The 57,017-nt window shown below is 58.1% G+C and carries 53 protein-coding genes and 6 pseudogenes (1 of these 59 running past the window's edge); 28 read left to right on the plus strand and 31 right to left on the minus strand.

What is annotated here, in order from left to right:
* The coding region (istB, locus tag ASD03_RS21950) for an IS21-like element ISRsp2 family helper ATPase IstB (protein ID WP_063997100.1) at positions 1–710 on the plus strand (710 nt) is incomplete at its 5' end.
* A gap of 755 nt (positions 711–1,465) precedes the next feature.
* Here the strand turns inward: istB and ASD03_RS21955 are convergent.
* The 4 genes and pseudogenes from ASD03_RS21955 to ASD03_RS21965 form a co-directional block, all read right to left on the minus strand.
* On the minus strand, positions 1,466–2,170 hold the full coding sequence (locus ASD03_RS21955) for a response regulator transcription factor (protein ID WP_057216276.1): 705 nt from the start codon (positions 2,168–2,170) through the stop codon (positions 1,466–1,468).
* Positions 2,160–2,549, minus strand: coding sequence for a response regulator (locus ASD03_RS40710; RefSeq protein WP_225906353.1), 390 nt, complete (start codon positions 2,547–2,549; stop codon positions 2,160–2,162). The genes ASD03_RS21955 and ASD03_RS40710 overlap by 11 nt, the downstream gene beginning before the upstream one ends.
* Before the next feature lie 9 nt (positions 2,550–2,558).
* Positions 2,559–3,191: pseudogene (locus ASD03_RS40715) on the minus strand (response regulator); the annotation flags it as partial.
* Positions 3,188–6,214, minus strand: coding sequence for a PAS domain-containing protein (locus tag ASD03_RS21965; RefSeq protein ID WP_057209151.1), 3,027 nt, complete (start codon positions 6,212–6,214; stop codon positions 3,188–3,190). The pseudogene ASD03_RS40715 and the gene ASD03_RS21965, both read right to left, overlap by 4 nt.
* Before the next feature lie 619 nt (positions 6,215–6,833).
* Here ASD03_RS21965 and ASD03_RS21970 point away from each other — a divergent pair.
* Positions 6,834–10,433: a PAS domain-containing protein gene (locus ASD03_RS21970; RefSeq protein ID WP_057209154.1), complete on the plus strand. Its 3,600-nt coding sequence runs from the start codon at positions 6,834–6,836 to the stop codon at positions 10,431–10,433.
* A gap of 68 nt (positions 10,434–10,501) precedes the next feature.
* On the opposite strand, the gene ASD03_RS21975 is transcribed toward ASD03_RS21970, so the two are convergent.
* On the minus strand, positions 10,502–10,909 hold the full coding sequence (locus tag ASD03_RS21975; RefSeq protein ID WP_057209199.1) for a cupin domain-containing protein: 408 nt from the start codon (positions 10,907–10,909) through the stop codon (positions 10,502–10,504).
* 406 nt (positions 10,910–11,315) lie between these two features.
* Here ASD03_RS21975 and ASD03_RS21980 point away from each other — a divergent pair, with 406 nt between their 5' ends.
* On the plus strand, positions 11,316–13,616 hold the full coding sequence (locus ASD03_RS21980; RefSeq protein ID WP_057216279.1) for a mechanosensitive ion channel family protein: 2,301 nt from the start codon (positions 11,316–11,318) through the stop codon (positions 13,614–13,616).
* A 90-nt stretch (positions 13,617–13,706) separates the two neighbouring features.
* Complete coding sequence (locus ASD03_RS21985; RefSeq protein ID WP_107027278.1) at positions 13,707–15,092, plus strand: alpha/beta hydrolase; 1,386 nt, start codon at positions 13,707–13,709, stop codon at positions 15,090–15,092.
* 304 nt (positions 15,093–15,396) lie between these two features.
* Here the strand turns inward: ASD03_RS21985 and ASD03_RS21990 are convergent.
* The 4 genes and pseudogenes from ASD03_RS21990 to ASD03_RS22005 all read right to left on the minus strand — a co-directional run.
* Positions 15,397–15,628, minus strand: a pseudogene (locus ASD03_RS21990) (LysR family transcriptional regulator); the annotation flags it as partial.
* 125 nt (positions 15,629–15,753) lie between these two features.
* Positions 15,754–16,212 (minus strand): hypothetical protein, encoded by a 459-nt coding sequence (locus tag ASD03_RS40035; protein ID WP_063963334.1) that lies wholly within the window; start codon positions 16,210–16,212, stop codon positions 15,754–15,756.
* A gap of 144 nt (positions 16,213–16,356) precedes the next feature.
* Positions 16,357–16,569: a hypothetical protein gene (locus tag ASD03_RS22000; RefSeq protein WP_156408043.1), complete on the minus strand. Its 213-nt coding sequence runs from the start codon at positions 16,567–16,569 to the stop codon at positions 16,357–16,359.
* Between the two features lie 78 nt (positions 16,570–16,647).
* A complete protein-coding gene (locus tag ASD03_RS22005; RefSeq protein ID WP_057216283.1) occupies positions 16,648–18,441 on the minus strand; it encodes a chloride channel protein in 1,794 nt (597 codons plus the stop codon).
* A 155-nt stretch (positions 18,442–18,596) separates the two neighbouring features.
* On the opposite strand from ASD03_RS22005, the gene ASD03_RS22010 reads away from it, so the two are divergent.
* A complete protein-coding gene (locus tag ASD03_RS22010) occupies positions 18,597–19,016 on the plus strand; it encodes a helix-turn-helix domain-containing protein (RefSeq protein ID WP_244494682.1) in 420 nt (139 codons plus the stop codon).
* A 233-nt stretch (positions 19,017–19,249) separates the two neighbouring features.
* Here ASD03_RS22010 and ASD03_RS22015 read toward each other — a convergent pair whose 3' ends face one another.
* Positions 19,250–20,371, minus strand: a complete 1,122-nt coding sequence (locus tag ASD03_RS22015) for an HPP family protein (protein WP_057216286.1) — start codon at positions 20,369–20,371, stop codon at positions 19,250–19,252.
* A 62-nt stretch (positions 20,372–20,433) separates the two neighbouring features.
* Positions 20,434–21,315 (minus strand): LysR family transcriptional regulator, encoded by an 882-nt coding sequence (locus ASD03_RS22020; protein WP_057209172.1) that lies wholly within the window; start codon positions 21,313–21,315, stop codon positions 20,434–20,436.
* Between the two features lie 48 nt (positions 21,316–21,363).
* On the opposite strand from ASD03_RS22020, the gene ASD03_RS22025 reads away from it, so the two are divergent.
* Positions 21,364–22,104 carry a 5-formyltetrahydrofolate cyclo-ligase gene (locus ASD03_RS22025; protein WP_348523278.1) on the plus strand — a complete coding sequence of 247 codons (741 nt, stop codon included), beginning with the start codon at positions 21,364–21,366 and terminating at the stop codon, positions 22,102–22,104.
* Between the two features lie 39 nt (positions 22,105–22,143).
* On the opposite strand, the gene ASD03_RS22030 is transcribed toward ASD03_RS22025, so the two are convergent.
* Positions 22,144–22,395 (minus strand): hypothetical protein, encoded by a 252-nt coding sequence (locus ASD03_RS22030; RefSeq protein WP_057216289.1) that lies wholly within the window; start codon positions 22,393–22,395, stop codon positions 22,144–22,146.
* A gap of 16 nt (positions 22,396–22,411) precedes the next feature.
* On the opposite strand from ASD03_RS22030, the gene ASD03_RS22035 reads away from it, so the two are divergent.
* Positions 22,412–22,597 (plus strand): hypothetical protein, encoded by a 186-nt coding sequence (locus ASD03_RS22035; RefSeq protein ID WP_057216292.1) that lies wholly within the window; start codon positions 22,412–22,414, stop codon positions 22,595–22,597.
* A 310-nt stretch (positions 22,598–22,907) separates the two neighbouring features.
* Here ASD03_RS22035 and ASD03_RS22040 read toward each other — a convergent pair whose 3' ends face one another.
* Entirely contained in the window at positions 22,908–23,822 is a 915-nt protein-coding gene (locus ASD03_RS22040) for a LysR family transcriptional regulator (RefSeq protein WP_057216295.1), read from the minus strand.
* A 101-nt stretch (positions 23,823–23,923) separates the two neighbouring features.
* Between ASD03_RS22040 and ASD03_RS22045 the strand changes: the two genes are divergently transcribed.
* From ASD03_RS22045 to ASD03_RS22080, 8 genes are all read left to right on the plus strand, one after another.
* Positions 23,924–24,820, plus strand: coding sequence for a pirin family protein (locus ASD03_RS22045; RefSeq protein ID WP_057216297.1), 897 nt, complete (start codon positions 23,924–23,926; stop codon positions 24,818–24,820).
* Between the two features lie 35 nt (positions 24,821–24,855).
* The gene (locus ASD03_RS22050) at positions 24,856–25,452 is read left to right on the plus strand and encodes an NADPH-dependent F420 reductase (protein WP_057216300.1); all 597 of its coding nucleotides are present in this window, start codon (positions 24,856–24,858) and stop codon (positions 25,450–25,452) included.
* Between the two features lie 325 nt (positions 25,453–25,777).
* Positions 25,778–26,677 carry an AraC family transcriptional regulator gene (locus ASD03_RS22055; protein WP_057216303.1) on the plus strand — a complete coding sequence of 300 codons (900 nt, stop codon included), beginning with the start codon at positions 25,778–25,780 and terminating at the stop codon, positions 26,675–26,677.
* Positions 26,678–26,916: 239 nt separating this feature from the next.
* Positions 26,917–27,525 carry an NAD(P)H:quinone oxidoreductase gene (gene wrbA, locus ASD03_RS22060; RefSeq protein ID WP_057216307.1) on the plus strand — a complete coding sequence of 203 codons (609 nt, stop codon included), beginning with the start codon at positions 26,917–26,919 and terminating at the stop codon, positions 27,523–27,525.
* A gap of 71 nt (positions 27,526–27,596) precedes the next feature.
* A complete protein-coding gene (locus ASD03_RS22065) occupies positions 27,597–28,370 on the plus strand; it encodes an SDR family NAD(P)-dependent oxidoreductase (RefSeq protein WP_057216310.1) in 774 nt (257 codons plus the stop codon).
* A 25-nt stretch (positions 28,371–28,395) separates the two neighbouring features.
* Positions 28,396–28,842 (plus strand): ester cyclase, encoded by a 447-nt coding sequence (locus ASD03_RS22070; RefSeq protein WP_057216313.1) that lies wholly within the window; start codon positions 28,396–28,398, stop codon positions 28,840–28,842.
* A gap of 11 nt (positions 28,843–28,853) precedes the next feature.
* Complete coding sequence (locus ASD03_RS22075) at positions 28,854–29,630, plus strand: SDR family oxidoreductase (protein ID WP_057216315.1); 777 nt, start codon at positions 28,854–28,856, stop codon at positions 29,628–29,630.
* A gap of 179 nt (positions 29,631–29,809) precedes the next feature.
* Entirely contained in the window at positions 29,810–30,244 is a 435-nt protein-coding gene (locus ASD03_RS22080) for a DoxX family protein (RefSeq protein WP_057216318.1), read from the plus strand.
* Between the two features lie 134 nt (positions 30,245–30,378).
* Here ASD03_RS22080 and ASD03_RS41340 read toward each other — a convergent pair.
* The 7 genes and pseudogenes from ASD03_RS41340 to ASD03_RS22115 form a co-directional block, all read right to left on the minus strand.
* Positions 30,379–30,875: pseudogene (locus tag ASD03_RS41340) on the minus strand (SDR family NAD(P)-dependent oxidoreductase); the annotation flags it as partial.
* A 21-nt stretch (positions 30,876–30,896) separates the two neighbouring features.
* Positions 30,897–31,199 carry a putative quinol monooxygenase gene (locus ASD03_RS22090; RefSeq protein WP_057216321.1) on the minus strand — a complete coding sequence of 101 codons (303 nt, stop codon included), beginning with the start codon at positions 31,197–31,199 and terminating at the stop codon, positions 30,897–30,899.
* 101 nt (positions 31,200–31,300) lie between these two features.
* Positions 31,301–31,585: a DUF1330 domain-containing protein gene (locus ASD03_RS22095; protein WP_057216323.1), complete on the minus strand. Its 285-nt coding sequence runs from the start codon at positions 31,583–31,585 to the stop codon at positions 31,301–31,303.
* Between the two features lie 40 nt (positions 31,586–31,625).
* Positions 31,626–32,174, minus strand: coding sequence for a flavin reductase family protein (locus ASD03_RS22100; RefSeq protein WP_057216325.1), 549 nt, complete (start codon positions 32,172–32,174; stop codon positions 31,626–31,628).
* Between the two features lie 59 nt (positions 32,175–32,233).
* Positions 32,234–32,983 (minus strand): SDR family oxidoreductase, encoded by a 750-nt coding sequence (locus ASD03_RS22105; RefSeq protein ID WP_057216371.1) that lies wholly within the window; start codon positions 32,981–32,983, stop codon positions 32,234–32,236.
* A gap of 145 nt (positions 32,984–33,128) precedes the next feature.
* Positions 33,129–34,124 (minus strand): AraC family transcriptional regulator, encoded by a 996-nt coding sequence (locus ASD03_RS22110; protein ID WP_234907968.1) that lies wholly within the window; start codon positions 34,122–34,124, stop codon positions 33,129–33,131.
* Positions 34,125–34,545: 421 nt separating this feature from the next.
* A complete protein-coding gene (locus tag ASD03_RS22115; RefSeq protein ID WP_057216328.1) occupies positions 34,546–35,520 on the minus strand; it encodes an MBL fold metallo-hydrolase in 975 nt (324 codons plus the stop codon).
* A gap of 101 nt (positions 35,521–35,621) precedes the next feature.
* Between ASD03_RS22115 and ASD03_RS22120 the strand changes: the two genes are divergently transcribed.
* Positions 35,622–36,593 (plus strand): LysR family transcriptional regulator, encoded by a 972-nt coding sequence (locus ASD03_RS22120; RefSeq protein ID WP_057216378.1) that lies wholly within the window; start codon positions 35,622–35,624, stop codon positions 36,591–36,593.
* A 125-nt stretch (positions 36,594–36,718) separates the two neighbouring features.
* Here the strand turns inward: ASD03_RS22120 and ASD03_RS22125 are convergent, their stop codons facing one another.
* Positions 36,719–37,156 carry a VOC family protein gene (locus ASD03_RS22125; RefSeq protein WP_057216330.1) on the minus strand — a complete coding sequence of 146 codons (438 nt, stop codon included), beginning with the start codon at positions 37,154–37,156 and terminating at the stop codon, positions 36,719–36,721.
* Between the two features lie 449 nt (positions 37,157–37,605).
* Positions 37,606–38,475 (minus strand): LysR family transcriptional regulator, encoded by an 870-nt coding sequence (locus ASD03_RS22130; protein ID WP_057216382.1) that lies wholly within the window; start codon positions 38,473–38,475, stop codon positions 37,606–37,608.
* A 109-nt stretch (positions 38,476–38,584) separates the two neighbouring features.
* Here ASD03_RS22130 and ASD03_RS22135 point away from each other — a divergent pair, with 109 nt between their 5' ends.
* Positions 38,585–39,574 (plus strand): zinc-dependent alcohol dehydrogenase family protein, encoded by a 990-nt coding sequence (locus ASD03_RS22135; protein WP_200951726.1) that lies wholly within the window; start codon positions 38,585–38,587, stop codon positions 39,572–39,574.
* 240 nt (positions 39,575–39,814) lie between these two features.
* Here the strand turns inward: ASD03_RS22135 and ASD03_RS38050 are convergent.
* The 3 genes and pseudogenes from ASD03_RS38050 to ASD03_RS22145 all read right to left on the minus strand — a co-directional run bounded on the left by ASD03_RS38050 (position 39,815) and on the right by ASD03_RS22145 (position 41,596).
* Positions 39,815–40,197: pseudogene (locus ASD03_RS38050) on the minus strand (DUF983 domain-containing protein).
* Positions 40,198–40,243: 46 nt separating this feature from the next.
* A complete protein-coding gene (locus ASD03_RS22140) occupies positions 40,244–40,552 on the minus strand; it encodes a 4-oxalocrotonate tautomerase family protein (protein WP_025431004.1) in 309 nt (102 codons plus the stop codon).
* A 54-nt stretch (positions 40,553–40,606) separates the two neighbouring features.
* Entirely contained in the window at positions 40,607–41,596 is a 990-nt protein-coding gene (locus tag ASD03_RS22145; protein ID WP_057216332.1) for a zinc-dependent alcohol dehydrogenase family protein, read from the minus strand.
* Between the two features lie 249 nt (positions 41,597–41,845).
* Between ASD03_RS22145 and ASD03_RS22150 the strand changes: the two genes are divergently transcribed.
* Both ASD03_RS22150 and ASD03_RS22155 read left to right on the plus strand, forming a co-directional pair.
* On the plus strand, positions 41,846–42,562 hold the full coding sequence (locus tag ASD03_RS22150; RefSeq protein ID WP_057209216.1) for a hypothetical protein: 717 nt from the start codon (positions 41,846–41,848) through the stop codon (positions 42,560–42,562).
* Between the two features lie 82 nt (positions 42,563–42,644).
* Positions 42,645–43,807, plus strand: a pseudogene (locus ASD03_RS22155) (PLP-dependent transferase).
* Between the two features lie 243 nt (positions 43,808–44,050).
* Here the strand turns inward: ASD03_RS22155 and ASD03_RS22160 are convergent.
* From ASD03_RS22160 to ASD03_RS22170, 3 genes are all read right to left on the minus strand, one after another.
* Positions 44,051–44,395, minus strand: coding sequence for a carboxymuconolactone decarboxylase family protein (locus ASD03_RS22160; protein ID WP_025431008.1), 345 nt, complete (start codon positions 44,393–44,395; stop codon positions 44,051–44,053).
* Positions 44,396–44,419: 24 nt separating this feature from the next.
* Positions 44,420–45,337 (minus strand): MBL fold metallo-hydrolase, encoded by a 918-nt coding sequence (locus tag ASD03_RS22165; protein ID WP_057216336.1) that lies wholly within the window; start codon positions 45,335–45,337, stop codon positions 44,420–44,422.
* A 127-nt stretch (positions 45,338–45,464) separates the two neighbouring features.
* On the minus strand, positions 45,465–46,289 hold the full coding sequence (locus ASD03_RS22170) for an alpha/beta hydrolase (protein ID WP_057210962.1): 825 nt from the start codon (positions 46,287–46,289) through the stop codon (positions 45,465–45,467).
* 510 nt (positions 46,290–46,799) lie between these two features.
* Here ASD03_RS22170 and ASD03_RS22175 point away from each other — a divergent pair.
* From ASD03_RS22175 to ASD03_RS22185, 3 genes are read left to right on the plus strand one after another with little or no spacing between them, the layout of a single operon-like run.
* Entirely contained in the window at positions 46,800–48,848 is a 2,049-nt protein-coding gene (locus ASD03_RS22175) for a PAS domain-containing protein (RefSeq protein WP_057216388.1), read from the plus strand.
* 3 nt (positions 48,849–48,851) lie between these two features.
* Positions 48,852–49,487 (plus strand): response regulator, encoded by a 636-nt coding sequence (locus ASD03_RS22180; protein WP_057216339.1) that lies wholly within the window; start codon positions 48,852–48,854, stop codon positions 49,485–49,487.
* A 3-nt stretch (positions 49,488–49,490) separates the two neighbouring features.
* Entirely contained in the window at positions 49,491–49,871 is a 381-nt protein-coding gene (locus tag ASD03_RS22185) for a response regulator (protein ID WP_057216342.1), read from the plus strand.
* Here the strand turns inward: ASD03_RS22185 and ASD03_RS38055 are convergent.
* A complete protein-coding gene (locus ASD03_RS38055) occupies positions 49,843–50,808 on the minus strand; it encodes an AraC family transcriptional regulator (protein WP_082555687.1) in 966 nt (321 codons plus the stop codon). The genes ASD03_RS22185 and ASD03_RS38055 overlap by 29 nt on opposite strands.
* A 103-nt stretch (positions 50,809–50,911) precedes the next feature.
* Here ASD03_RS38055 and ASD03_RS22195 point away from each other — a divergent pair, with 103 nt between their 5' ends.
* The 5 genes from ASD03_RS22195 (at position 50,912) to ASD03_RS41175 (ending at position 54,624) form a co-directional block, all read left to right on the plus strand.
* Entirely contained in the window at positions 50,912–51,364 is a 453-nt protein-coding gene (locus tag ASD03_RS22195) for a nuclear transport factor 2 family protein (RefSeq protein WP_082557376.1), read from the plus strand.
* Positions 51,361–52,452, plus strand: a complete 1,092-nt coding sequence (locus tag ASD03_RS22200; RefSeq protein WP_057216345.1) for a Gfo/Idh/MocA family oxidoreductase — start codon at positions 51,361–51,363, stop codon at positions 52,450–52,452. Before ASD03_RS22195 ends, ASD03_RS22200 begins: the two co-directional genes overlap by 4 nt.
* Complete coding sequence (locus tag ASD03_RS22205) at positions 52,445–53,479, plus strand: zinc-binding dehydrogenase (RefSeq protein WP_057216348.1); 1,035 nt, start codon at positions 52,445–52,447, stop codon at positions 53,477–53,479. Before ASD03_RS22200 ends, ASD03_RS22205 begins: the two co-directional genes overlap by 8 nt.
* Positions 53,480–53,719: 240 nt before the next feature.
* Positions 53,720–54,160, plus strand: a complete 441-nt coding sequence (locus tag ASD03_RS22210) for a DsrE family protein (RefSeq protein WP_057216351.1) — start codon at positions 53,720–53,722, stop codon at positions 54,158–54,160.
* Positions 54,161–54,501: 341 nt separating this feature from the next.
* Positions 54,502–54,624: a hypothetical protein gene (locus ASD03_RS41175; protein ID WP_272953761.1), complete on the plus strand. Its 123-nt coding sequence runs from the start codon at positions 54,502–54,504 to the stop codon at positions 54,622–54,624.
* Positions 54,625–54,639: 15 nt separating this feature from the next.
* On the opposite strand, the pseudogene ASD03_RS38060 reads toward ASD03_RS41175, so the two are convergent.
* Positions 54,640–54,987, minus strand: a pseudogene (locus ASD03_RS38060) (ATP-binding cassette domain-containing protein); the annotation flags it as partial.
* A 75-nt stretch (positions 54,988–55,062) separates the two neighbouring features.
* Positions 55,063–55,989, minus strand: a complete 927-nt coding sequence (locus tag ASD03_RS22215; RefSeq protein WP_057216354.1) for a LysR family transcriptional regulator — start codon at positions 55,987–55,989, stop codon at positions 55,063–55,065.
* A 167-nt stretch (positions 55,990–56,156) separates the two neighbouring features.
* On the opposite strand from ASD03_RS22215, the gene ASD03_RS22220 reads away from it, so the two are divergent.
* Positions 56,157–57,017, plus strand: the 5' portion of a protein-coding gene (locus tag ASD03_RS22220) for a glutamate cyclase domain-containing protein (protein ID WP_057210974.1). The gene runs 195 nt beyond the window's last position; the window shows 861 of its 1,056 coding nt (coding positions 1–861); it begins with the start codon at positions 56,157–56,159; the stop codon falls past the right edge of the window.

The following is a 57,017-nucleotide window of genomic DNA, read 5'->3' on the forward strand; positions in this document are numbered from 1 at the left end:
GCGAATTGACCGAGCAGTCCGGCACCAATGAGCTCAGCCGCGATGAGTGGCTCGGCCTGATGCTCGACCGCGAAGTCGCCCTGCGCGCCGACAAGCGAATCCGTAACCGGCTCGCCTCCGCCAAGCTACGCTTTGCCCAGGCCTGTATCGAAGATATCGACTTCGCCGCYGCCCGCGGTCTCGACCGGCGCAACACCATGGCGCTGGCCCAGGGGCAATGGCTCACCGCCCATGAGGGCCTGATCATCACCGGCCACACCGGCACCGGCAAGTCMTGGTTGGCCTGCGCCTTCGGCAGGCAAGCGGCAAGGCTCGGTCACTCCGTCCTCTATGTGCGCGTGCCGCGCATGTTCGAGGATCTCGCGCTTGCCCGCCTCGATGGCTCTTTCCCTCGCCTCATCGACAAGCTCACCCGCGTCCAGCTCCTCATCCTCGATGACTTTGGAACACATGCGCTCTCCGATCAGCAGCGCTTCCACCTCTTCGAAATCGTCGAGGAGCGCTATCAGAGAAAATCCACCCTGATCACAGCMCAAGTCCCCGTGGCAAGCTGGCACGACCTTATTGCCGACAGCACCGTCGCCGACGCCATACTCGACCGCATCGTRCACAATGCTCACCGCATCACCCTCCGGGGCGAGAGCATGCGAAAGCAAAAAAGCGCTCCCCTCTTGACGGCTGTGGAAAACGGCGAAATCAATCAACCCTGATGGTAACCAGGCTGCCGAGGACCAACCTCGTCAAACTGTCCGGACTTTAGTGAAAGCGCTGTCCGGGATTTAGCGGAATCAATGTCCAGCTTTTGCGAAGCGCGCACGTTGATCTCGCGATGACGAGCAAATTCGCAATCGACGCGTTTTGACAGGTCGCCCTTTGTAATCGGAGCGACGCCGCCGGCACGCAGAATGGGGGAGAAGGCCGTCCGCAAGGGGCGGCTGGGACGGCCTTCTGGCGGACAACGTCCGCTTTGCGGCGCGGAGGGGAACGCCGCCGCAGGCCTCGTCCGGCAACACGCTTGAGATGTTGCCGAAGCCGAGTGCACCTTGATTATGCTGGCGGTCGTCCAGGAATGAAACCTATACCGACGTTTCACGCTTGACGATGCTGACTACTTCTCCTTGATCGTGGCTCCGGGGAAGTGTCCCTGTAGACGCAGGTATAGTTACCTTATTTCCAAAGATTGGATACGCAGAGTGACCGGACAGCCGACTGCCAAGCGGCCCGATCATTTCCAGATCACTGATCGGTCACGCCTTGTTGTGGCATGACGCAAAGCCAATTTGAGACATGCATGCACTGCCAAGACACCATCGCCTCGAACGGGAGGCCCGTTGAATGCGCGAAGAGGACAAAGCGCTTTCACCGGAGCAGCATTGCTATGAGGACGGTGACCGCCACTCTCGTATTCAACCAGACGGAACGTTCGCAGGCTTGGCTCCGGCTGCCGGCGTCGGACGAGAACGTTTCAAAATGCTTCAGTCGCTCTCTTGGATAGCCCTGCATCGCGCATCGATCCATGAAGGCTATCCCAGGCGCGGATAAGTTCACTCAGGGACGCGACTTCCATCTTGCGCATGACGTTGCCCCGATGAAGCTTCACCGTCACTTCGCTGATGCCGAGGTCAAAAGCGATCTGCTTGTTAAGCCGTCCATGCGCCACCTCCTGCAAGACTTCGCGCTCTCGTGGCGTCAGTGTCTCGTGCCGCTCCATGTTGCGTTTGACGAGCATCGTCTCCATCCGCCGCGCCGAATCCAAGTCGATCGCGGTCGTGATTGCATCCAGCAGTGTCTGGTCTCGTACCGGCTTTATCAGGAAATCGACGGCGCCAGCCTTCATCGCCTGCACGGTCATCGGAATATCCCCGTGTCCCGTGAGGAAAATCACCGGTTTCGGGTTTCCAGTTTGCGTCAGGTGACGCTGCAAATCGAGACCGCTCGCTCCCGGCATGCGAACATCCAGGATCAGGCAGCCGGGGCTATGCAGCGTGTCGGAAGCGAGCAATTCTCGGGTCGAGGCGAAGCAGGCTGATTGGAACCCCGCTGATGCAATCAACTCGGACAGTGCCTCACGGACAGAGGCGTCATCATCGACAATGATGACGAGCGGCTGTTCGCCGTCACTCCGGTGCCACGAACCTGCCTTTCGCTGTAGTGACTGGTCAGATTTCATCATTACCCTCCATTTCTGGATCACGCAGGGCGTTGGCGAGCGTAGCAAGCAGAACCTGCGCGTCGAACGGTTTTCGGAAGCAACCACCAATGTCCTGGCCGCTATGCTGTTCGGCAAGCTCGTGACGTCCGGTTATCAGGAAGACGGGCAGATCGGGACGCACTTTCCTCACGAAATCTCGTAGTTCAAACCCGTCCATACCGGGCATGCCAATATCCGTGATAACTGCATCCACGCCAGACAGACCGCTGGCAAGAAACGAGCCTGCCGATGAGAAGCTGCGAGCCAGATAGCCAGCGGACTCCAAAAGATCCTCCAGCGACTCCAGTAGTCTCAGATCATCATCGACAATTGCCACCACCCGCCGATGCTTGGTCATTCTAGGCTTCCCCACCCTGCGAGAGTGCGTGATCGGTATTTCCAGGCGTTCTGCGATACGCACGAGGTCGGCAAGCGAGGCCGCCTCCATCTTCTGCATCACATTGCGTCGGTGAATCTGCAGCGTCACTTCACTGATGCCGAGCGCGGCGGCCGCCTGCTTGTTGAGAAGACCGCTCACCACCAGAGGCAGAACCTCGCGTTCGCGCGGCGTCAGGTCAAGATAGCGACGCTTCAATTTCCCTGACTCGGCACGCTCTGCCCTCTTTTCCTTATCCAGTGCAATTGCCGCGTTTATGGCGTTCATCAGATCCGCGTCGGTAAACGGCTTGGTCAGGAAGTCTACCGCGCCGTCCTTTATCGCGCGCACGGAGGATCGGATATCACCGTGGCCGGTTATGAACACAATCGGTGGATGCTCCCCTTCAGCAATCTCACTTTGGAGGTCGAGACCGTTGATGTCGGGCAGTTCGATATCGAGGATCAGACAAGCGGGTGCATCCGGCTTTTCAAAGTTGACATAGTCCCCGGCGGATCCGAACGCCATCGCGCGAATGCCGTGCGAGGCCAGGAGCTCGCAGAGCGCCTCACGAATTCGGCTGTCGTCATCGACAATGAACACAATATGCTCGTCTCTCATCATACCGAAGCATCCACTTTGATCGGCAGCGTAAACGCAAACGTGGCACCCTCAGACTCGTTGTTCTGCGCCCACAACCGCCCTCCGTGCGACTCGATGATCGAACGACAAATTGCCAGGCCCATGCCCATTCCGTTCACTTTCGTGGTAAAGAAGGCTTCAAAGATCCGTTCCGGATACTCGACGCCCGTGCCGTGGTCGCTGACTTCGGTTTGAATCATCCCCGCGACGCGACGTGTGCGCACCTTCACCACCCGATCGGTCGCAACTTCGTCCATCGCGTCCATTCCGTTGCGGATAAGGTTCACCAGAACCTGCTGAATATGCACCCGATCCAGAGCGATCTGTGGAAGGTCGAGCGCGATATCAACGTCGACGCGAACACGACGTCGTAATGCCTCCTCTGCAATGAGATTGATTGCTTCACCAATTACGCTTGCCAGGTTGGTATTGCTCCTCGCTTCGACGGGATGTTTGAACAGTGCGCGGATCCGACTGACGACGTCCGCGGCGGAGTTTGCGTCACGGATGATGCGCTCGGCGGTGATCTTGGCCCGCTCCAGATTCGCAGGCTTGGCCGATAACCAGCGATGGCAAGCGTTGGAATTGGCAACGATTGCGGCCAGCGGCTGATTGACCTCATGCGCGATCGACGCCGACAGTTCGGCAAGGCTTGCCGCCTGGGCAGCGCGAGAGAGCCGTTCTTGCGCTAGCCGCAACTCTTCCTGCACCTGAACCTCGCCATGAATGTCCAGGCAAATGACGTTCCACTGAATGATCCTGTCCTCCGAGTCCCGCATCGCGGCGGCTCTTGTTTCAACCCATCGGTATTCACCATCATAGCGCCGCAGGCGATGCTTGCGCGCGTAGGGCTCGCCGGTTGCAAGAGAATGCGCATATTTCTCCTTCACGCCGGCAACGTCATCGGGGTGCACTCCGGCATCAAGCGTACCGTTCAATCGGGACTTTCCAACGCCGTCCAATTCCTCCAGGTTGTATCCGAGAAACTCTCGGAGCTGCTGGCTGCGATAGACTGGTTCACCATTCGGCATGGCGCAGTCGATCATCGCCGGAAGGGTTTCCACCAGCTGCCACAGCGACCGCTCCCGTTCACGTAGCGCCTCCTCGATCCGCAACTGATCGTCGATGTCATGCGACAGGCCGTACCATTGCAGGATATCTCCATTCTCATCGCGCAGCGGTTCAGCGTTGCTCTCGACCCAACGGTAGACGCCGTCCGCCCGGCGCAGGCGAAACCTCTTGGTGAAGTTCCCGCCGGTTGCGACAGATAATTTAAGCGCTTCCTCGAGGCCGGTCGCATCGTCGGGGTGGACCGCTGCCTTCAGAGTTGTTGCCAGCCGGTCAATGTCTGGCTGCCGTGTATCCGCGGCATTCAAACCAAGAAAAGCCATCATGCGTTTGTTGAAAAAGGTCGGTTCGCCTTGTCGGTTCAATCGCCAAAGCAGGCTTGGGACCATATCGACCAGTTGCGAAAGTTCTCGCTCCCGATCGCGAAGGGCCTCCTGCGCTCGCATCTCGTCATCGATGTCGATCGAGATCGCGTACCAATGCGCGATCGCTCCATTTGGATCGACCAGGGGCTCTGCGCGGCCGTCGACCCAACGATAGGCGCCATCGGCTCGGCGCAAGCGATACTTCATGGAATAAGGCTCACCTGTTACCACTGAATGGCGGACGGCTTTCAGAAGGCGCACGGCATCGTCAGGGTGAACGAGCTTTTCCATCGCGCGGGCCAATCGGCTCTCGCCTTGCCTTTCCAGCTGCGCAAGATCGGTCCAGCCAAAGAAATCGAGCAGGCGCTTGTTGAAGAAGGTCGGTTCGCCCTCGGGTGTAAGACGCCTGATCTGCACCGGTACCATGTCAACAAGCTGCGAAAGCTCGCGCTCCCGGCCGCGCAACGCCTCAACGGTTTTCTTGTAGACATCGATGTCGAGCGCTATGCCGAACCACCCGACGACACGGCCCTGTTTGTCGCGCGCGGGCCGTGCGGCGGTTCTGGCCCAGACATAGCTTCCACTGACACGACGAAAGCGAAACTCGACATTGAAGTCGTCGCCAGTTTCCAGACAACGACGCCATCTCGCCGCGACGTGATCATAGTCATCGGGATGTAACAGTTGCTTCCAGGCGGTATCGCCCTGATCCAGCGAGGTGTTCAGCTGCTCCGGCGTCACACCCAGCGAGCTTTGGGCGAAAGGATGCAGGTAGATCCAACGTCCGGCGGCATCGAATGCCCACCCGTTGCCGAATATGCTCTCGACGGCCCTGGCCGACCGCATCGGCTCGATATCATCCACCGCCGACAGGTCGGAAACCGCCGCTATATGCGGCTCTCTTTCCGTTACCAGATCGTCGATGTCGATGCTGACACTGTATCCTGGCTCTGCGCGGGTCTCCGTCCATCGATACTTGCCGTTTGTCTGGAGTTGGCGGTGCCTGGTGACCTGGGGAACGCCCGTCCAGAAGGCGCGGGCGGCCGCATGAGCGGCCGTCGTCCGGTCGGCTGGATGAATACGGCTCAACGAATGCGGCTGTTCTTGCGTGACCTTCCTCTCCAAAGCCGCGGTTGCGACATCGCCAAACCGCTCGCTGGCAACGGAGGTATCTCCATCAATGAACGTGCCGTACCAACCGAGCACACGGCCTTGACCATCGCGCAAGGGCTGGGCCGAACTCCTGCTCCATCCGTAAGCACCACTTTCACGCAACAAGCGATGCTCGACGTTGAAATGCTCACCCGTTTCAAGGCACCTGCTCCATTGAGAAGTAACGAGCCCGTAATCGTCCGGGTGAATCATGCGCCTCCAACCAAGCAAGCCACCATCTGCCGGCGAACTGAACTCTTCGAGCGTAATCGCCAGGTGCGACAGAACCGCAGCGCTCACGTAAATGATCTTGCCGGACGCATCGGCGGCCCAAGCGTTGCCGACCACGCTCTCGATGAACCGCACAGCTTGCAATACATCGGGCGCGATTTTGCCAGGTTGGTTGAACGCCTTCGTCATTGCCTTCTCCTGCCGGACGAGGAAAGCCTTTGTCAGCGCTCTGCATAGCACTTGTCTTGAGATCAGGACCGGGTGAACTCGTCACTTATCCTATTCCCGCTGCGCCTCGTGTGCACCCTATGGAAATCTATGACAACCGGGTGGTGCAATCTAACCTGTACTTCAGGATAGCTTGGTCTGGATCGTTGCGACGGGGTGGGAGCCGCCGGACAACGAGTTGACCTCCGTTACGTGTCGGCGTCCAGGGTGGCTTCGCGCTCTACCTCACGTTGATCATCGTTCTGGACTCACAAGCGATACCGAGCCAAGGCGCCGTTTATCGCCCACAAATATCGACGGCCGACCAAGCTAGGCTAGTGGTTTTTGCTGCCTCTGAGCGTAGATTTCGATAGATTGAAACTTTGGCATGAGGGGTAGAGCGGTGGCTAATAAAGCCCAGGCTTTCTCTGTCCGGTTGGAGAAGCCAATGAAATCAACGTTTCGCCCAGTTAGCAAAACCAATTCAGAAGCAGCGCGTACACAAACGCAACACCGAGATGGATCCGAACCAGGATCAAGTGGGGAAGCAGTCGTTGTGCCGCCAGTTGAAAGAGAATCGGCCCGGCGCGATTTTCCAGCAATGCGCCGATGGCGTGGGGTCGGGCTGCACCGCCCGCGGTTCGCGTATCTCGCGCTATTTTTCGCAGCCTATGTGTTGGGATGCGGATTCGCAAATGTGCTGGCGATCGTGCCTGGCATAACTGTTTCGATTTGGCCTCCTGGCGGGGTCTTCGTCGCTACCCTGATCCTAACATCTCCATACAGTTGGCCCTGGTGGATATTGGGGGGCTGCCTGGCTGAGATGTTCGCGCAGATCGTGTGGTTTCACAGTCCGCTGCCTGCCGGCTTTTTGATCTACGTGGGCAATGCCCTGTGTGCTATTGCCGGCGCTGCTCTCGTCAGCCGGGCGACCGGCAAGCCGGTCAAGTTGGAGACCTTGCAGCAGGTCCTTGCATTCGTCGTTTTTGGAGCGGGAATTGCGCCGCTCATAAGTGCGACGGTGGGAAGTGCGACGCTTGCTTGGTTCGGTGTAAAAGCGCAGACTTTCACAGGCGTGTGGCCGCTATTTTGGATTGGAGATGCTACCGGCATCCTGCTCGTTGCGCCACTTGTATTGGTTTTGGTCCAATACTGGCGCAGCAAGTCCAAACTATCTGCCGCGCAGTTGGCAGAAGCCGGAGTGCTCGGTCTGATTTTTTTGGGAGTCGCCGCTCTCTCCCTGAGTGATAACTATCTTCCGTCTCCCTACATCATCCTGCCATTGCTTCTTTGGGCCTCAGCGCGTTTCGAGTTCCGGGGAGCCGCAGTCGCGCTGACACTCCTCGGCTTAATGACGTTGGCACTTACAATATCTGGTGACAGTCAGTTTGTCGGCGAGTCCCAAAGGCAAAGGCAGGTAATGCTGCAGCTTTTCCTGGCGATATCAGCGTTTTCAGCGCTGATTGTCGCCGCCATCTCGCGACAATATCAACTGGCGTTGCTGACTGTGCGCGAAAGCGAGCGCCGCCTTCAGCAATTGATCGATGCAGTCCCAGCGCTCATATGGTGCACAACTCCAGAAGGTATACCCAGCTACCTCAACAAACAGGCCACGGACATCACAGGCATGACTCTCAAGCAGGTGATCGCGCCCGACGGGTCAAGGTCTCTGACAGACATTCATCCAGACGACCGGCAATCAACAGATGAGGCACTTAAGCGCTCGTTCGAGACGGGCGCGTCATTTGTGGGTAGGTATCGCCAATGCCGAGCGGACGGACCCCACAGATGGGTTGAGGCGCGCGCCGAACCATTGCGCGACGAATCCGGCACGATCATTCAGTGGTATGGCGTGTCTGTTGACATTGAAGACATGGTGAGGGCGCAGGAGGCCCTGAGTGAACGAGAGGAGGAGCTCTCCCAGCTTGTCAATATGGTTCCAAGCCACGTTTGGCGTCTGACCCCTTCGGGCGAACCAGCATTCTTCAACAAACGCATGATCGACTTCCTTGGCTTGAATGTTTCAGATACGCTCAAACCGGGTATGACGCGGTTAGCCGCCTTGGTGGAGGCATCCGTTCATCCGGAAGACGCGGTTCCGTTCAACGATTTGCTTTCCCGCGCGCTCGCCACCGGGGAAGTCTTTGCCATGCGATACCGTCTGCGCCGGGCGGACGGCGTTTACCGCTGGATGTCCAGCCGCGCCGAACCGCGTCGGGATCAGTCCGGGCTTATCGTCCAATGGTACGGCATTTGTCATGACATTGACGATCAAATGCGTGCCCAAGACGCGTTGCGCGAACGGGAACGCGAGCTATCGCTGCTTGTGGACATGGTGCCGGCTTTCATCGCACGTCAGGCTTCAGACGGAGCGTTGACGTTCTTTAACAAGCGGTTGGTAGACTTCCTCGGGCTAGACGTTGCGCATGCGGACAAGTTGGGGATGAGGCGCGTGACCGCCATGATCCAAGCTGTCGTCCATCCCGACGATGTTTCCCTGGTGAGGGAGAACGCCACACGCGGCTTCTCGACAGGCGAACCCTTCTCGAATCGATATCGTATGCTTCGCGCCGACGGTGAGTATCGCTGGATGGACGGGCGCGCCGAGCCGTTGCGTGATGAGCGCGGGACGATAATGCAGTGGTATGCGGTCGCCATCGACGTCGATGATGAAGTGCGCGCGCAGCAAAGGTTGTACGATCGGGAGCGAGAGCTTTCGCAACTGGTGGATATGGTACCCAGCCCGCTCTGGCGGTTGACCCCAGAAGGGGAGCCGGTCTTCTTCAACAAAAGCTTGATTGAATTCCTGGGCCATGATGTTGGAGATGGGCGGCGCAAAGCATTGGCCGCTGCTCTTGTGTCTGCGATCCACCCAGATGACATGACAGCGCTTGAAGCATCACTGAACAAGGCACTTGCCACTGGCGAGAGCTTCTCCGTGAACTATCGCATGCGCCGCGCCGACGGCCTGTATCGCTGGATGTCTGGCCGCGGAGCGCCTCTGCGGGACACCGGCGGGCGCATCCTGCAATGGTTCGGCATTTGTCACGACATCGACGATCAACTTCGCGTCGAACAGGTCCTGCGCGAGAGGGAGCGCTCGCTGCGCCAACTTATTGAAACCTTGCCCGCAATGGTCGAATGCACGGGGCCAGACGGCCATCCGGTCTATCGAAGTGAGCAGCTTTGCGATTTCCTAGGATACAAACTTGAAGCGCCGGTCGGATCGGGAGAGCCGCGGCCGTCCGCAACGCTCAGTGCCGCTGTCCATCGTGAGGATATGCCCCTCGTCCGCGAGAACCATGAGCGCGCATTGGAAAACGGCACCCCTTATGCGCAGAAGCATCGTCTGCGGCGTTCGGATGGTGAGTACCGCTGGGTGGAAACCCGAGCTGCACCCATGCGAGACACCGACTCTTCGATTATTCAATGGAATGTTATCTGCCTGGACATCGATAGCGAGGTCAGGACGCAAGAGGAATTGCGTTTGACGCGAGAGGGCCTGGCGCGAGCATTTCAGGCGGCAAGCCTTGCCGAACTTTCCGCTTCGATCGCCCATGAGGTGAACCAGCCGCTGGCAGCGATCGTGGCAAACTCGCACGCATGTCAACGCTGGCTCACAGCCGACCCTCCAAATCTTGAGCGAGCGCAAAAGACGATCGGACGCATTACGCGCGATGCAAACGCTGCGGCTGATGTTGTGAGCCGTATCCGCGCATTGTTCAAGCGATCCCTGGAGACCGAAGCGAGCGCCACCCCCCACGAGGTCATCGCGGAGGCCCAGAGCCTGATGGCCGACGAGGCTGCACGACGTCGTGTCCGGATCGAGGTGAACATTGCGAACGAACTTCCGTTTGTTCCTATGGATCGCGTTCAGGTCCAGCAGGTGCTGGTCAATCTGATGAGAAATGGCATCGAAGCCATGACATCCTCGGATGCGCCCAGGGTTCTAGGTCTAAGCGTGTATCCGATGGACAACGCGGTACAGATCGCGGTGAGCGATCTGGGCACAGGCGTGGAGTTCCCGGACAGGATCTTCGAGCCATTCTTTACAACGAAGCACGACGGCATGGGCATGGGGCTGGCGATCTGCCGTTCGATAGTCGAATCACACGGTGGGCGGCTTTGGGCGGAGAAAAACGAGCCGCAGGGCACCATCTTTTTCTTCACATTGCCGACTGAGCCAATAACAGTCGCTTGAGGCGCGACTTACATGGAGTTATATCGCCGGTCTAGAGGAGCCGCACCTCGGCCCCGGCCGTTAGCGGCCTACTTTGCCGGTGTTACGAGCTCCGTTTCGGCAGTATCAAGAACGAAGACAGCCAGGATCTTTGCTGGCTCGCTATCGCTGGCGTTCGCGCTTACGCGGTGATGGTCGCCGGGAACTTCGACCCAGTTTTCGCCAGTCTTGTATACCTTGATTTCGCCGTCGTTGATCTGGCTCTTGATGCTGCCTTCGATTACCGTGGCATAGATAAAGGCGCTCCTGGGATGCGTGTGTGAAGGGTTGTGACCACCAGGGCCATATTCGACCAGAACACCGCGCATGCTCTTTCCTGGCACGTTGGGAAGCGCTTGGTCGAACACCACTGAGACCTTGGCATTATAGGGCTGGTCCGAGGCTGCTGCAGGTGTAATCAGCGCCGCAAACATCAAGCCAGTCGCCAACTTTCGCATGAATATCTCCTCCTGCTTCATATTCGATTAATCTCGGGTGCGATCGTATGCCCGGCGCTCCGAAAGGAGGAGCTATACGTAGGTTGGTGGTGTTATGCATACGTGCCCGCCCCTGCGGCCGGGCGTAATCAAACATTGCACGTTGTTGCTCGACCAGCCGGGATTGGGCAGCATCAATGGTTTCGGCAGCTGGCATGAGCCTTTGTTGCCGGCGCGACAATGCCAGACCTCAAACTCGACGCCACGCACGCCGCGTCGCCCTATACCAACAGACAATTGGAATTTTAACACGTTGTGTCAGCTTACGTCAGACTGGCGCAGCGCGGCTCGAGACAATTCGGAAAAAGCGCGCGGCGCCTCTTCCGAAACTGCGTCCGTTCAGTTGGCTTTCGAGGGTTAGATTTTCATGTCAGATAGCCCGCTCAGCCGCTGTTGGTTGCTGGCAAGCCTCGCGCTCCTCTTCGCCCTTGGCAGTGCCCATTTGACGCTGGCCCAGATGCCACCGTCCTCGATCACCGTCATTCTCACACCTGATCAGAGTGCCATCGAGATCGAACAAACGCTGGGCGCCGCCTTAAAAGTCGGCGGGTCGGTGACTGTCGAATGGCGCGACGAGTCAAATGAAAATGCAGGCTCCGGCAATGCGACAATACCCGGCACTGGAACGAGCGAGACAACGCCCCACATTGCACCTTCCGCCGACACGGACGAAAATGAGATATCGGCCAGGACGCTGCCAGCTTTTCAAGCCGCGGATTCAGTGGAATCCTTCGACAGCGTTTCCGGCCACCTTCTCAATGGGCTGCAAATCGGTTTTGCCGGCATCTACGGTATCGGTGGGGCGATGGCAGACGTCGTGGCGGGGATCCATGCCGAGGGATGGTCGGTGATTTCTGTTGCCACAACTGCCCTCTGCGCCATCACGGCTGGCCTCGCCGCGGCACTGGCCAGCCGCCTCCTCATGAACCGGCTTTTCGGTGCATCGGTTGAGGTTGTCGACGGGCTGCACCGTGTGCGGGCCTCGATGATCAGACTCTGCTTCGATATCGCCTATCTCGCGCTCCTTGCAACCGTCGCACACGGCGTCATCAGGGTCTTCCTAGGGCGGGGGACCGCTTCGGCTGAATTGGCTCACGCTGTCGTCACCATCGCGCTGATATCGGCGGCCTATATTGCGGGCGCCCATTTCCTCTTCGCCCCGACACGCCCTGCAATCCGTCTGCTCGATATCGCCCATCCCCGCTTTCACGCCAACATGCTGTCAGCTTATGGCGCGATGGTCGCCGTCGTCAGCGCCAGCGTGCGCTTTGCCCACCAGCGCGCACTAGACCCGGTCGCCATCGACGGCTGCTTGCTGACCGGCGTCACGGCGCTGACATTCGTGAAGCTCTACTGGTTCATCGCCGGCGCCCGCGATATCCGCACGCTGTTTGCCGGCTCGAATCCCGGACATTTGCGCCGCGCCATCGCCTTCGGTGTGCCGGAATTCTATGCGCTGAGCGCAATGGTACTGTGGCTAATGACCGCCATCGTCGCCGGCAGTCCGCACAGCGCCGCCTGGAGCTTTGCCGGCGGCGCCACACAGATCATCCTGCTCGCCCTACCGATCCTGGCCTTCGGGATCCATTCGTTAGCCGGAGCCGCCGCCGCGCGCCGCCGCACGCTGACCTCCTCGCCGCTTCATGCGGCGATCTCGGGCAGCGTGCAGACGGCGCTTGCCGGCGCTATCTGGCTGATCGGCCTGCATGCCATCATCGGCCTGTGGCGGCCGGTAATGGACGGGCACGAGACCTCTGGCGCCGTCGGCTGGATCGCCGTCCTCGAGCGCATCAGTCTTGCGATCGTGGCTGCCTGGGTCATCTGCAGCTTCCTGTGGAAGAGTTTCGAGGCTTTCTCACCCTCCGTCCGCGTCGCGATACCCGGCGACCAGGAGGACGACACGGATGCCCACCAGCGAAGCCGGCTCGCGACGATCCTGCCGCTCATCCGCAACCTCATTTTCGGTGGCATCTTGGCCGTCACCAGCCTCGTCATTCTCTCCGCCCTCGGCATAAACATCGCGCCGCTGCTCGCAGGCTTCGGCGTGCTCGGTCTAGCCCTTTCCTTCGGTTCACAAACGCTGGTAAAGGATGTCGTCTCCGGCATTTTCTTCATCGCCGACGACGCCTTCCGCGTCGGCGAATATGTCGAAAGCGGCAAGCTCAAGGGGACGGTCGAGCGGATCTCGCTCCGTTCCCTGAGGCTCCGCCACCAGAACGGTCAAGTGCACACCGTCCCCTATGGCCAGCTTCAAGCGGTGACCAACTACAGCCGCGACTGGAGTACGGTGAAGTTCGAACTCAAATTCGAGCACGACGCCGATCCCGAAAAGATCCGCAAGACCATCAAGAAGGTCGGACTGGCCATGCTCGAAGACCCGGAAACCGGCGGCGAGTTCCTCGTGCCCTTGAAGATGCAGGGTATCCAGGACGTGACCGAAAACTCTCTCGTCGTCCGCCTCAAGTTCACCGCGCGGCCCGGCAACCCAAGCATACTCCAGCGTGAGGCGATGAAACGCCTTCTTCCTGCATTGCGCGAAGCCGGCCTCGACCTTGCCTCGAACGCTGTCACCGTTCGCTCTCGTGCCGCCGGTATTGTTGAAGCGGAGGCTGCGGCGGCAAACATGACGCTGGCCAGGAAGCCGGTAGAAATCGAGGCGGCTGTGTGAGGCATGTGTCGCCGTGCCGACCTGGTCGCCGCAGTTCACGAAGCTACGATCACCTAAGCGCGCCGGAGCGGATTTACGCAGACACCGTAAATGAATCGAAGGGGAAAACATTTGGCAAACTGCTATCGCGTTGCTGAACGTGGGCTTGGCCGCAAGTTGACCAGCTCTTCCGAACAGCTCGGGTTGATTTTTTGGCGGGCCATGGCAGTGTTCGTCTTCCTTTTCTGCCTCGCTGGTTGTTTAACGCAGCGCGTGGAGCTTGCAACGCTGCCCAAAACTGTGTCTCCCACCTCGCAAAGCCCTCAGACCGTTCACGCAAGTTCCGAAACCTTCGACCTCCTCTACGTTACCGATCGCGCACGTGTAGCCGCTTCGGAAAGTGCACTGGCTTATGGTGCCGAAAGGGCCAGTTTCTTGAGCTTTGGCTCGGTGTCGATCACCCCGACACGTAGCTCTCTCAGCAGCAAAAAGCGGTTACGTGCCAGCGCGTTTTCCGAGACCGGACGGTTTCCGGCGACACCCTACGGCGTCGAGGCGACCGCAAACGGGCTACGCCGCCCTCCGGCGGCACTAGCGGCCCACGACCAGGCCGCCGCATCCCTACAGGCTGAAGTCGCTCGTCGTCTCGCAACAGCCGATCGTAAAGAAGTCGTGGTCTTTATTCACGGATACGGTAACAGTTTCGACGACGCCGCGCTCGCGACTGGCGAGATTTGCAGGTCGCTGCAGAACCAGTTTGTTTGCGTTGTCCTGACGTGGCCCGCGGGAGGCTCCGGCGGCTTATTTTTCGGTTACAATATCGACCGCGAGTCGAGCGAATTTTCAGTCGCGGACCTCAAGAAAGCCATCCGGATCATCGCAGAAACACAGGGTGTCGAGCGACTTCACCTCATGGCCCATAGCCGCGGAACCGATGTCCTCGCCAGCGTGATCCAGCAACTCGGCATTGAGGCTTATGTTGGCCGATCCTCGATATGGCAGCGTTTCAAAATCGCGAATGTGGTATTTTTCGCTCCCGATATCGATCTCGACGTGGCTTCCTCCAAGATGTTCGCGTGGGTATCGGATCCAGACCTGGCCTTCGGCAGCATATCAAGGCCAAGCGAGATCCCGCCTCAGGGCCCTCTGCATCTTACGGTCTATTCGTCTCCAGGTGACAAAGCGTTGGGGGCATCAACACTACTCTTTGGCAGCGCCTTGCGGCTGGGGCAGCTGGCTGTTGATAGGCTGCCCAAGGACAGGAGCGAGGCGGCGAACAGGTGGGCGGGGTCGCAGATGGGCGGTTTGGTCGATTTCATCGAGTTTTCGGGCGGCGGGTTGATTGGCCATAGTTATTTCTTGTCTGATCCGGCTGTTAAGGCGGACTTCGTTGCGCTCATCCGCGATAGAGTGAAGGCTGGCGATCCAGGTCGGCAAATCGTCGAGATCAAACGCCCTTTCTGGCGAGTAACTGATGTCCAGCAGGCCTTGCGATGATCGCTTTTCCGAACTTCGAAGCGATCTGCGGTAGGGCAGCGTCGTGCGGGGCGCCGGCTAACGAATCTCTTCTTTTGAGCGGAGTAGAACGACGGGCCATCGCTGACAGCCCAGGCCGGAAATGAGCGGATCGAGCGGCGGCAGCAGCGTAAGCCAGAGCCCGTTCGCGCGCGATTTGACCGGATAAAAGCCTCGTCTCGGAGGATCAGCATTGCAACGGCGGGGATCCGGGAAGCCCGGTCAAGCCGATCCGTTTGATTGAGGGACCCGAGACAACGAGGTTTTCGCCACCTCGCCTATCACTTCCCGCTCTGTCCAGAGCTCGTGCTATATCGATAATGTCGTCTCTGGCGGCAGTCGGTTCATTATTGGACCAGGCGACCCAAGCCCGATCCTGAATTCGCCCCCCTCACCTTTCTCAGTTCGAAATTGCCGTTGGGAAGATCAAGCGTCCATTCCGGGGCAAAGCCGATACCAAGAACGGCCGAGACGAGTGACACCAGCGAGAAGGTGTTGCACCAGGTATGGACGACGCTCTCGACCGCCGTTTCCATCGGTCGGTAGAACCGCGTCAACTTCGCGGTGGGCCGCTACAAGGTCGGCCAGCGTCTCGTCCGCGTCACGGATGATGACACACCCTGTCTTTGTACAAAGTTCGAAGTCAGGGATTTCGCGTTTGATTATCTCTATTTGGTCGTATGCCTGTCGCCTTTTCGCTTGCCTTCATCATTCGCGCTAACCGGTCCTGCACCGCTTGCGGCTCGTTGAAAATGTAAAGTCCCTCAAGGGCCTGGCGGAGTGTATCGTTAAAGGGCATGTAGGCTTCAAGGTGATCGAGCAACCAGTGGCTCATCATATCTTCGAAAGGGCCGACACCGAGTTGGCGAATGGCTTTATCATGTTCCGGTAGGCGGGCTTGCTCCAGGATGGCCATCACACGTCTGAGTTTGATCTCCGGCGGGCCATCATAGGTAGACCAGTGCCACTCCGTAGGGTCTGCGAGATAGCCTTCTGTATAAACTTGGGGATCCAACGCCTCGCCGCTACGCGCATCGCTCCTATAATCGACAGGTACCCAAGATAGGTCATTGGTAAGGTCAAAGCGGGTCGAGCGATTCATGAGACCTCCAAGGGATTGCGTGTTGATTGCAATGTCGAATCAGGCGTTATTCCGAACGGTTTCTAGTTAATCGCTCAACCAGCGTCACCCAGATCCGGTGAGAGGCTGAATCCGATTAACTGGCGTGTCAATGATGATCCGCCATCACATCCCGCTCGTTCGGACGCCAATCCTCAACAGATCTCGCGCTTCGATCATCTTACCCTTCAGATCCTCGATGCCGATCTCGTCCCAGGTAAAAGCAGTCCCGCTGTTCGCGTGATCGAGACCTGAGCGAGCCGATGTTTCCGCCCCGACGGAGAAGCCAAGATTGGCGTTCTCCAGGTCGCGGAAGATGTCGAGGTTCGAACTGCTCATGATAAGCAGCTCGGTCCGGGCCACGGTGTCTGGCGAGAATGCGTCTGCACAACGCGATTGCTGGCTGTCTCCGCACAATCACGTCCTTCCGATGTATGGTCGTCGCTCCAGTTCAGCAGATTTCTGGGTCTGCCTCAGCCGGAGAAGATCTTTTCGCGCGATGAGACCGACCAGGCTTCTGGAAGTCGGATCGATAACGGGTATTCGGGCGACGTCGCTCGCAATCATGATATCCGCGATGTGGCCAACGGTATCATCGGGGTGCCCCATCGGAATCGATGTGTCCGATATCTTGTCTTTCAACAGTTCGACGCCGACGTCAGGCTCCCGCTGCCACCGCAGCGCGTCGGACCGGGACACGACGCCGATGAGCGCGCCATCGCCATCCACGACCGGATAGGTCCGGTGCGCTTCGTCCGTTAAGGCGAAATGCATGCAGACGTCCTCTATGGACATGGTTGCTGCTAAGGTGTCGACGGTGTTGACCATGATGTCGCGGGCGCGCGTGGACTCGAAGGGATCAACACCGTATTCGCGGGTAATGTGCTGTCCCCTGCGGGCAATTTTTTCCGTCAGTATGGAACGCCGCAACAAGAGCACGGTGACTGCATAAGCAGCGATCGTCGCGGACAACAAAGGAATAAGCGATTCAAGGTCGCCCGTAATCTCGATCGCGAAAAACGTTCCGGTGAGTGGGGCACGCATTGTCCCACCCATCATCGCTGCCATACCTAGGAGCGCCCAGAACCCCGGATCTCCTGGCAGTGCCAGGCCGAGCAGCCATCCCAGCGCGCCTCCCAGGATCAAAAGCGGTGCAAGCACGCCACCTGACGTACCGGATGAGAGCGCGATCAGCCAGATAAAAGCCTTGACTAGGAGAATGGCGACCACCGTCGAGGTCGGGATGTTGTTATGCAGCAATCCTTCGATGACATCGTAGCCGACGCCCAGCGCACGAGGTTCCACCAGTCCGCCAAGTCCAACGGCAAGACCGCCAAGCGCCGGCCACCACATCCAGTGGATCGGTAGCCGTTCGAAAAGATCCTCGACCTTGTAAAGCAAGGTCGTGAGGAGACCCGATTGAAGACCGGAGGCAACACCCACCCCCGCACAAACGAGAATACCCCACCAGGGAAGGCTCGTCTGGAAATGCGTTGGAAACAGCGGACCGTTGCCGAACAACAGCGGACGCCAGGTTATGGCGACACAGACCGAAACTACGACGGGAATGAAGCTACGGGGTTTCCATTCAAACAAAAGCAGCTCTACCGCAAGCATGACGGCGGCAACCGGTGAGCCGAAAATCGCCGTCATACCCGCTGCCGCGCCAGCAACCAGTAACGTTTTGCGCTCCGCTGCACTCAAGTGGAAAAACTGCGCAAACAGCGAACCGATCGCGCCACCGGTCATGATGATCGGCCCTTCGGCCCCGAACGGCCCTCCCGTGCCAATCGAAAGTGCCGACGACAGTGGCTTCAAGACGGCAACCTTCGCCGACATGCGGCTGCCGCCAATAAGGATCGCCTCTATCGCTTCGGGTATGCCGTGTCCTCGGATCTTCTCCGAGCCGAAGCGTGCCATCAGGCCGATGACAAGCCCGCCGATGACAGGGATCAAAACCATCCAGGGCGAGAAGACGACCTCGGCAATGCGAACCTCCTCGGTGCTCACCCGCCCGAACCAGATGATATTGGTCACTAGGGCTATCAGGTTGACGAGGAGCCAGGCCGCAAGGGCACCCCCAGTACCGATAATCAGGGCCAGGCCGATCAGCAGAAGCACGCGCCGGTCCGTTGTGAAATCGCCAGCTTCGCGGCGAGCAATGCCACCCATAAAATCGTGTCCGTGCGGGTGGGAGAGTTTTGATGGCATCGAGAGACCTGTTGAGACGCAGAATGGAGGGCGACAGCGCTATTATATCGCACTACGATATAAATCAAGTCGAAGTTGGCAGGCTGTTCCTGGGCGTGTATGGACGAGGCCAGCGGAACACTTTGGTGCGAACGGTGAAAAAAAAGAGAGATGAAATCACTGACGCCGACTACGAGGCCCTTGCCAATCTGCGCTACATCTTGCGCCGGTTTTCGGAGTTTTCGACGTCAGCTGCTCACCAGGAAGGGCTTCCCAGTCAGCAGCATCAGGCCCTGTTGGCCATAAAAGGCGATCGTGGGGACACACCCATGACCGTCGGGCTCCTGGCGGAGCGCCTCCTTATCGCACCGCACACCGCATCCGAACTTGTCGAGCGACTGGTCTTAGCCGGCTATGTCACGCGTGCGCCCGATCCTGCCGACAAACGCCGGCAGACACTCGCGCTTACCACCCGGGCTGCGGACGTCTTGAAGCGACTGAGTACCGTTCACCTGATAGAGATCCGTGATATGGCGCCGCGCCTGATAGAGCTGCTCAGCGATCTCCAGGCCGAAGATCCTTTTCCCGAATCCTGACCATGGCGTGACTGGTGCCTCGCATGCAGAACGCTTGGGAAGAAATGATTCAAGGACAGGCGTCTCCGCCGGCCGGCAGGCAGCCATGTTTTCTTGATTTGCTCGGATCCGCACTTCCGCTCACCAATGTGCTTCGAATTTAATGAAACCTGCGGGCTGGGTCCACGGCTGGTTTGCCGTATAACTGCATGACCTGAAAAATAGAGGAGAGAGACTTGCCGTCGGCAATGGCGTTACACTGCCACTCGGCCCGCAATTTCGCGGTCGGGGATTGCCTTCGCTGCGGCTGCAAGCAGGTCGGTTTGCGAAATCAGCCCCAGAACACGACTATGATTGTCAACGATGATGACGGCGTGAATTGTGCCACTGGTCAAGGCGGGCAGCAGGCTCATCGCCCGATCATCGGGGCCGGCGATTACGGGAACAGCGAGATGGTCCGACAGCAGGACGTCAGGGTCTGAAAGCTCCCTGAGCCCAACGGTGCCGACGAGCCGGTTGTCGATGTCCTTGACTGGCAGGACGCGAACATTGTGCTTGAGCAAGAGCGAGCGCGCCAACGCGCTGTCGTCACTGTCCCGGACGCTGATGACGTCGCGCGACATGATATCCCTGCACAGAATATTCGACGTCGCGCGGATCGCAGCCTGCAATTCGACCTGCCTCAACAACCGTTCGAGATCGTCCCGGGTGATATCGAATGTTTCCTCCAGCGCTTCGAGTGCAGCGTCGACGTCTGCGCCCGTGAAACCACCGCGCCGATCCGAAGGCGGATCAACCGTCTGATGCGCGTTTGCAACGGGCACCGGAACATGTGGATAGTTGCGTCTCGCCACTTTGTGGAACAGCACGCCAAGCCCGACCAGCAGGCAGGAGTTCAGCGCGACGGGCACCAGCGGGAACAAAAGCCCCCAACTTGCAACGACCGGCCCACCAAGCACCGCGGTCAGGGCCGCTGCACCGCCTGGCGGATGGAGGCAGCGGGCAAACGACATCACAGCGATCGCGAGCGCGACGCCGATACCCGTCGCGATCAGCGGATCGGGCACCAGCATCGCCGACAGGACGCCGATAAAGGCCGAGATCGTATTGCCCCCGATAATCGACCAGGGTTGAGCAAGCGGGCTGGCCGGCACGGCGAACAGGAGAACGGCGGATGCACCCATGGGCGCCACGATCAGAGGAAGACTGGCACCGCCACCAAAGACGCTGCCGCTGATCATGCCGGTCAGCAGAATACCAACGAGCGCCCCGAGGCAGCCAACAAGGCGCTCGCGCAGTGTCGCCCCGGCGAGAATTGGCACAAAGAAACGGCGGGGCGGCTTTGAAGGAGGCACGATGTTGGGTGAAGCGTCCATGGAAGTTTCCGTTTTTGGCAGTGCATGTAAGAATCGGTCCAGCCGGCTGCCAGCCGAGAAGGTCAGTGTGCGTATGAGCCGAGATTGGCCAGCATCGCTTGATGCAGGATCTCGACCGCCGGAGAGCGTCTGTCCTTGCGGCTCACAAGCAACGTCTCAACATCGCGCAACGGGTATATCCTGACCGCCCCCCAGTCCATGAGATCAAATACGGATCTCGGCACCACGCCGATCGCGTCGCCGGACGCGACGCTCGCCAAAATCGCATGATATGAAGAGACTTCCGTGGTTGTAATCGATCCGGCTGACCTGGTCCATTTCTCCGCCATGCGCCGGTAGGTGCAGCCGGGCTCAAGCGCCGCAAGGGAAGCAACGCGCACGTCCGCAACCGTCGCGATCGGCGGGTGGGACGCCGGCAGCACGATGAGAACTTCTTCCCGGTATATCGGCTCAGCGTCAAGATCACCGGGCAGGTCTGACGGCGCATCGACAATGTCGATCGGCATCCGTGCGATCAACGCGCAGTCGATTTCCTCGGCGAGGACGGCCCGGGTCAATTCCTCTGACGATCCCATTGTCAACCGCACGGAGATATCCGGGTGAGCCAGGTTGAACGCCTGCAGCACCAGGGGCAGGCGCGCGGCAGCCGTGCTTTCCATAGTGCCTAGACGGAGCGTATTTGGCATGCGCGTCGGGTTCAACGCACTGCGTGCCTCCTTCCCAAGCGCAATCAGACGGCAGGCATATGAGCGAAACAGGCGGCCATCCCGCGTGAGGGTCATCTTCTTGCCTTCGCGACTGAAGAGTTCAACGCCCAGCTCTTCCTCAAGTGCGCGAATGCGGTTCGTCACGTTGGAAGGCGCGCGTTCGGCCGCGACGGCAGCGCGCGTCACGCTGGCATGCTCGGCGACAGCGAGAAAGATTTCAAGGCTCGTGAAGTCCATTTTAGCCTGCAAGAAGAATGAAACTGCCCTATTGTTCTTGAAATCGGAATGATAATCAAGGCGACCGCAGGAACTGAATTTCGAAACTTCGCGAGATCAGGAGAAAGGCAGACGATCATGAACCGGAACAATGAGGACGACATTCCGCCGACCTATTCGTCTCCCCCATGTCTCATGAGCGAGGTAGATGCTGCATATATGGGACTCGAGCAGGCAAACCCAGCTTCGACCTATGTTTGGCGCCACCAACAGCGTCAAGTGCTCATCAATGCAAGACAAACACGATCTGCCGCGGAACGCGCCACGTGGACGCAGGCTATCCAAGCAGCGATTGATGCACTCTTGCCCGACGTTGAAGGCAAGGCGATCGCTCTTTACTGGCCGTTTCGGGGCGAACCGGATCTACGTCCCTGGATGAACGCGCTTGTTGCCCGTGGCGCCAACTGCCTGTTGCCGGTGGTTGTCGCAAATGCGCGGCCATTAAGCTTTCGATCGTGGCGACAGGGTGAACCGCTGGAAAGGGGCGTGTGGGGCATACCGATACCGGCCGCCGGGCAGGATATCAAACCCTCGATCGTGATCGCACCTGTGGTGGGTTTCGACGAAGGCGGTTTCCGTCTGGGCTATGGCGGCGGTTATTATGACCGTACGCTCGCCGGTCTCACACCAAAGCCCCTTGTGATCGGGGTGGGGTTCGAATTGCAGAAGATGGAGAGTATCCGTCCGCAATGGCACGACATTGCCATGGACGCGGTCGTGACCGAGGTGAGGACGCGGTTGCGAACATGAGGTCAGTGCTCGAAATCGCGCCGGTTCTCCGGCCGGCGGTCAAACGGTTAAAACTAACGGGCCCGCCAGGTGAAGGTAGGAGCAGAGAGCCACAGTCGAGATGACGAGCGAGATCGTAGGCGAAACCAGTCGGGCGGCCACGAGCGAAAGCCCGATCCCAAACAACACCGCCGCGACGCCAAGCCAGAGGCCTTGATAGCTGAACACCAGACCGAGCGCAGTCAGGCCGACGGATGTGTGGACTGTTGTCCGCACCGCGTTACCGCGCGCCTCCTCAACATGTTCGTTCAATCCGGAAGTCGCTCCCTTGACACTGAACCCTATCGAAACGCTCAGCAACAGCGATAGCAACAATCCATTCCACATCGTCTGCCCAATCCTTGAGTTCGTGCTTCAGAAGGAGGAAGCAAAAGCCGGGCCAGGCGGTAACATCCTGGCTGCGGCGCTCGAACCTATGCCAGGAGACCAGATTGCCGGAAAATCCGGCACGTGAGCAGACAGCTTGTCCATTCGATGTGCAGATTAAGTAATCGCAGCCGAGGTGTCGTCGTGATCGCCTCGATGAATTCAAAGGCGGCATTGCATGGGGTGCTGGCACACTGGTTCAAGGAACCGTTTTTGGTGATGCGTCGTCGGCGTCCGTGCGGACCTTGATGATGTTTTTGAGATTGTCGATGCCATCTTTGGTGAAGAGGATCATGTTGCGTATCATGACGCCATGCGCACGCACGAAAAGCTACCGTCGGCGAACTCTGGAGCGGTAGATGTTTGCTACCTGCTCCTTGCCTCATTCTTGCAAAGCTCTAGTCGGCTGCGATGGGATCATCGGTATCCTGGCTCTGAAAGTGGTCTAGCAGGAACCGAGCGGCAGGGCCGGGCGGCGTGTCGGTGCGATAGACCCCTTGAAGACGGTAGGGGCCGCCCTTGCAATCAGGAAGGTCGAGTTGGACGAGTCGCCCCGCTACGATATCATCGCATACCATAGGTTCCGGCATATTCCCCCAACCGATACCTTCCTTGAGAAGCATGTGTTTCGCACCCAGATCGGCGAGCCGCCATGTGTGGTTGCCGACCACTGCGAACTCGTGGCCCTGTGTGAGCGGTGATCGGTCGGTCAATACAAGCTGGATATGGCCGCGTGCAGCACCTGGCGGATGTGAGCTGCCGGCGAGGGGATGTTCTGGCGATGCCACGGGTATAAGCTTCACGAAGCCGACGCCGATCCTCTCCAGGCCTGCTATCTCCACATCCAGGGGACCGCTGATGCCGATAGTCGCTGTCCGGTTCAGCACCAATTGGGTGACGGCTCCCAAGGCTTCGACATACAGCCGCAGCGACACGCTCGGGTACTCCCGTCTGAAGGCCTTAAGCGCGTCCATGACGCGCGCTGCAGGAAGCATGACATCGAGCGCAAGATGAACTTCCGGCTCCACACCGCGCAGCATGCTCTTGACTTTAGCGCGGAGGTTATCGATCCCATGGGCGACGCTTTTAGCCTCAGCGAGGACAGTTCGGCCTTCCAACGTCAACTGAGGCTTCTTGGTCGAAAGCCGGTCAAAGAGTGTGACGCCCAGCTGTGCCTCGAGGTTGGCGATGGTGTAGCTGATCACCGAAGTCGCCCGGTTCAGCTTTCGCGACGCGGCTGCAAAACTGCCTGTTTCGACAACTGTGATGAAGACTTGGAGCTGATCAAGCGTGGGCTGACCCGGATCTGACATTTCGATTTCCTCGACCGTTTTCGCCGAAATTATCTGAGTTTTCCGAAACGTCCAGCGGCACTAGGTTTCAGACATTGAAACGAACCCACCCGGAGACGACAATGTCGTATCTATCCACAGCTGACATCGAACAGGTGATATTGCCTTCTACGCGGGATCTCGGTGGCTTTTCTGTTCGCCGTGCCCTTCCGGCGGCGATGCGGCAGATGGTCGGTCCATTCATCTTTCTCGACAGTTTCGGTCCCGTCAGGTTTGGCGAGGGCGAAGGTATCGATACCCGGCCCCATCCGCATATAGGCCTCTCCACCCTCACCTACCTTCTTGAAGGCGAGTTGTTGCATCGGGATAGCGAAAGTTACGTTCAGTCTATCAGTCCCGGTGAAGTCAACATGATGGTGGCGGGATCAGGCATTGTTCATTCCGAACGGACACCGGATGACGTGCGCCATACGGGCGGCAAACTCACGGGCTTGCAGAGCTGGATAGCCCTTCCCCGGCAGTATGAAGAAACCGACCCGCTATTTCAGCATCTCGCTGCAGATACACTTCCCGGCGTAAATGGCGACGGGATCACGATGAAACTCCTGGCGGGCACACTCCACGGCAGCAAATCTCCCGCAGCCACATTCTCAGACCTGTTCTCGGCCGAGATCCAGCTTCAGGCAGGAGGCCGATACAGGATTGATGGTGAACATGTGGAGCGTGCCATCTTCGTGGTGAGCGGATCTGTCGAGGTCGCAGGGCAGGACGGCACTTTCGGGCCTGATCGCTTGATCGTGTTCAAGCCTGGCGCCGAGATCGTCGTTAAAGCCAACGAGGCTTCGCGCTTTCTGGCGTTTGGCGGGGAACCGCTTCCGGAGAAACGCTTCATTCGCTGGAACTTCGTCGCCACCGATCAAGAACGCATCCGGCACGCTGCAGATCTCTGGCGGAAACGCCGATTTCCGGGAGTACCGGGCGACGACGAGTTCATTCCTCTGCCCGACAACTTCAGCTGAACCTTAACATCCATCCCAACAACGGAAGAACCACGATGACCACATATGCAATCATCGGCTCGGGCGCTATCGGCTCGGCTCTATCGGAACGCTTTCATGCAGCCGGGGTGGCAGCAGTTATCGCCAATACCCGCGGCCCCTTCTCGCTCACCATTATCAACGACAAGTTTGGCAGCACGGTCAAGGCCGTCGAACTAAAGGACGCGCTTCAGTGCGATGTCATCATCCTCGCAGTCCCCTATGACGCGGTACCAGAGGTGTCGAAGACCCTCACGAACTGGAATGGCCGTATTATCGTCGATGCCACGAATGCGATCGACTTCCCAGCTTTCACCCCTCGCGATCTCGGTGGCCGCCTCTCGTCGGAGGTAGTAGCTGAGTATTTTCCCGGCGCGACGCTGGTCAAGGCATTCAACACCCTTCCAGCAGCGGTGTTGGCAGCCGATCCGAACAAGGGTACCGGAAAGCGGGTGTTGTTCCTTTCGGGCAATCATTCCCAAGCCAACAGACAGGTTTCAAACCTCATCGCGACCTTAGGCTTTGCGCCTACCGACCTGGGGACGCTGAACACATCTGGCTCCCTTCAGCAGTTCGGACGTCCGCTGGTCGCTCTGAGCCTGCTCAAGGATTGATGATCGGGGCCGCCCCTCTGCGGGCGGCATCCCTCATAGGTATCTGCAACCTTTGAGGGCACCATGGGGGCATTCCGCTGAGAAGAACGAAACACGCGCTATCTATGCTCCCTGACGATAGTCTCGCAGATCTAGGAGTAAGGCGAACTGCCATCCGAACAGCTGGAACTGTTGAAAACGCGAACCCCAAAAGTCTGTTTCGGGCAGGAGGCGAGAGGTTATCGCTCAGGTCGGCGGCTAAGTTGGGGCTAAGCTGAACAGGATTGTCGGCGCCACCGAATGCCGATAGGTTTTCTGGTAGTTGCCCGGTAATTTGAGAAACAGAATGATTGAACGGCTGGCCGGTATCCTGGCGAACAATGCGACGATCGATGGCGTAACTGAAACCGGGATTGCAAGATTGAACATTCTTCGGTCGGTCACGCCGACTGAGCCAATTCCTCTCCTCCATAAGCCTGCCGTTTGTTTTGTAGCGCAAGGACGTAAGCAGACGAGACTTGCGGAAGAGGCCTTTGTCTACGAGCCGATGAAGTTCCTGATCGTGAGCGTTGATCTGCCGATCGCGGGTCAAATCCTCGACGCGTCCAGCGATCATCCCTATCTGTGTCTGCGGCTCGATCTCGAACCTGCAGCGATTGCTGATGTGATCGGCGCAGCCATTCCCGGGGGCATTCGCGACGAGGAGCCGCAGCGAGGCATTGCAGTCAGCGACGTGCCGACAGAGCTTCTTAACGCCGTCATCCGCTTGGCGGAACTTCTGGAATCCGGCCGCGCCAGCGATCGCGCCGTGCTGGCGCCCCTTGCCGAACGGGAAATCATCTATCGCCTGCTTTTGGGCGACCAGGGCGACCGTCTTCGGCAGATTGCCATCGCGGAGAGCAAGCTCAGCCAGATCAACAAGGCGGTCGCGATTATCAGGAGCCAGTACGACCGCGCTTTACGAGTGGAAGATCTCGCAGCGCAAGTGAACATGAGCGTTTCGTCGTTCCACCATCATTTTAAAACGGTCACCGCGATGAGTCCCCTGCAGTATCAGAAGCAAATCCGGCTCCAGGAAGCGCGCAGACTGATGATCGCACAGGCCCTTGATGCTGCGTCGGCCGGCTTCAACGTCGGTTATGACAGCCCGTCTCAGTTCTCGCGCGAATATGCGCGGATGTTCGGACTGCCGCCAAGGAAGGACGTCGAGAAAATGAAGTCAATGCCGGTCACGACGTGGCAATAAGCCTAACGAAAACCGAGGCGGCGCTCCGAGTGCCGCCTTTTTTATACATTCTATTTTTCAAGATCGGCAGTGGTGCGCAAAGCGAACGCGTCGACAGACGGGGTTGCTTCAAAGGTGGCGGCGGGGGCGTGTCGACTTTTCTAATTTTTCGAACGTAAGAGATCATTTTATCCGGCTGTTTCGAAATGCTGGAACCCTGCAGTTTGTCTTCATCGAAACCAACTCGAAGGAGACGCACAATGACCAAAGTACTCGTTCTTTACTACTCGTCCTACGGCCACATCGAAACCATGGCAGGCGCGATCGCAGAGGGCGCTCGCAACACCGGCGCACAGGTCACGATCAAGCGTGTGCCGGAGACTGTGCCGCTCGAAATCGCCGAAAAAGCCCATTTCAAAATTGACCAGGATGCGCCAGTCGCAACCGTTGCAGAGCTGGCCGACTACGACGCAATCATCGTCGGCACGGGAACCCGCTTCGGCCGCATGTCGTCGCAGATGGCAGCTTTTCTCGACCAGGCCGGCGGTCTGTGGGCACGCGGCGCCCTGAACGGCAAGGTAGGTGGCGCGTTCGCGTCGACAGGCACGCAGCATGGCGGGCAGGAAACCACCTTGTTCTCAGTCATTACCAACCTCATGCATTTCGGCATGGTTATCGTCGGCCTGCCCTACAGCCATCAGGGCCAGATGAACATGGAAGAGATTGTTGGCGGCGCCCCTTATGGCGCAACGACCGTGGCCGGAGGCGACGGTTCCCGTAAGCCTTCCCAAATCGATCTGGCAGGTGCTTACCATCAGGGCGAACTGGTCGCCCGTACTGCCGCGGCCCTTGTCGCAGCTCGTGGCTAACGCCGCTAACCCGCCCAAAAATATCAACCTCCAAGCGGACCAGCCTTTAGCGCCGCTGGCAAGGGGAAGTTATGTCTCAACTTTTCGCCAAGAAAGTAGCAGCCATCACAGGAGCAGGTTCAGGCATTGGACGCGCCTTAGCCATCGGGCTCGCCCAGGAAGGCGCCACGGTGCATATCGCTGATAGAAACGCCGAAGGACTTGCCGAGACTGCCGAGCTGATCGGGGCTGGAGACGCTCGGGCCTTCATGACGGAGCTCGACGTATCGAGCGAAATCCAAGTTGGCAGCTGGATTGAGCAGATCGGTTCAACATCGGGGCGGCTCGATGCCGCCTTTAACAATGCCGGCATCACTGGTCCTGCGCTGCCGATCGAAAATTACCCGCTGGAGGATTTCCAGCGCGTCATCGCTGTCAATCTGCAGAGCGTATTTCTTGGAATGAAATACCAGATCCCACTCATCAAGCGGAGTGGCGGTGGCGCGATTGTCAATACCGCCTCGGTTGCTGCGCTGACGGGCCCCGGTGGGATGAGCGCCTACGCTGCGTCAAAGCACGGCGTGCATGGCCTGACCCGTGTTGCCGCTATGGAGAACGCAGTTCATGGCATTCGGGTCAACGCAATCGCACCCGGCTGGACCGAAACTCCAATGGTCGTGGCAAACAGCCAGCAGAATCCGGGTTTCGCAGCGCTTGCGCGAAACGCCATTCCCGCCAAACGCGGCGGCAGGCCCGAGGAGATCGCGGCTGCAGCGATCTGGCTTGCCTCTAACCCCGCATCTTATGTCACCGGACACATGCTGACCGTCGACGGCGGCATGACGATCGGTGGTTTCGAACTCTGACTCCGAAGCTAGAAAGGATCATCTCATGTCAGACCAACAGGCTTCACCAAAGGCTGTCGTACGTCGCAACACACTTGAAGTGCAGTCCGGCGGCGATTTCGAGCTCTTCGACGAACTGTTCGCCGACGATTTTCTTGACCATACGCCACAGCCAGGCGGAACGCCGGACAAGGAAGGTGCGCGTCGTCTCTATCACGCCCTTCGTGAAGCCTTCCCGGATTTCCGTGCCGAGATCCACTGGCAGGCGGTCGACGGAGACATTGTCACGACCTTCAAGACCTACCACGGCACCCACAAGGGCGTAGTTCTTGGGATCGAGCCAACCGGCCGGAAGATCAAATTCGAAACGGTCGATGCCATGCGCATTCGTAACGGCCAGATCGTCGAGCATTGGGGTGTCGCCAACCTCTACTACCTTCTGCAGCAGCTCGGCGCCCTTCCTCCCTCGGCTCCCAAAGTGCCTGAGCTTTAAGGATCACCATCATGAGCAATAGTAACATTCTTTACGGCAAGGTCGTCATCGTAACCGGCGCATCAAGCGGTATCGGGCGCGCAATCGCCATTCGGGCAGCAGAGCATGGTGCCAAGACAGTCATCGTCTCAGACGTCGTTGAGGCCCCGCGCGAAGGCGGCGAGCCGACTGCGTGCGAGATCCAGAAGCTCGGCGCGCAGTCCGTTTTCGTAAAGGCGGACGTTAGCCGTAAGGCTGACAATGACGCCCTGATCGCTGCATCGGAGGAATTCGGTGGTGTCGACGTCATGGTCGCAAACGCCGGCATCACGTTAAGGACCGATGGCGCCGAGGTTCCTGAAGAGGATTATCGCCGGCTGATGTCCATCAATCTCGACGGCCCGCTGTTTGGTGCCCAGGCTGCCGCCCGTCAGATGAAAGCGCTCAGTAAACAGGGCAGCATCGTCTTAATGGCAAGCATGGGCGGGATTGCTGGCGCCGGAATCACGGTTGCCTACTCGACGAGCAAGGGCGGGGTCGTGCTCATGGCGAAATCATTGGCCGATGCTCTTGGCCCTGGCGGCATCCGCGTGAATGCCGTCGCACCTGGCACAATCGACACCGAGCTTCTCCGCACAAGCCCAGGGATCGCGCAAGCCTCCGAAGGCTTCCGTCAAAGGACCCCCCTTCGCCGGCTTGGCAGGCCATCGGAGGTTGGAGACGCCGTAGCCTTCCTCGGCTCGGACCTATCGAGCTATGTTTCCGGCACGGCCCTCATAGTGGACGGAGGCCTCCTCTCCGTCATCTGATTTACACGACCCTCCAGCCGGACCCGCGCATTCAAGAGCGCGGGTTTTTCTTTGTCGCTACCATTCGAAAAAATCGATGATAATAGGAGAAATTAACCAGCTTTTTCGTTGGATCGGATGATGGCAATTTCTTCTCAAGACGCAGCCACGGTGGCTACGCCCAACTCAGGAGAACGTCCATGCCCTATTCCGATGCAATCGCTCAACGCGTTGAAACCATTTCCCAATCGGCCCTGATCAACGGTGTGACACCGCTTGCGGGCCGTGTCCTTCTGGCCGCAATCTTCCTTCTTTCCGGCATCAGCAAGATTTCCGATCCGGCTGGTACGATCGGCTACATCAACATGGTGGGTCTGCCTTTCCCTTCTCTTTCCTACGGCGCCGCGGTGGTGACGGAAGTCATCGGCAGCTTCGCGCTCATCCTGGGTTTCCAGACACGCGTCGTGGCCCTTATTCTTGCATTCTTCAGTGTCGCAACGGCCGTCACGTTCCACAACAACCTCGGCGACCTGAACCAGTTCATCCACTTCTTCAAGAATATCGCGATGGCCGGTGGTCTGCTGCAGGTGGTCGCGTTCGGCGCGGGACGATACAGTCTCGACGCCCGCCGCTAATCGGACGAACAACGACAGTCAAAAGCCCAGGCACAACGCCCGGGCATTTGTCGTTATTCCTTTGCCCCACTCAGGGCCACCTTCCGTGCAGTTCCCGCCCCGTTACGATGGCGACTTTTCCTTCGAAACGCTTCGCCGAGAGGATCTTCTGCCCGAAGCGTATCCGACAGGCCTTCGACTGCGAATTTCGTCGCGCAATAATACCCAACGCCGGTATAGCCGACTATGCCGCCGATTGATGTCAGATTGACAATAGTGCTACTGCGGCGAGAGCGCGGAAGTAGCGCATCGATGGTGTTGGCAGTGCCGAAGAAATTGGCGTCGAATAGGCGTCGGGCATCCTGTCCATCAGTCGATCGCGTCGAAGAAGTCGATACCAGCATTATTGATCACAACATCAATTCGACCGACGTGGACCTTGGCAGCTTCTAGAACTTGCCGGCACTGATCGCGGTCGATGACATCGAGGGGCAGGATCAAGGCTTCGCCGTTGAAAGTCAGCGACCTTGTCGGTCTTGCGTGCGGTGACCACACCTTTTTCGCCGGCTTCCAGGAGATGCTCATCGATGTAGCGACCCAAGCCGGTCGAGCAACCGGTCACGAGCCAGACTTTTGCGTTTTGCGTGCCCATTTGATGTACTCCTTTCCTATCTCAGACCTGCGGGGATCGTTGCTGATAGCCGCAAATTTCCACGTCTTCGGAGCACAGATCCGGTAGCTTCGCCATAAAGGCCTGGACGTAACCCGTCCCCATGTGAAGATCGAAGTCGGATTCGTACCTCCAGTCTTCGAGCACCATCCAAACGTCTGAGACGTCGTTGGATTGGTGGATCTCATAGCGGAGGCAGCCCGCTTCACGTCTGGAAGGGGTAACGAGTTGAAGCAGCTCCTTACCCAGATCTGTCGAGCGGCCCGGCTTTGCAGTGAAGTAGGCCACGTTGGTCAGTTCGGCCATTTCGGGTCTCCTTTCAATTCATTCCGATCCGAGCCATTGTGATTGATCCTCAAGTTTAACTTTCGCTGACCCATGCAAGATCGGTCGGGTTTTTGCGCTTTTCAGACCCCGGCGAGGGCAATGATGCGGGATCGCGCAGCGGCTTGGCGTTGCGTCGCAAGCGGTGCGTATTCTGGCGATGAAAACAGCTGGCGGATCGCTTCCTTGTCGGGAAACTCGATGATCAGCATATTGGTCGCCTGCCAGCCTTCGAGCTCAAGCGGCTCGGCATCGAGAGAGATAAGGCGCCCACCTGCCTTTGCGACAAGCGGCAATGCCTTGGATCGATAGTCTTCGATCGCCTGTGGATCGTGGATGTCGAGATCGACCACGAGATATGCGGACATGACGTCTCCTTCTGGTTTTGAATGTTGCGAACGGCGCCCGTCACGGGAGATGGCGCCATTTCACCATGCGGTCCTTGAGATCGAGCGTGCCGCCGTCGACAGTAAAGGTGCCGTCACCCCGGTGATGCATCATCCGACGCTCTTTGCGGTCTTCGTTGATCCAGACCCTCGTCGCCTCAAGGACGAAGAGGTTGTAGGGATCAGTGAGGGTGGTATCAACGATCCGACACTCGATGTTTGCCAGACAATCGTTGATGAGCGGGGCGGAAACGTCCTTGGCCGGCCGTGTCTTGAGGCCAAACCTCTGGAACTTGTCCATCCGGTCGCCGGAGCAGTTTCCGACGTCAACGACCGTCTCACCGAGATCGAGACCGGGAACAGCAATCACGCATTCGCCAGTGTTCCGAAGGGTCTGATAACTGTGGTCCCAGGGACCGATAACGCATCCGATCAGCGGCGGGGCGTGTTGGATCATCATGTGAAAGCCCATCGTCATCACGTTTGGCTTTCCATTTTGGCTTGTCGTGACCAAGACAATGGGTCCTTGCTCGAGAAGACGATAGGCTTGAGATGCAGGTATTTCCTTCATTGTTTTCTCCCTCGAAGGGAGCCCCCGCGCATAGGCGGGGTCCCTATTAGGGCCGGCTTTCACCAACCCTGTTCAACGGGCAGGACGAACAGCTCGGCGACATCCACGTGAGCCGGGGCCTGAGCGGCAAACACGATGGTGTCGCCGATATCCTCGCCCTGGAGGAAGGTCATCTGACCGGCAAGCTCATCCATCTGCTTGCGGTAGCCCGGGTCGGTGATGTGGTCATAGAGCTCGGTTGCGACAGCGCCTGGCTGGATGCAGGTGACGCGGATACCGTGCTTCTGTCCGACTTCCATGCGCAGCCCGTCCGAGAAGGCAGTTACCGCATGTTTTGTGGCGCAGTAGACAGACAGACCCTTGAACACTTTGCGACCAGCAATCGACGACATGTTGAAGATATGGCCGGAATGCTGCTTGATCATCTGGGGCAGAACGGCGGCCGTCGTGTTGAGCAGGCCCTTCACATTCACGTCCACCATCCGGTGCCACTCGTCGACCTTGAACTGGTCGATGTCGGAGAGCGGCATCAGGCCAGCATTGTTGACCAGGATGTCGATCGAGCCGTAGGTATCGACAAGCTTCTTGACGCCCATTTCGATCGACGCCGCATCGACCACATCCATCTCGATCACAAGAGCTTCACCGCCCTTGGCTTCAATCCGGCTCTTGAGATCTTCGAGCTTTTCGGTGCGGCGAGCCGCGAGGCCGACCTTTGCGCCAGCTTCAGCGAGCTTTACCGCGGTAGCGGCGCCAATGCCGCTTGATGCGCCGGTTACCAGTGCGATCTTTCCGTTGAGGTTGGTCATTGTCTTCATTCCTTGTCTTGAAGCCCACCACCTCGGTGGGCGTTTCGTTTCGACAAGGAGGAACCTAAGTGTTTCATGCTTGCCCTTCTCTCGGGGCCTTGCTCGACCTGTTGCGATTTTGCTCAAATCGCAACAGGCGAAGAAACTAACCCCGGCGGTAGTGGCTCGGCGGCAGACCCGTCTCGCGCCGGAAGACCTGGGCAAAGTGGCTGGGGCTCGAATAGCCGACGGACATGCCGATCTCGATAATGCTCGTGTCCGTTTCCTGTAGGAGCTGCTGTGCCTTAGCAACGCGCTGGCGGATGAAGTATCGGGAGGGCGAAAGGCCTGTTGCCTTTTTGAACAGACGGCTGAAATGGAATTCGCTCATGCCAACTGTTCCGGCGAGCTGAGCGAGATTGAACGGGTCGGCCAGGTGGCCTTCGAGGTAGGCAATAGCCCGTCGAAGCTTGAAGCCTGGAAGTGCTGTCTGCCGGCCGATGTCAGTCTCACTCGACGCATAGTTACGGATGAGGTGGACGGCCAGGCTCTGAGCGAGCCCCTGGACGAACAGCTGACTACCTTTGCCTTCAGCGGTAAGTTCCTGATGAATCAACGCCAGAAGATGCGAAAGCTGCTCGTCTTTGCCGCCCGATACATCACGCAGTGCGGGAGGCGCATCGCCGCTAAGCACCTCTGCCACGCGTTCGAAGAGAGGAACTGACAGATAAAGGTGCATCACCTGAAAAGGGGCCGGGCCGGTCGCGCGCCAACGCATTTCATAGGGTGTCGGAGAGCGGGTGAGGAAGAAGTCACCGACTGTTACGATATTGGAGACCCATTCTCCATCCAGCTCTCGTTCTTCGACGATGGCTTCCCCCGACATGACCCAAACGATGAGCGGTTCGGCGACAGCCGGTACAAGAAACGGTTCTTGCTTAATGTGGCGGGAGTAGACCTGCACGAACATATCGGTCCATGCTGGACTGTCCCCGCTCACCAGAATGCGGCCGGCGATATATTGTTCGAGACCAAGGGGCGAGGTCCGATCCGGGGTGATTTCGTCTAAGAGAGGGAGAGGCGACGCAACGTGGAGCCCATCTTCAACGCGGTTGCGGATGGGAGGGACTGCTTCCGATTTTGTTGCATCTGCGATTTCCAACTTGAACCCCTTTTTAGAGGGCATGAAGCTACGCCCTCGTGCTTGACGAGCGAGCATTCTTGGAATGCCCCTCGTTTCACTAGTCCGCCCATGACATTCTCAATGCTGACATGAAGTATTTGGTTTCATGAGCCGGGAAAGAAATTCACCCCCTCAGGGATCACAAGGCAGGTCATGTGCCGATAACTATCCTGCGGGAACTCCGGGGTAGGCGGTAGAACGTTGCTCTCGAACCATTGCCCATTTCTCCAACGATCCACCCGTCACAATTAGACTTCGAACCGAATGATGCCGACAAAAGCCCAAACAGACCACCGTGGGACTGGGCTCTGCAGCCAACGAAACACCATCCACAACTTTCGTTGTGAATGGCGGTCTGTTTTTCGATAAAGCCGTGCCCACCTGGCAGGGTCTAACGGCGTTAGTACTGGGCACGATAGACCAGCGGCACCCAGTCATAATTGCTCTCATCCCGACGAACGTGGCCGATCCCAGGAAACGCATGATGGGCACCGGCGACCAAATACCGCTGATCAGCGGCTTCGGCGAACGCGGCTGCCCGGGTCGATGCTGCTGCGCTCTGATCCACGTCGAATTCGACAGTCACTTCCGGATGATCATACTGGAGAACATCGCCATGGGCGATATCACCCCAGAACACGATCTTTTCGCTATTGCTCTCCACGACGATACCGCTGTGACCAGGTGTATGACCGGCCAGCAGGATTGTTCCAAAACCCGCAACAGGCGTACCATTGTCATCGAAGGTTTCAAATTTGCCGGCGTCGACATAGGGGCCGACACATTTCTCAGCCTGAGCGATCTGCGGGCCGAGCACCTTGTCTGTTTTAGCCTTGGCATCTGCGTTTAGCCAAAACTTGGCCTCTCGCTGGTTGACATGTAGGACGGCGTTTTCATACACGCGGCTGCCGTTGGCAACGAGCCCGCCTGAGTGGTCGGCGTGGATGTGGGTCAGAATGACGTCGTCGATGTCGGAGACGTTGTAACCCGCTGCACGGATATTGGTCGCAAGCTTGCCCAACGCCGGGCCCATCAGGTCGCCCGTGCCGGTATCGATGAGAACCAGGCGCCCGCCCGTGTTGACAAGGAAGGCATTGACAGACGTTTCGCTAGAGCTCGATTGAAACCGGTCAGTCAGGTAAGTGCCGATCTCCTTTTCATCCATGTTTCTGTAGATTTTGGACATCGGCAGCTTCACCGTGCCGTCGGAGAGGGCGGTAATCTCGTAGTCGCCGAGCTTTATCCGATAAAAGCCGGCGGCTTGCGTGCCGACGATGGGCGCCTTGGCAAAGACGCCAGCCGGAAACGCTGCCACGGTCCCGGCGGCGACCGCAAATCCAGCTGTGTTGATGAGAAGCGAACGGCGTGTGTGCATTAAAAAACTCCAGATGCTGTCAGGTTTCCAGAACTCAGGCCTTGAACTGCCCTGGAGAGCAAATATGTTCCGGGGCATCAGCACGCAAATCGATGCAGGTCATGACAACTATCGATCATTTCAATCTTCGCTCCTTCGATCTCAATCTCCTCGTCGCTTTCGATGCGTTGATGGCTGAAGGAAATGTTACGAAAGCCGCGCGACGCTTGAAAATCCAACAGCCAGCGATGAGCCATTCGCTTTCGACGTTGCGCGTGCTGTTACAGGACGAGTTATTCATACGCGTCGGACAGGTTATGCAACCTACCGCGCGAGCCCGGAGCCTCGCCGTGCCCGTGCGCAAGGCGTTGCGGCAAGCCCAATTGGCGCTGACAGGCGGCGAGGAGTTCGATCCGGCTACAGAGGAACGAATTTTTCGCGTTGCAATGTCTCCGGAAATCGAACTCTTGCTTATTCCGGATTTGACGGCGCGTTTGCGACGGCTCGCTCCCGGCATCAAGATACTCGCGCGCGTCTTCCCGTACGAGGCGATGGAGCCTTCCCTTGAGGACGGGTCGATAGATCTTGCCGTTGGCTGCACCTATACCCTGACAAGCCGCCGATCGTTTGAGAAGCTTTACGAGACGGGAGTGGCTTGTTGCTTCAATCCAGACCTTATCGCACTGTCTAATCCCGTTGGACTTGACGAATATCTGTCCGCTGAACATTCGACTATATCCCAGAATGAAACCTTGCATGGGTGCATCAAAGATGCGCTGGAGATTGCGGGGGTGGATCTCAACGTTGTTGCAGCGGCACCAGGCTACATGTCCGTTCTGTCCGCGGCGCAGCTCAGCCCCGTCATAGCCACAGTGCCTGCGCGGATTGCAGAACGATACGGGCCGCTATTGGGATTGGAGGTCAGCCCGTTGCCAGTATCATTGACCTTCCCGCCCGTGAACATGGTTTGGGCAAAACACGCCGACAGCGACGCCGCAAATTACTGGGTTCGACAGCAGATCCGCGACAGTCTCGCGAGCAACGGCGTTGCCGATAGGTTTGAACGGCCTGTTGCCCCGATCTCCAACCCTTGAGCCGGCGGGAGCGCTGGGCGCGAGGCAGTTGACGGTGACGTTAGTGGGCGAGCCGGCCCGAACAGGCCCGCCTCGGACGCACTCGCAGACATTGGTGACTTCTGGCTGTTCGTCGTCTGTTGCGCTCAGTTGAGCTCTTGGGCGAGCCCGATGAGAAGTCCTTCAGGCCCACGGACGTAGCAGAGGCGGTAAGCGTCTCTATACTGGACTACTTCGCCTACGAGCTGCGCGCCGCGGGTGCGGAGCCTTTCAAGCGTCTCGTCAATGTCGTCCACCGCGAACATGACGCGCAGGTAGCCTAGGGCGTTAACCGGAGCGTTCCGGTGATCTGCAATCACAGGCGGGGAGAGGAAGCGGGAGAGCTCTAGCCGACTATGGCCGTCTGGCGTGCGCATCATGGCAATCTCGACATGCTGATCGCCCAGTCCAGTGACACGTCCGGCCCATTCACCTTCGATCGTGGTCCGCCCTTCGAGCTCGAGGCCGAGTTCGCGAAAGAAATCAATCGACCCTCCCAGATCTTCGACGACGATTCCTACGTTGTCCATCCGCCTGAGCGCCATGTGTCCAATCTCCAATGTGTTGCTCCAGACTACAAGGTGTCGCCGGTCCAACAACGGACGCTTGAATTGCCTCGTTTCCGGCGGCCATCGGGCCTGTTTTCGCTGCTGCCCAGATCAGAAGCTCGGATCACGGGCCGTCCGCCGAATTGTTTTTTAGAAGCGATCTCGAATCCACCGCGCGCAGATGTCCGACGTCCATCGCATCCTGTTTTCGCAGCAGTCCTCATAAGCCACGAGCGGGCATTCGCGGGCTCGTCATGAACACTGGCTTCAAAGTCTGTCGCCGGAGAGGCGCGCAGCATGACCTGCGACGCGCAATTTCTTCCGCCCGGACTACGAGAGTCGACCTGCTGGACGAGGCCAGTCAGATCTAGCCTTGGACGCCTTGGATGCGGGTAGGCCGCGGTCTGACAAGCGTTCAAATACGCCCGCTGCGCGCAGAGGCGGCATTAGCGATATAGGCGCTGTATTATTTGCGCTTGCTCACCAACAAACTGAATAACCGCTCGAAGCCGTGGAAGGCGTCGTAGATCCTGATGATACCCTAGCCAGGTATCCCTTCCAGGGGGAGCCTCCGACACGTCGACACGCTTCAACCCCTCCATCGAGTCCCCCAGCGGCCTCGGAAGAACGGCCATACCTGCACCATCTGCGCATAACCGTGCCTGAACATCGCGATTGTTGCTTCGAATCGAAACTTTCGCATTCGGGAACCGGCCCTTAAGCCAAGCCACATCGGGCATGCTTCCAAGTGCCTCATCCATAATGATCACGCTGAATCCCGCTCCTGTGCCGGGCGAAGGGTCGTCCGATCCTTTGGCGACATACAGGCCATAGGGAATATGCAGTAGCTTGCGTGAAATGACTTCCGGCTCCGTGAAGGACCGTATCCGGAAAACCAGATCGGCTTCGCGACGCGCCAGGTTCAAAAGCCTGGAGTCAGTGAGAATCTCGATGATTACATTGGGATGCACACGTCTGAAGTCGGCAAGGATGGGGGCGAGAACATGGACGCCGAACCAGTCAGAGCAGGATATCCGCAAGGTGCCGGACAACGTGTTCTCGGTACCCGCAAGTTGGCGCTGGAGTGCGATCGCCTCCTCCTCCATCCGCTCGGCGTGCCCCATTACGACGGCACCCTCATCTGTCAGGACAAACCCGTCCGGTGTGCGTTGGAACAGCGAGTGGCCGACCGCGGCCTCAAGAGTCTTTAGTCGTCTTCCCATAGTCGGCTGCGTCAGGCCCAACTTTCTCGCGGCCGCACCCAGCGTTCCTTCCCTCGCGATCGCAAGGAAAAGACGAATGTCGCTCCATTCCATCATGACTTACGACCCATTCAAAAATGCATGATCAACATGCAAGCTATATGATGTCCATTCGGAAGCTTCCAGAGCAAAGTGCTGACATCAAGTGAAAGGGATCAATCCTATGGGCACGATGAAAGCATTAGTTCTTGAAAATCACGGTACCGAATTCCGTGTCGCGCAGATTGCACGACCGGTTGCGGGCGAAGGTCAGGTGCTCGTCCGCGTAAAGGTGAGTGGCGTAAACCCATTGGACACGAAAATCCGCGCAGGTGCAGCCGCTCACGCCCGTCATCCGCTTCCCGCAATCCTAGGTATCGACCTTGCCGGGATTGTTGAAGAAGTCGGTGCAGGCGTGACGGGGTTTCGCCGCGGAGATGAAGTCTATGGCATGACAGGCGGCGTAGCCGGCGTGCAAGGTTCGCTGGCAGAACTTGCGGCCGTCGATGCACGGCTGCTGGCCATTAAGCCATCTCACCTTTCCATGCGTGAAGCGGCTGCGCTACCGCTCATCTTCATCACGGCGTGGGAAGGCCTCGTGGACCGTGTGGGCGTCCGGGCTGGCCAGAAGGTGCTCGTCCTCGGTGGCGGTGGCGGGGTCGGACACGTAGCAGTTCAGATTGGCAAATCTCTTGGTGCGGACGTCTATGCAGTCGATGGAGCCCGGAAGGCTGACTACATCAAGAGCCTCAATGCGACGCCGATCGACTACGCCACGGAAACCGTTGAAGAATACGTCGCCAAATACACACAAGGGCAAGGATTCGACGTCGTCTACGACACGATTGGCGGCGCTGGTCTGGACACTGCGTTCAAGGCAGTCGCCCGCTTTGGGCATGTGGTTAGCTGCCTCGGCTGGGGCTCGCACGCCCTCGCCCCGCTTTCATTCAAGGCGGCGACATACTCCGGCGTGTTCACACTGCTTCCGCTACTCACTGGCGAAGGTCGTGAGCATCACGGGGACATCATGCGGGAAGCAACGCGCCTTGCAGAAAGGGGTCAGTTGATGCCGCGTCTCGACGATCGGTCCTTCACACTTGAGAATGTGATGGCGGCCCACGAGTTGATTGAAGCCGGCCAGGTTGACGGAAAGCTCGTCGTAGACATCGCTTAAAGGCCAGGGTCCCGCGTCATCATGGCCGGGACCCGTTTGCCCTGCAATCCCATCGAGTTCTGCATACACCCAGACGCGAGGATGTCCTTCTCTTTGTCTCGCTCGCAAAAGATCATGCGGGGACGGCTGGGTGGAACAGATCTGGTGTGTCTGGTTTAGCAGCAAAGGACCTGTCGTTCGAACGGACCGTGATCCCGACGGCGAACAAGACTGCCTCCGCGCCGACGCGAGGTCTTCCATTCAACTTCGCCAGTTCCGATCGATGTGGCCTTCTTCGGCTTTATGAAAGTATTGGGAGCATACCAGCCAGCCTTTCAAAGGCCTCAACAGCACGACACATGCTGCCGTGGTTAAAGGTAGAGTTGAAAGATGTACCCAGAGCGAGGGCTCGAATGTCAGTTGGAGCCACAGAGCGAAAGCAAGCGCAGGAACGGCGACGATACTCATGGCGAAAAATGCGGGCCGTCCGCAGGGTCAGCGAACGCATAGTCCAGACCACTGACCTCACAAGACGACGCCAATGACAGGAGCCCGTTAAACAGGTGTCCCCGTTGACAACGCGGACAACGCCCCTTGAATCCGGTGAGCGCAGGATTGGTAGTCTCGTTGTAGTCGATGGTCATGTATCCGTTCCCTCACCATCGAAATCGAGATGGATGCTGTTGAAGGCTAGCTGGCCTCGGCCTTGGGTGGCAACGCCGCTGCAAACTCGTCACGAGAGGTCGGGTTCCCGTCAATCATCTCGTAGACGGCCTTAGAGCGGCCAAGGGTTTCCATTAGCGAGGATGGCCCCGCGAAGGGTTGCCCGCCAATATGCCAGCCATCGGTATGAAGCTCCTCTATCAGAACCCAGGTAACGGAACGGAATGCCTCGGAGCCTTCGAACTTGACCATGACATCGGTGATCGCCTTCGCCAGCGCGTGTTTTTGGGTGCTGGTAAATACACCATCCACGAGTTTGATATTCACAAAGGGCATCGTATTCTCCTCAAGGTTCTTTGGTTGGGGGAAAGGCGAAAGGGCCGACCCCCATTAATCGAGGTCAACAACAAGTTTGCCATTGGCCTTTCGGGTCTCGATTAGTTCGTGGGCGCTGGCAGCGGTCTCGAGCGTAAATGTCCTCGCATCGAGGCGTGGCGACACCTTCCCTGCCTCCACCAGTTTCGTAGCCTCCCGCATGATATCGCCATGGTGCTCACGCCCATCACCGGTCAGCAGTGGGATCAGAGTGAAGACACCAGAGTAGGTAGCAGACTTGAACGAGAGGGGAGCCAGGGCATGAGTTCCCCAACCAAGGCAACTCACCACGTGTCCGAACCGGGCGATGGCCTTGAATGCGGCGTCCAATCCCGCGCCGCCGACGGTGTCGTAAACGACATCGAATCCTTTGCCGCCGGAGTGCTTTGCAACGTAGGTCTCAACGTCATCGGAGGAATAGTCGATCGGCGTTGCTCCCAGGCTGCGGAGATAGTCTCCCTTGCTCCCCGAATCGACGGCACACACGACAGCTCCCAACGCCACTGCGATCTGGACAGCGATATGCCCGACGCCCCCGCCAGCACCAATTACGAGAACTGATTGTCCAGCCTGAACGTTCACTCGGTCGACGAGCCCCTCCCATGCAGTGATGAAGATCAGTGGCAGTGCCGCTGCTTCGCGCATTGAGATGTTCGACGGCTTGATTGCCAGAAGGCGCTCGTCAACCGCCGCGTACTGCGCAAGTGATCCTTGATTACCACCCACACCTCCGGCCATCCCGTAGACCTCGTCACCGGGAGAAAACCTCGTCACACCCTCACCAACCTCCTTCACGACCCCGGCAAGATCGATTCCAAGTATCGCAGGCAATTCATGTCGGGCATGCGCCGCGGCTCCGGCACGGATTTTCGTATCCAGGGGATTCACACCGCTAGCCCAGATGCGAACCAACACCTCGCCAGACTTGGGTACCGGATGCTCCAATTCAGAAATCCGGAAGGGACCATTCGCGGCTTCGACCACCGCTGCTCGCATCGTCGGCATCTCGCGTCTCCTTGTAGCGTTCGTCGGGGGAGACTGTGCGCCAACTTCCTGGTGGCCGAAATCATATATACCTTTAGATGCGCGCTTTCGGCGAAGTGGCAACCGAGCCCGGCGGTTGCAATTTCAGGTTAGAGCTCTCGCCCTAATGGAAGATATGATTTCGGATTTTCAGCAGAGGTGTACCTTATAGGAAGAGCTGATCAGACGTGATCGAGCGGGTCGTTGTCACTTGGTATCGGGAGCGAAAGTTTGAACAAGCTGCTCGACAAAGCCATCGTTGCTCATGGGGGGCTGACAAACTGGGGCGCACATAATGTTGCGAAGGCAACGGCTTTACTGGGTGGCGATTTATGTGTGAATTTTGGCAACCTGGCGCCTCGACAGATAACTGTCTTCCCGCAGCTGCAACGAGCGGTCATTGAACCCCTTGGATGCGTCAATTGCCGAAGCGACCTCGAACGCAACCGCTTGTCCATCCTGGGTGACGACGGCTCCCTTGTTACCGGAGTCGAGGACGTGCGTTCCGCGCAATTGCAATACGACTTCAAACTGCCAGTCGATGCATTGGTCGGAGTTTTGCTGGCATGCTCCACTGTTAGATCGTTTTTGACCGCTCCATTCCATTTAATGCTGGAAGGTGTCGAGGTATGTGAGCTTGTTCCCTGGAACGAAGGTGGAAACCAATGGCGGGTTCTCAGGGCCCAGTTGCCGCCGGACCTTGCAACCGCTGCCCGCGTACACGACTACTTCTTTGACGGCAACTTCCTCTTGCGCAGGCATGACTACCATGTCGATGGCGACGCGGGCATAACCATCACGGAATTGCTTTCTCACTACGAAGAGTGTCATGGGGTCAACATACCAACGAAGCTACGTGGGTACCCTCGCCTAGCAGACCTCACGCCCGATTTGTCTCGCTTGATGATATCCATCGATGTAAGCGGTCTGGAATTTTCGGTCGCCTAGAGTTCGCACCCACCCACGCAGTTGCAGGGGGCGGATATGGTGGACACTGGTGATTTCCGCCTCGGTCAAAAGGAAGAATGCGATGAAGGACCTCACGCGCTGTGTCGTGACACCCCACGTAAATGCCGAAGGCTTCGCAACGTTCGGGGTTGGAGTGCATCGTGCTTCAACGATCGTCTTCGACACCGCCGAGGATTACGCAAACCGCGGACAACGCGGACCTGACGGCTACAGTTACGGTCTTTACGGGACACCGACCACCAGAACGCTCGAGGCAAAACTGACAGCTCTCGAGAATGGTGCCAGAACATTCCTCGTGCCCTCGGGCCAGGCGGCCAACGCGATTGCGATGCTTCCATTTCTCAAGGCGGGTGACGGCATCCTCATAGCCGATTCCGTGTACCCCCGGTGCGCGATTTCGCCAATACGGAACTCGCGCGCTTCGGTATCGAGGTTGCCTACTACGATCCCGTCGATCCATCCGATCTCGTCGCTAAAATCAACGCCAGAACCAAGATAGTCTGGTGCGAATCTCCTGGGTCGACGACAATGGAAGTCCAAGATCTTCCCATTATTGCGGACATTGCCCATCGGCACGGGGCACTGGTTGGCTGCGACAATACCTGGGCGACACCTCTGAACTACAAACCCCTGACGCTCGGAGCAGACATCGTCACAGAGGGGCTGACCAAGTACATTTCGGGGCATTCAGACGTACTGCTGGGATCGTTGACGGTCCGCGACGAACAACTAACCGCTCCGATACGGTCAACGCTCGGACGAATGGGGATCTGCGTGTCACCGGATGACGCCTCTTTGGTCTTAAGAGGACTAGAAACGCTCGGCGTTCGCATGAGACATGCAAGTCAAGGTGCCCTGCAGTTGATCGAAAGGATACAGGCAGCGGAAATCGTGGAACGTGTTATCCATCCAGCATTGCCGACCGATCCTGGCCATTCGATCTGGAAGAGGGACTTTCTTGGGGCGTCAGGTGTCTTTGGCGTCGTTTTCAAAAGAGGCCTGTCCGATCGCGTCTCGCCTTCTCTCAATGTGCTCAAGACATTTGCGATAGGGGCATCCTGGGGCGGAACGCGCAGTCTCATTGCGCCCATGCCTGTCAAGGCCTACCGCACTGTGCGGAGGTGGGACGCAGATGATCTCGTCTTGCGCATAAGTGTTGGCCTTGAAGATCATCAGGACCTTGTCGATGATATCGAAGCGCTTCTCGCCGAGATTTCCAGATGATGACAGCACGGACACTTGGGCCTCCTGGCTCAGGCGATCTGGCTCTGGTCTGCCGGCTTAGCCGAGTCCTGCAATTCACATCGAGGCGGGCCTTCGTCGCCCACTATGGCCTCAGGCAGCTTTCGGGAGTGCCTGAGCATGAACCGAATCTTTCTTTTCTCAACCGAACCTCCGTTCACCCAATTGCGGGTTTCCCTGACAGGCCCGACCTGGGCTGAGCCTCAATGTAAACCGCTGAGGTTGTCATGAAGCCTTTGATTTGACGGCATCCATCACTCGCGTGGAATAAACGAGTCCTGCTCCAGCGTTGACGCCAATAGCCGTCCCGAGCGCCTCGGCGATCTCTTCGCGCGTCGCACCCGCTTTAAGCGCGGCGTCGGTGTGAACAACGATGCAGCCATCGCAGCGCAGCGAGACCGCAGCCGCTAGAGCGATCAGTTCGTTGACCTTGCTACCCAGCAGATTGGTCTTACGGGCCGCTCCGCCGATTGCCTGGTAGCCTCTGATCACGTCCGGACTCAGTGCGGCGATTTCGCCGACGCCCGCAAGCACCTGCTGATGATAAGCATTCCAATCGATCATAGACATCACATACCCTCGTGATTTCGCAACTCAGACGCCATGATAGACAAGGCGCGTGAAGAACTCGGGACTGATGACGAACTGCCCCCACTTTGCGTCGAAGTCGGCAGTCGGTTTCGCGGCAATGATCTCGTCGATGGGCTTTCCCTTGGACTTCAGCCTTGCCACATTTCCGCGGATGTCGACGAGCATCGTACGGTAGTCACTTAATTCGGACTTTTTGCTGAGAGGCTGACCGTGCCCCGGAATGACAACTGTCTCTTCGGTGATGTTAGAGAGAATGTCTTCAACCGCCTTGATCTTGCCGTCGATCCCTCCACCAGTCGAATAGTCGATGAATGGGTAAATGCCGTTCCAGTACAGGTCTCCGGTGTGAACGATGTTTGCCTCGCTGAAGGTGACCGAGATGTCGCCGTCGGTATGCGCGTTCGGATGGTGCTTCAGCATCAACGTTTCCTTGTTGAGCTCCAGCGACATCTCGTCGCCGACCGTCTCCGTCGGCACCGCGGCGAGCGGCGGGCGTGGAAACTCGAAGTCCCAGTCGTCCACCCTTTGAACGGTCATCAGATGTTTCCTGGTGTTCTCGTGCGCGCGGATCGCGGCCCCTTCGGCGTTGAGCCACTCATTTCCATCCGTGTGATCGAAATGCCAGTGTGTGTTGATCAGGTGCTTGATCGGCTGTTTTCCGAGGCCGGATAAGGCATCGAGTATGCGAGGACGGGACGCGGTTATGCCTCCATCGATCAGGACCTTTCCGTCGCCCCCGGTCAGCACTGCTATGTTCCCGCCTGAACCTTCAAGGATCGAAACGCCCGCCTTAGTTTTGTGAACCTTGATCGGCGCTTTTGCCGCTTCATCGCGGATCATGTCCACGATACCTTGGGCTTTCGCGAAAACCTGCCGGGGACTTAGCCAGCCTCCGGACGCCGCGAACGTGGAGGCTGCCATGCAGCATAGACAAAACCCGCGGCGAGAAAATTTGAAGTCTTGGGTCATCACAGATCCTTTCGGAAACGGGCGGGGCGGCTCCAGGGGGCTTGGGGTATCACCTGAAGCCGCCTTTCCCGCCGGGCGATCATGCCTGGAAAAACGCCAGCAGATCGGGATTGATAATATCGGGATGTGTGCTGCACATACCGTGCGGCAGCCCCTTGTAGACCTTCAGCGTACCGTGCTTCAGTAGCTTGACCGACAGGAGGGCAGCGTCGGCGATCGGAACGATCTGGTCATCGTCGCCGTGCATTACCAGAACCGGAACATCGATCTTCTTCAGGTCTTCAGTGAAGTTTGTCTCCGAGAAGACCTTGATGCATTCATAGTGCGCGATCGCTCCGCCGATCATTCCCTGCCGCCACCAATTCTGGATCAGCCCCGGGAACACCTTGGCGTCCTTCCTGTTGAAGCCGTAGAAAGGACCCGTGGGAACGTCGAGGTAGAACTGCGCGCGGTTAGCTGCGAGTTGGGCGCGGAGATCGTCAAACACTCCGATGGGCAAGCCACCCGGATTGTCGTCGGACTTCAACATCACCGGCGGAATAGCAGAGATGATCACCGCCTTGGCCACCCTGTCATTTCCGTGTTGGGCAACGTAGCGAGTGACCTCGCCGCCTCCCGTCGAATGCCCCACATGGATTGCATCACGCAGGTCGAGCGCCTTTGCAAGCTCCGCAACGTCGGCCGCGTAGGTATCCATGTCATTGCCCGTCGCGGTCTGCGTCGAACGGCCATGTCCGCGCCTGTCGTGGGCAATTACCCGATAGCCCTTGCTGAGGAAGAAGAGCATCTGGTTGTCCCAGTCATCGGCGCTAAGCGGCCAACCGTGATGGAAGACTATAGGCTGGCCCTTTCCCCAGTCCTTGTAGAAAATCTGCGTTCCGTCCTTAGTCGTGATCGTGCCCATTGTCTTTTCCTCGGCTGATCGTTGCTGTGTCGTCTGTCCACTCGCGGTCAATACCGGAGCAATTGCTGGAAACCCTAGAAGGGAGGCTCCGACGGCTCCTGCAGCGCTGCCCAAGACGGCACGCCGTGAGATCGGAGGAAGCTCTGTTTTTCGCTCTGCCATGAACCTTCATCCTTCAGTGGGCTGTCGCTCGGACGGCGGCTGGGACAGCGAGCTTGACGGCATTTCATTCGCGTGCGTGGGTCGCTTGCGGTGCTTTCGATGTTAGACAGGAGGCTCAGATCGGCCAATCATATGTTTCCGTTAGTCCTGGAAGCGCAGCTAGCCTGATCATACTGATCAAAGTATAGTTTCGCCGAACCTTGAGGGGTGCCAACTAGGGAGACTGTCGTGAGGGGGCCTGAAATACGGCAATACGCACCTGCACTTGCGACGGGATGCGCCGGAACTGCTCTGGGGATATTCGAACAGGAGCCGTACGGTGTGCTGTTCCTAGCCCTTGCGGCACTCATGCTTGTCAAACGCAGGCAGGTCGCTGTGGCAATTGCGTTGCTCTTGATTGTCGTCGGCGCTCTGATCGTTTTCCTATCGTCCGATGGGTTCGCCTCCATAGCCCGACCGACGGCGTTTCTGTTGTGTGCTCTGGGCGCCTTCTGGCTTGCGAGCATTTGGCGAGCGCGTGCTGATGTCGACCAACACCTGCAAGACGCGAAGTTGATCGTGGAAAGCATGCCGGGGTTAGGCTGGGCCACCGACGCTAAGGGAAACTTCGTCTACGTGAACCCAAGCGTAGTCGAGTACGTCGGCAAGCGTACCGACGAATTCAACGCGACAGGGCGAACCGGGCTGGAGGCCGTTCACCCGGACGAGGCCGAACGCGTAACCGAGGCTTGGCTTACGAGCATGAGGACCGGAACCTCCTTCGAGTCAGTTCATCGCATAAGACGGGCAGACGGCGACTATCGCTGGTTCCACGCCTACGGCCGCCCCCATCTCGATAAAGAGGGCAACATTCTCGGGTGGTTCGGAACAACAATCGACATCGATGAGAAGAAGCGCGCTGAGCAGCGGCTGGAGGATAGCGAAAGGCAGCTTCAAACACTGATCGATACGATGCCGGTGATGATATGGTGCGCCTCCCCGTCGGGCGTGCCGATCTACCAGAATCCCAAGACCCTGGAGTACCTTGGGGCGACATTCGAGGAGATCAGATCGAACAATTTCGGTGTCGTTCATCCGGATGATGCTGAAGGTTTTCAGTCGGCGTGGGCGGCCTGCGTCGAACGAAAGGCATCACTCTCCCTGGTCTGCCGATTGCGATACAATGACGGCACCTACCGTTGGAACAGGATCGACGCCGCCCCGCTCCTCAGCGAGGAGGGTGAAATCATCGAGTGGTATGGGACCAACATCGATATAGAGGAGCTTCATCGGACGCAGGAGGAACTCCGGGCGAACGCAGACCGGCTGAGATTGATGCTCGACACGCTTCCCGCCTTTGTGTGGTGCGCGAGCCCGGAAGGTCAGCCAACCTATTTCAACGAGCCTTTGATGGAGTATTCCGGGGTGACGCTCGAGGAGCTTCGTGGGGTAAATGGTTCAGGCTTCGCGCCGATGATCAGCAGTCTCGTTCACCCGGCGGACGCGCCTTTGTTGCGACATCGCTTTGAGCAATCCTTCAAGTCCGGAGAACCCATTGCTCTGAAATACCGCCATCGTTTGGCCGACGGCCATTATCACCTTGTCGACTGCAGGGCACGTGTCCTGCGCGACTGCCAAAGCAGGCTGTTTCAGTGGTATGGCGTTATTGTCGATGTCGAGGAGGAAACGCAGGCACAGGCACAGCTTCAGAAGGCCCAGCATCAGCTTGAACTCGCGACGCGTGCCGCCAGTTTATCTGAGTTATCCGCTTCGATTGCCCACGAATTGAACCAACCATTGGTGGCCGTCGTCACCAATAGCAGCGCCACCGAAAGCTGGCTCAGTGCGACACCACCAAATATCGAAAGGGCGAAGATCAGTGCCCGAAAGGCGGCAGATGCCGCGAACGACGCAGGCGAAGTGATCAGCAGGATAAAGGCTCTCTTCAGGCAATCGGGCGGGGCGAAAAGCCCGGGAAACATCAACGAAGTCATCGAGGAGGCCTGCACGCTCCTGCGCGAAAGGATTTCGGGTTCGAAATGCGATCTGCGAACTCGCCTGGAGCCGGACCTGCCGACGGCGAACTTCGACAGGGGCCTCATCCTCCAGGTGCTTGTCAATCTCATTCAGAACGCGATGGATGCGATGGCGACATTGAACGGGGCAATACGATTACTGGAAATCCGCTCGCGGTTCGATGACGGGACCATCCTCGTGGATGTGCGGGACAGCGGGGTCGGGCTACACGACAACGAGAAGGTATTCGAACCATTCTACACCACGAAGCATAACGGCATGGGGATCGGGTTGTCGATCTGCCGAAGCATCGTCGGCGCACACGCCGGAAAGCTATGGGCTTCGCCCGTGGAGCCCACCGGCACGGTATTCAGCTTTGCACTCCCCTTGTCCGGAGAATAACCGATGTACAGTGAGGATCATGCAGTCTTCGTGATAGACGACGACAAGCGCGTCCGGGACGGACTTTCCGAGCTCCTGGAATCGTGGCAGGTCAACGTTACGACGTTCGCAACGGCGCAGGAATATCTGGATGCCCCAAAGCCCCAGAACCCTTCATGTCTCGTACTCGACATACGGCTGCCAGACATCGACGGTTTCGAGCTCCAAGCGCGGTTGGCGGATGAACCGCATCCTCCGATCATTTTCATAACGGGCCACGGGGACATACCGATGACGGTCCGCGCGATGAAGCTGGGCGCAGTCGATTTCCTTGCGAAACCGTTCAGGGAGCACGACCTGCGCGCTGCGATCGAATTTGCACTCGCGCGCGACCGCGAGGCGCGACACGATCGAGCCGCACTCAGTGAACTACAATCTCGGCTGGAATGCCTTTCCGCCCGGGAACGCGATGTCCTCCCACTCGTTGTAAGTGGGTTAATGAACAAACAAGGTGCCGCCGAGCTTGGAATAAGCGAGATCACCTTCCAAATCCATCGAGGCAACATGATGCGCAAGATGCATGCCGACTCCTTGGCCGACTTGGTGCGGATCGCCTCCAAACTCAGCATACCGATTACGCACTCCCGACATGGAAACTGACGAATGATAGCGCAGGCGAGCCATACCTTTGCAATTGTGGATGACGATAAGCGGGTTCTTGAGGGGCTGCGTGAGCTTCTTGAGTCCGTAGGTTATCTGGCCCGTACCTATAGGTCGCCGACGGCTTTTCTCTCGAGTGGAGACCTCTCCGCGTGTGACTGCGTAATCACGGATATCAGCATGGGCTCGATGGACGGGTTCGAGTTGGAGCAGGCGGTCAGAGGCCAGGAACCTGAAATGCCGATGATACTGATGACGGGTCGCAGCGATATCGATGATCGTGGTTTCGCAGGAGCCGATGACCGCAGGGTCTTTATGCGAAAACCACTGAACAGCAAAGTGCTTCTCCAGGCGATTACGCGGCTTCTTGCATTTCGGCAATGATCGGGGCCGCCCGGCCCACCTTAGCCTCGGCAAGGCTTTTCCTGTAGTGGCTGGGCGCGGTCCCCATCACCTTTCTGAAGGCCTTGGTGAAGGCCGCCTCGGACTGGTAACCCACGCTCCGCGAGATGACAGAAAGCTTGTTTGCATTCCCCTCAATCAGTCTGGCAGCCTGGAAAATTCGCCATTCTGTCAGATACGACAGCGGAGCTTGTCCGACTAGATCCTTGAAGCGGGCGGCGAAAGCTGAGCGCGACATTCCAGCCCTACTTGCGAGTTGACCCACCGTCCACGGCACTTGTGGCTCCGCATGCATGGCTTCGACCGCCAAGACCAGATTCTTATCGGAGACGGCCGCCAGCCATCCAGTCTTTGGCGTCGACCATTGTTGCGCAAACGCGCGGATCGCATGAACGAAAAGCAGTTCGAACAGGCGTCGCACGACGGCATCCGAACCCAGCCCAGGAGCATCGGCTTCTGCCGCGAGCAACTCAAGCACCGACTGGAACTGTTGGCTCCGGCTCTGCTCCGATTTAAGGTGAAGCAATCTTGGTAGCACATTCAGCAAGGGCTGGGCGTCAAGCTTTTCGATCTCGAAAAAGCCGCTGATGAAAGTCGTCGTGGCGCCACCTCCTCCGAACTGAATGCGGTTGCCCACCCGAAGGGTCTCGACATCAAGACAGTCCGCCGTGCGCGAGTCTGCATGATCGTAGACCTGGTAAGGTTCGTTCCCGAACATGATGAAGACGTCGCCTGCGCGCAACGATACCGCATCGGGGTTTTCCCGTGTGGTCAGGACTCCTGATCCGCGGACCACGAGAACGAATTTGATCGCCGGATCACCGTCCGAGGCAACGCCCCAGGGCGCAGTCGCCTCCAGCGTCGTGAACTTCGCTTTCCTAATTCGCATCGAAGAGAAGATGTCGGTCAAAGGGTCCAACTAAATGTTCCTATTATGGACGATCGAGCCAAAACTTGGGACGATCGAGACTGAAGGCTCTTGCTGTTCGTCGCTATATGGTGACCCGAAAAGGAGATTCCAATTGCAAAACCATCTCGCTCTGGTCGAAACCATACGCACATTGAAAGCACGTTATTGCCGATACGTGGATACGCAGAACTGGCCGGAATTCGCTGCGTTATTCGCACCTCAACCGTCGATACGCTTTATCGGCGAGGACGGTGTCACAGTCGCCGCGTTTGACTCCATTGATGAGTTCCTGGCCGTCACCAAGAACTACCTCGCTGGGGCCCGGACAATCCATCAGGTCCACAATGACGAGATCGACGTCGTTTCGGAAACGGAAGTCCGCGCCATCTGGTCCATGGAAGACTACCTGATTTTTCCCGATGTCAATGATGGCCGTCCCGCCTCGATGCACGGGTACGGCCACTATCACGAAACATGGCGGCTCGAAGGCGGACAGTGGCGCTTGGCGCACCTGGAGCTTCGCCGCACGATCCTAGAAATCAAGCCGAAGGAGAATGCGGCATGACCACCAATCCCATCAACGTCGGCATCATCGGCGTCCATCCGGACAAGGGCTGGGCCAACACAGCCCATATCCCCGCCCTGAAAGCGTTGCCTGAGTTTCGCATCGCGGCTGTAAGCCACAACAGGCCGGAAATAGCTCGCGCGTCTGCCGAGAAGTTTGGCGCGGATAACAGCTATGGAACGACGGATGAACTGGTGAATGACCCGAACGTCGACCTGGTCGTCGTGACCGTCAAGGTTCCACATCACCTTGAACTCGTCACCCTGGCCCTGGAAGCAGGGAAAGCGGTTTTCTCGGAGTGGCCGCTGGGCATGAACCTGCCCGACGCCGAAAAAATGCTAGCACTGGCGAAGAGCAGGAATGCATTTACGGCGATCGGGCTTCAAACGCGTTCGGTTCCGGCCATCAACTTCATCAGGGATCTGATCAAGGACGGCTATGTCGGCGAGGTCCTGTCTGTTTCCATGATCGGTTCTGGCATCATCTGGGGTGAGGAGATCAACGAGAGCTACCTGTACACCCTGGATATGGCAAATGGAGCCTCGATGTTCCACGTGCCGTTCGCGCACACGCTCGACGCGACCCTCTACGCCCTCGGGTCGAGACTGAAGTCCATCAGCGGCGCGCTGTCGAACAGCCGAGCGATGACGCGAATAGCGGAGACGGGGAAAGAAGTTCCGTTGACAGCGCCAGATCAAATCATTGCCGCTGGCTTGCTCACGAACGGCGCAGCCCTCAGCGCACATTTCCGCGGTGGCCTCTCGCGCGGCACGAACTTCCATATCGAGATCAACGGTACCAAGGGCGACCTCATTCTGACCAGCCCCGTCGGCTATGTCGGGCTGGGCGGCTTCACTGTTAAGGGCGCACAGGGGGACGGGCAGATGCAGGAATTACCTGTGCCGCCTCTCTACGAGACCCTCGGCTTCGAGGATGGGTTCAGCCAAAGCGTCGGGGTCGCCTATTCCCGCATCGCGTCTGATATGAGAAATCACACCAAACTGTCTCCCACCTTCGAAGACGCTGTGAACCTGCATCGCGTTCTGGATGCCATCGTCTCAGGCAACGGGGAACGGCGCGATGTCTGAGAAAATGCAGGCCCTCGTTGTCACTAGACCCGGCGGACCCGAAGTGCTTGAGGTGCGCGAAGTCGACCGCCCTCGGCTAAGGGACGAGCTTGATGTTTTGGTCCAAGTGAAGGCAGCCGGGATCAATCCCGCTGACTGGCAGAACAGGAAGAACGGAGCTGTTTACGACAGTGATGGGAGGTCTCAGAAAGAACCTACGATCCTCGGAATTGACGGCGTCGGCGTGGTGGTGGAAGCCGGACGAGAGGTAGTGAACGCCCGAGTAGGTGACGAGGTCTGGTACGTGGACGGCGGCTACGCCGGAAACCCGGGAAGCTATGCCGAATACAAGGTCGTCCGTTCAGACTATGTCACCGCGAAGCCGGAAAAGCTGACCTTTGTGGAAGCCGCTGCCCTGCCAGTGGTGGCCCTCACCGCATGGGAGGCCGTGTTCGAGAAGGCGACGGTAAGCCCAGGTGATCATGTCCTGGTCCACGGCGGCGCGGGCGGGCTCGGGCATATCGCAATCCAATATCTCGCTTCCCTCGGAGCCAGGATCGCCACGACCGTCTTGAACGAGGCAAAGGCGGAATTGGTGAGAGTGCTCGGTGCCGAACTCGTAATCAATTACCGGAAAGAAAGCGTTGAGGAGGCCCTTGAGGCGTGGCGGGGCGAACCGGGAGCTAACATCGTGTTCGACTTTGTAGGACATGGCAACTTCTCGGAGAGCTTCAGGCATACGGCTGCCTATGGGAGGCTGATCAACACAGTAGTGTCGGATTGGCCCGCCGAGGGAAACGGGCAGGCCGAGTGGAAAAACCTGGACATCAGCTTCGTCAACATCGGTCTGCCGCAGATCAACCGCCACCATGCACATCGCCTTCGCCAAACCGCTGCGCTCGCCCAGATCGCCGAACTCGTCGATCGGGGAGGCTTGCGGGCGCACATTGACAGGGTGGTACCCTTCACGGGTGTCGCTGAAGCGCAAAGGGCACTCGAAGCAGGCGAAACTCTGGGCCGCCCGGTCCTTTTGATCTCAGGTGGATAAAGCGATGAAACGATGGGAATATCGACCGCAGGAGAGTGGTCTCGCGCTATGTGATGTCCCGATCCTCAGTGTGGCATTAAAGGCCCTGATGGCTTGGAGGCACGGTCCGTCGGTTGCAGCTCTCGGAACCTAATATGAACCCATAATTGGCGGGATCGGCCCAGTGTGTAGGTTGTTCGGGCGGGGCACCAATGAAATTGCAAAATCCCTCGCCTTAACCGCCAACAAGGGAGCCATGACATGTCAACCGCCAATCACGCAATCACTATCGATGTGCCGGTTAGGCTGAAGTCGGTAAAATCCGTTCACAGCATCGGCTCGCTTCAATTTGAGGGGGATTTGCCTGCCGCCATCTTCCACCTTCAACTCATTACGAACGATATTGCGGACTGGGGCGCTGAGGCCGAAGTGATAGTGGTATTCCACACAAACGCGGGACACCTCACTTTGCATGACGAGGCGTACAACGGCTCACGGAAGATCGCAGCGGGGAATCCCAACAAGAACTTGATCGCCGATTTGGTGAAGCGGGGTGTCAAGATAGAGCTCTGTGGGGCCACCGCGGAGGCGAACGGGTGGGGCAATGCAGACCTTCTTCCGAACGTGAAAATTAACACGGATGCGATGGCGCGAACAATCCAGCTTGTTCAACAGGGATACGTGAAAATCACTGAGGCTTAGTCGCGGGGGCGCCGCCCCGGCGGAGCGGCGTACCGACCGCTCCGCCACATCTGTCAACATCAAACGAGAACGGCAGGCAATGTCCTTGCCCTGGTCAAAACACGCCCATAGAGCTCCGTTCGCGCTGCTGGGACCGGCAACGAACTACCGTCCTCATGCTGCACGAGCTGGCCCTTAGTGCTCTACCAAATCGATCTTCGCCTGGATTTCGGCAAAGCCCGGGCGCTGCCGCCGCTCACTGATCGACTCTGGTCGAATGCCGAAAGTGACGGCCTTGCCGAGTTGGCGAAGCCACTCGGGCCTGAAACTATGGTCTATTTTTCCATCGGGGATCGGGGCATTTGCGCGCCTGTATCGACCCCGAAAGCAATCCGAAGCCCAAAACCACGATGTCGCTGTCGTTCAACATGAACCAGATGCATCTGTTCGACGCGACGACGGGCCGCGCGTTGTCGATCGGCTGACTGGTGGTCTGAAACGACGGTTGCAGGCATAAAGTTCATCGCCGGCGAGCCAATGAAACCTGCAACGAAGTGGCTGACCGGCCGATGATAAAGCTCTTGCGGCGGTCCAGGCCTGTTCGACGCCGCCATTCATCACTACCACACGATCAGCCATCGTCATGGCTTCCACCTGATCGTGCGTCACATACCCGTCGTCGTCGGCAACAGCTGGTGCAGCCGTTTGATCTCGGTCCGCATCTGAACCCTGAGCTTTGCATCAAGGTTCGAGAGCGGTTCAGCAAAGAGGAAAACCTTTGGATTACGCACGATCGCCCTTCCCATTGCGACGCGTTGGCGCTGACCGCCGGACAACTGACCAGGGCGGCTGCACCTTGGATCAGATTGACGAAAGGCCCGCCTCGATGGGAGCTTGCGACGCGTTTGCCCAGGCTGCTCGATTCAACGTGCCATCTGCAAAGCGTCTTCTACTTCGGCAATATCGTTGGCGATGACGCTGCGCATCATGCGAGCAAAAGCGATGGCCAAGGGAGAGTGCTCGCTACGCGGATAAATGGCTGAAAAGTCGAAAGTCAGTTCCGGCGTAAAGCGGCGCATGACGATGTTCGTACGATCAGCGCCGAGCACTGAGAAGATATCGGTGACCCCAATGCCGAGGCCGCGCGCGACATAGCTGGGCACGGTGTTGGAAAAAAGCGTCTGTATGACTGTTCCGCCTCTGATGCCGGCGCTCTCCAGCGCCGCCTCGATCTGGAGCCGAAGCAGGCTACTAGTTCCGAGCGAAATCAGTTGCTCTTGATGAAGGTCAGTCACGGAAATCGACTCCTTCGCCGCGAGCCGATGGTGTCTGGGAACAAGACAGATTGCCGACGATGTGGGCATCGGCAAATGCTCAATGTCAGTACGCTCTGTCGGCACGCGCCCGAAACCTATATCGAACTCGTTCCTTTGGACCGCATCGATGATGTGATGCGAGGTGTCGGAGTGAATGTAAAAATCGAGTTCGGGCTCGATCTGCTTGAAGCGGTGGATTGCTTCCGGCAAGGTACGTGACGACAGGGTGGACATTGCGGCGATCCGTAGCCGTCCACCCCGGCGATTACGCAGGTAACGAGCAGTTTCGACGATGCGGTCGACGCCGTTAAAGTACCGTTCCACCTCGCGAAATAGCTCCAGTGCCTGCTGTGTCGGTTTTACGGCGACGCCGGTACGGGTGAACAACGGAAGGTCCAATTCCCGTTCAAGGTCTTTGATCAACCTCGTCACTGCCGGCTGGCTGAGGTGAAGGATTTTGCCCGCGCCGGTCATGCTCCCGGTGACCATAACCGCGCGAAAGCTGAGCAGCTGACGATGATTTAATGAACGCATTTTCCCACCGTACACATTTTATGCAGAAACCCGACACCTTCGTCATTTTATAGGCAGAAATCGCTCCTTGTATAACAAAAGCTGATACTAAATCCGTTAATTCGATTGGCACCGGGCAAATTCTTGCTGTTAGCTCGCGAAATCAAAACAAACTTTGCGAGACAAAAATGGCAGATATCATTGGCGAATACGTCGATCGCTTGATCACCGTAGAAATGCGCAACCGCGCCATGAACCACAACATCATCGCACCAATCTATAATGAAGCACGGCGCGAAGGCGGCGGGCGACCGATCACGGCACGGGCAGCCGAGGCGTTGGTTGAGAAGGTTAGCGCGGGCGACGTCGTGATAATCGTGACCGGTGCAGGTTATGCCCCCGAGGTTCCGAACGGTGAAAGCGACGGTCCTCCCGGAGCCGCCGCGCTGGCTAGGGCGCTTTTCTGGGGCCTCAACGCTGTTCCTGTCTATGTCACCGAGGTTTGCCATGCTCCCCCGGTCGTTGCTTCAAGCAATGCCGCAGGCATCATGATCCGCGAATACGAACTGGCCAAGAACCGCCGAATGGGCGCGGCGATCCTTACCGCGCCAGAGGTACAATCCGAAATCGACGATTGGGCAGGCAAGCTTCTCGACGACTTGAAACCAAAGGCGATCATAACGATCGAGCGCCTGGGTCCGAACGAGAACGGCACTGTCCACTATTCGACGGGTGTTGCTCCCGAAGGCTGTGTCAACATCGCGCCGCTCATCGATAAAGCCACCGAGCGCGGTATCCTGACGATTGGCATCGGCGACAACGGCAATGAGATCGGCTTCGGACGCATCCATCCGTTCATGCAGGATTTTCACCCGTATGGTCGGGAAACCCAGACCGACAAGCCAGGCGGCGCAGTGACCGTGACCGCAACCGACATCTTCCTGCCGGCTTCCGTGTCCAACTGGGGCGCATACGGGATAGCCGCCATGCTTGGTTTCCTCCTCAAGAACCGTGATCTCGTTCAAACGCCAGAACTTGAAAAGCGCATC

It is taken from the genome of Ensifer sp. Root127 (genome assembly GCF_001425225.1).
Taxonomy (GTDB): domain Bacteria; phylum Pseudomonadota; class Alphaproteobacteria; order Rhizobiales; family Rhizobiaceae; genus Ensifer; species Ensifer canadensis.

Excerpts from the sequence above, each read along its gene's own strand:
- ASD03_RS22055 (WP_057216303.1), top strand. The coding sequence starts at position 25,778 with ATGATTGAACGGCTGGCCGGTATCCTGGCGAACAATGCGACGATCGAT.
- ASD03_RS22080 (WP_057216318.1), top strand. The coding sequence starts at position 29,810 with ATGCCCTATTCCGATGCAATCGCTCAACGCGTTGAAACCATTTCCCAA.
- ASD03_RS22040 (WP_057216295.1), bottom strand. The coding sequence starts at position 23,822 with ATGTCAGATCCGGGTCAGCCCACGCTTGATCAGCTCCAAGTCTTCATC.
- ASD03_RS21980 (WP_057216279.1), top strand. The coding sequence starts at position 11,316 with ATGTCAGATAGCCCGCTCAGCCGCTGTTGGTTGCTGGCAAGCCTCGCG.
- ASD03_RS21970 (WP_057209154.1), top strand. The coding sequence starts at position 6,834 with ATGCGCCGATGGCGTGGGGTCGGGCTGCACCGCCCGCGGTTCGCGTAT.
- ASD03_RS21975 (WP_057209199.1), bottom strand. The coding sequence starts at position 10,909 with ATGCGAAAGTTGGCGACTGGCTTGATGTTTGCGGCGCTGATTACACCT.
- ASD03_RS22140 (WP_025431004.1), bottom strand. The coding sequence starts at position 40,552 with ATGCCCTTTGTGAATATCAAACTCGTGGATGGTGTATTTACCAGCACC.
- ASD03_RS22050 (WP_057216300.1), top strand. The coding sequence starts at position 24,856 with ATGACCACATATGCAATCATCGGCTCGGGCGCTATCGGCTCGGCTCTA.
- ASD03_RS22020 (WP_057209172.1), bottom strand. The coding sequence starts at position 21,315 with ATGGACTTCACGAGCCTTGAAATCTTTCTCGCTGTCGCCGAGCATGCC.
- ASD03_RS22185 (WP_057216342.1), top strand. The coding sequence starts at position 49,491 with ATGATAGCGCAGGCGAGCCATACCTTTGCAATTGTGGATGACGATAAG.
- ASD03_RS22105 (WP_057216371.1), bottom strand. The coding sequence starts at position 32,983 with ATGACCAACCTCAACGGAAAGATCGCACTGGTAACCGGCGCATCAAGC.
- ASD03_RS22100 (WP_057216325.1), bottom strand. The coding sequence starts at position 32,174 with ATGAAGGAAATACCTGCATCTCAAGCCTATCGTCTTCTCGAGCAAGGA.
- ASD03_RS22170 (WP_057210962.1), bottom strand. The coding sequence starts at position 46,289 with ATGGGCACGATCACGACTAAGGACGGAACGCAGATTTTCTACAAGGAC.
- ASD03_RS22210 (WP_057216351.1), top strand. The coding sequence starts at position 53,720 with ATGTCAACCGCCAATCACGCAATCACTATCGATGTGCCGGTTAGGCTG.
- ASD03_RS21965 (WP_057209151.1), bottom strand. The coding sequence starts at position 6,214 with ATGACGAAGGCGTTCAACCAACCTGGCAAAATCGCGCCCGATGTATTG.
- ASD03_RS22125 (WP_057216330.1), bottom strand. The coding sequence starts at position 37,156 with ATGGCGCTCAGGCGGATGGACAACGTAGGAATCGTCGTCGAAGATCTG.
- ASD03_RS22215 (WP_057216354.1), bottom strand. The coding sequence starts at position 55,989 with ATGCGTTCATTAAATCATCGTCAGCTGCTCAGCTTTCGCGCGGTTATG.
- ASD03_RS22045 (WP_057216297.1), top strand. The coding sequence starts at position 23,924 with ATGTCGTATCTATCCACAGCTGACATCGAACAGGTGATATTGCCTTCT.
- ASD03_RS22130 (WP_057216382.1), bottom strand. The coding sequence starts at position 38,475 with ATGGAATGGAGCGACATTCGTCTTTTCCTTGCGATCGCGAGGGAAGGA.
- ASD03_RS22160 (WP_025431008.1), bottom strand. The coding sequence starts at position 44,395 with ATGTCTATGATCGATTGGAATGCTTATCATCAGCAGGTGCTTGCGGGC.
- ASD03_RS22200 (WP_057216345.1), top strand. The coding sequence starts at position 51,361 with ATGACCACCAATCCCATCAACGTCGGCATCATCGGCGTCCATCCGGAC.
- ASD03_RS40035 (WP_063963334.1), bottom strand. The coding sequence starts at position 16,212 with ATGAATCGCTCGACCCGCTTTGACCTTACCAATGACCTATCTTGGGTA.
- ASD03_RS22205 (WP_057216348.1), top strand. The coding sequence starts at position 52,445 with ATGTCTGAGAAAATGCAGGCCCTCGTTGTCACTAGACCCGGCGGACCC.
- ASD03_RS21955 (WP_057216276.1), bottom strand. The coding sequence starts at position 2,170 with ATGAAATCTGACCAGTCACTACAGCGAAAGGCAGGTTCGTGGCACCGG.
- ASD03_RS22180 (WP_057216339.1), top strand. The coding sequence starts at position 48,852 with ATGTACAGTGAGGATCATGCAGTCTTCGTGATAGACGACGACAAGCGC.
- wrbA (WP_057216307.1), top strand. The coding sequence starts at position 26,917 with ATGACCAAAGTACTCGTTCTTTACTACTCGTCCTACGGCCACATCGAA.
- ASD03_RS22005 (WP_057216283.1), bottom strand. The coding sequence starts at position 18,441 with ATGCCATCAAAACTCTCCCACCCGCACGGACACGATTTTATGGGTGGC.
- ASD03_RS22135 (WP_200951726.1), top strand. The coding sequence starts at position 38,585 with ATGGGCACGATGAAAGCATTAGTTCTTGAAAATCACGGTACCGAATTC.
- ASD03_RS21985 (WP_107027278.1), top strand. The coding sequence starts at position 13,707 with ATGAATCGAAGGGGAAAACATTTGGCAAACTGCTATCGCGTTGCTGAA.
- ASD03_RS22070 (WP_057216313.1), top strand. The coding sequence starts at position 28,396 with ATGTCAGACCAACAGGCTTCACCAAAGGCTGTCGTACGTCGCAACACA.
- ASD03_RS22000 (WP_156408043.1), bottom strand. The coding sequence starts at position 16,569 with ATGAGCAGTTCGAACCTCGACATCTTCCGCGACCTGGAGAACGCCAAT.
- ASD03_RS40710 (WP_225906353.1), bottom strand. The coding sequence starts at position 2,549 with ATGACCAAGCATCGGCGGGTGGTGGCAATTGTCGATGATGATCTGAGA.
- ASD03_RS22120 (WP_057216378.1), top strand. The coding sequence starts at position 35,622 with ATGACAACTATCGATCATTTCAATCTTCGCTCCTTCGATCTCAATCTC.
- ASD03_RS22145 (WP_057216332.1), bottom strand. The coding sequence starts at position 41,596 with ATGCCGACGATGCGAGCAGCGGTGGTCGAAGCCGCGAATGGTCCCTTC.
- ASD03_RS22025 (WP_348523278.1), top strand. The coding sequence starts at position 21,364 with ATGATAATCAAGGCGACCGCAGGAACTGAATTTCGAAACTTCGCGAGA.
- ASD03_RS22095 (WP_057216323.1), bottom strand. The coding sequence starts at position 31,585 with ATGTCCGCATATCTCGTGGTCGATCTCGACATCCACGATCCACAGGCG.
- ASD03_RS22015 (WP_057216286.1), bottom strand. The coding sequence starts at position 20,371 with ATGGACGCTTCACCCAACATCGTGCCTCCTTCAAAGCCGCCCCGCCGT.
- ASD03_RS22115 (WP_057216328.1), bottom strand. The coding sequence starts at position 35,520 with ATGCACACACGCCGTTCGCTTCTCATCAACACAGCTGGATTTGCGGTC.
- ASD03_RS22175 (WP_057216388.1), top strand. The coding sequence starts at position 46,800 with ATGCTTGTCAAACGCAGGCAGGTCGCTGTGGCAATTGCGTTGCTCTTG.
- ASD03_RS22090 (WP_057216321.1), bottom strand. The coding sequence starts at position 31,199 with ATGGCCGAACTGACCAACGTGGCCTACTTCACTGCAAAGCCGGGCCGC.
- ASD03_RS22075 (WP_057216315.1), top strand. The coding sequence starts at position 28,854 with ATGAGCAATAGTAACATTCTTTACGGCAAGGTCGTCATCGTAACCGGC.
- ASD03_RS22165 (WP_057216336.1), bottom strand. The coding sequence starts at position 45,337 with ATGGCAGCCTCCACGTTCGCGGCGTCCGGAGGCTGGCTAAGTCCCCGG.
- ASD03_RS22065 (WP_057216310.1), top strand. The coding sequence starts at position 27,597 with ATGTCTCAACTTTTCGCCAAGAAAGTAGCAGCCATCACAGGAGCAGGT.